The 57,671-nt window shown below is 40.3% G+C and carries 53 protein-coding genes, 4 tRNA genes and 1 pseudogene (1 of these 58 running past the window's edge); 27 read left to right on the forward strand and 31 right to left on the reverse strand.

The annotated features are described in order from the left end of the window. The first annotated feature begins 143 nt into the window (after positions 1–143). Together flgM and PSF42_RS01420 are read left to right on the forward strand one after the other, a co-directional pair. On the forward strand, positions 144–446 hold the full coding sequence (gene flgM / locus PSF42_RS01415) for a flagellar biosynthesis anti-sigma factor FlgM (RefSeq protein WP_213914080.1): 303 nt from the start codon (positions 144–146) through the stop codon (positions 444–446). Positions 447–455: 9 nt separating this feature from the next. After that, a complete protein-coding gene (locus tag PSF42_RS01420) occupies positions 456–896 on the forward strand; it encodes a flagella synthesis protein FlgN (protein ID WP_102139593.1) in 441 nt (146 codons plus the stop codon). Positions 897–940: 44 nt separating this feature from the next. Here the strand turns inward: PSF42_RS01420 and PSF42_RS01425 are convergent, their stop codons facing one another. From PSF42_RS01425 to flhB, 3 genes are all read right to left on the reverse strand, one after another. Next, positions 941–1,261, reverse strand: coding sequence for a helix-turn-helix domain-containing protein (locus tag PSF42_RS01425; protein ID WP_125890804.1), 321 nt, complete (start codon positions 1,259–1,261; stop codon positions 941–943). A gap of 192 nt (positions 1,262–1,453) precedes the next feature. Then, positions 1,454–3,553, reverse strand: a complete 2,100-nt coding sequence (gene flhA / locus PSF42_RS01430) for a flagellar biosynthesis protein FlhA (protein WP_272679322.1) — start codon at positions 3,551–3,553, stop codon at positions 1,454–1,456. Further along, the gene (gene flhB, locus PSF42_RS01435; RefSeq protein ID WP_272679323.1) at positions 3,546–4,697 is read right to left on the reverse strand and encodes a flagellar biosynthesis protein FlhB; all 1,152 of its coding nucleotides are present in this window, start codon (positions 4,695–4,697) and stop codon (positions 3,546–3,548) included. The genes flhA and flhB overlap by 8 nt, the downstream gene beginning before the upstream one ends. Positions 4,698–4,960: 263 nt before the next feature. Here flhB and PSF42_RS01440 point away from each other — a divergent pair, with 263 nt between their 5' ends. From PSF42_RS01440 to PSF42_RS01450, 3 genes are read left to right on the forward strand one after another with little or no spacing between them, the layout of a single operon-like run. Further along, positions 4,961–5,200, forward strand: a complete 240-nt coding sequence (locus tag PSF42_RS01440; RefSeq protein WP_272679324.1) for a type II toxin-antitoxin system CcdA family antitoxin — start codon at positions 4,961–4,963, stop codon at positions 5,198–5,200. After that, positions 5,200–5,508 (forward strand): CcdB family protein, encoded by a 309-nt coding sequence (locus tag PSF42_RS01445; protein ID WP_272679326.1) that lies wholly within the window; start codon positions 5,200–5,202, stop codon positions 5,506–5,508. The genes PSF42_RS01440 and PSF42_RS01445 overlap by 1 nt, the downstream gene beginning before the upstream one ends. A gap of 15 nt (positions 5,509–5,523) precedes the next feature. Beyond that, positions 5,524–6,081: a hypothetical protein gene (locus PSF42_RS01450; protein ID WP_272679327.1), complete on the forward strand. Its 558-nt coding sequence runs from the start codon at positions 5,524–5,526 to the stop codon at positions 6,079–6,081. A 51-nt stretch (positions 6,082–6,132) separates the two neighbouring features. Here PSF42_RS01450 and PSF42_RS01455 read toward each other — a convergent pair whose 3' ends face one another. The 13 genes from PSF42_RS01455 to flhD all read right to left on the reverse strand — a co-directional run bounded on the left by PSF42_RS01455 (position 6,133) and on the right by flhD (position 18,682). Beyond that, positions 6,133–6,438, reverse strand: a complete 306-nt coding sequence (locus tag PSF42_RS01455; protein ID WP_125890798.1) for a helix-turn-helix transcriptional regulator — start codon at positions 6,436–6,438, stop codon at positions 6,133–6,135. An 87-nt stretch (positions 6,439–6,525) separates the two neighbouring features. Further along, the gene (locus tag PSF42_RS01460; protein WP_213914086.1) at positions 6,526–7,164 is read right to left on the reverse strand and encodes a protein phosphatase CheZ; all 639 of its coding nucleotides are present in this window, start codon (positions 7,162–7,164) and stop codon (positions 6,526–6,528) included. A 24-nt stretch (positions 7,165–7,188) separates the two neighbouring features. Next, entirely contained in the window at positions 7,189–7,581 is a 393-nt protein-coding gene (gene cheY, locus PSF42_RS01465; protein ID WP_034782834.1) for a chemotaxis response regulator CheY, read from the reverse strand. 41 nt (positions 7,582–7,622) lie between these two features. Next, positions 7,623–8,690, reverse strand: coding sequence for a protein-glutamate methylesterase/protein-glutamine glutaminase (locus PSF42_RS01470; RefSeq protein WP_248468154.1), 1,068 nt, complete (start codon positions 8,688–8,690; stop codon positions 7,623–7,625). After that, on the reverse strand, positions 8,690–9,526 hold the full coding sequence (locus PSF42_RS01475; protein WP_248468433.1) for a CheR family methyltransferase: 837 nt from the start codon (positions 9,524–9,526) through the stop codon (positions 8,690–8,692). Before PSF42_RS01475 ends, PSF42_RS01470 begins: the two co-directional genes overlap by 1 nt. Positions 9,527–9,658: 132 nt before the next feature. Then, positions 9,659–11,227 carry a methyl-accepting chemotaxis protein gene (locus PSF42_RS01480; protein WP_248468153.1) on the reverse strand — a complete coding sequence of 523 codons (1,569 nt, stop codon included), beginning with the start codon at positions 11,225–11,227 and terminating at the stop codon, positions 9,659–9,661. 116 nt (positions 11,228–11,343) lie between these two features. Further along, positions 11,344–13,029, reverse strand: a complete 1,686-nt coding sequence (locus PSF42_RS01485) for a methyl-accepting chemotaxis protein (protein WP_125890794.1) — start codon at positions 13,027–13,029, stop codon at positions 11,344–11,346. Between the two features lie 104 nt (positions 13,030–13,133). Further along, positions 13,134–13,631, reverse strand: coding sequence for a chemotaxis protein CheW (gene cheW, locus PSF42_RS01490; RefSeq protein ID WP_004909833.1), 498 nt, complete (start codon positions 13,629–13,631; stop codon positions 13,134–13,136). A gap of 16 nt (positions 13,632–13,647) precedes the next feature. Beyond that, positions 13,648–15,732, reverse strand: a complete 2,085-nt coding sequence (gene cheA / locus PSF42_RS01495; RefSeq protein ID WP_272679328.1) for a chemotaxis protein CheA — start codon at positions 15,730–15,732, stop codon at positions 13,648–13,650. A 103-nt stretch (positions 15,733–15,835) separates the two neighbouring features. Continuing rightward, a complete protein-coding gene (gene motB / locus PSF42_RS01500; RefSeq protein WP_213914090.1) occupies positions 15,836–16,753 on the reverse strand; it encodes a flagellar motor protein MotB in 918 nt (305 codons plus the stop codon). A 7-nt stretch (positions 16,754–16,760) separates the two neighbouring features. After that, complete coding sequence (gene motA / locus PSF42_RS01505; protein WP_213914091.1) at positions 16,761–17,648, reverse strand: flagellar motor stator protein MotA; 888 nt, start codon at positions 17,646–17,648, stop codon at positions 16,761–16,763. A 96-nt stretch (positions 17,649–17,744) separates the two neighbouring features. Then, positions 17,745–18,335, reverse strand: a complete 591-nt coding sequence (gene flhC, locus PSF42_RS01510; protein ID WP_102139579.1) for a flagellar transcriptional regulator FlhC — start codon at positions 18,333–18,335, stop codon at positions 17,745–17,747. Beyond that, a complete protein-coding gene (gene flhD, locus PSF42_RS01515) occupies positions 18,332–18,682 on the reverse strand; it encodes a flagellar transcriptional regulator FlhD (protein WP_004909823.1) in 351 nt (116 codons plus the stop codon). Before flhD ends, flhC begins: the two co-directional genes overlap by 4 nt. Positions 18,683–20,328: 1,646 nt before the next feature. Between flhD and PSF42_RS01520 the strand changes: the two genes are divergently transcribed. The 4 genes from PSF42_RS01520 to PSF42_RS01535 all read left to right on the forward strand — a co-directional run bounded on the left by PSF42_RS01520 (position 20,329) and on the right by PSF42_RS01535 (position 23,818). After that, complete coding sequence (locus PSF42_RS01520) at positions 20,329–20,775, forward strand: hypothetical protein (RefSeq protein ID WP_272679329.1); 447 nt, start codon at positions 20,329–20,331, stop codon at positions 20,773–20,775. A 523-nt stretch (positions 20,776–21,298) separates the two neighbouring features. Beyond that, the gene (locus tag PSF42_RS01525) at positions 21,299–22,294 is read left to right on the forward strand and encodes an acetyltransferase (RefSeq protein WP_272679330.1); all 996 of its coding nucleotides are present in this window, start codon (positions 21,299–21,301) and stop codon (positions 22,292–22,294) included. 147 nt (positions 22,295–22,441) lie between these two features. Continuing rightward, on the forward strand, positions 22,442–22,711 hold the full coding sequence (locus tag PSF42_RS01530; protein ID WP_272679331.1) for a hypothetical protein: 270 nt from the start codon (positions 22,442–22,444) through the stop codon (positions 22,709–22,711). A gap of 399 nt (positions 22,712–23,110) precedes the next feature. Then, positions 23,111–23,818: a helix-turn-helix domain-containing protein gene (locus PSF42_RS01535; protein ID WP_272679332.1), complete on the forward strand. Its 708-nt coding sequence runs from the start codon at positions 23,111–23,113 to the stop codon at positions 23,816–23,818. Between the two features lie 36 nt (positions 23,819–23,854). On the opposite strand, the gene PSF42_RS01540 is transcribed toward PSF42_RS01535, so the two are convergent. Beyond that, positions 23,855–24,244: a hypothetical protein gene (locus PSF42_RS01540; RefSeq protein WP_272679333.1), complete on the reverse strand. Its 390-nt coding sequence runs from the start codon at positions 24,242–24,244 to the stop codon at positions 23,855–23,857. A 54-nt stretch (positions 24,245–24,298) separates the two neighbouring features. Next, the gene (locus PSF42_RS01545; RefSeq protein WP_272679334.1) at positions 24,299–24,826 is read right to left on the reverse strand and encodes a hypothetical protein; all 528 of its coding nucleotides are present in this window, start codon (positions 24,824–24,826) and stop codon (positions 24,299–24,301) included. A gap of 216 nt (positions 24,827–25,042) precedes the next feature. Between PSF42_RS01545 and PSF42_RS01550 the strand changes: the two genes are divergently transcribed. Beyond that, positions 25,043–25,852, forward strand: a complete 810-nt coding sequence (locus tag PSF42_RS01550) for a DUF3800 domain-containing protein (protein ID WP_272679335.1) — start codon at positions 25,043–25,045, stop codon at positions 25,850–25,852. Positions 25,853–26,026: 174 nt separating this feature from the next. Here the strand turns inward: PSF42_RS01550 and PSF42_RS01555 are convergent, their stop codons facing one another. Next, positions 26,027–26,767, reverse strand: a complete 741-nt coding sequence (locus tag PSF42_RS01555; protein WP_272679336.1) for a DinB/UmuC family translesion DNA polymerase — start codon at positions 26,765–26,767, stop codon at positions 26,027–26,029. Between the two features lie 24 nt (positions 26,768–26,791). Here PSF42_RS01555 and PSF42_RS01560 point away from each other — a divergent pair. Continuing rightward, positions 26,792–27,025, forward strand: a pseudogene (locus PSF42_RS01560) (tyrosine-type recombinase/integrase); the annotation flags it as partial. A 34-nt stretch (positions 27,026–27,059) separates the two neighbouring features. Here PSF42_RS01560 and PSF42_RS01565 read toward each other — a convergent pair. Then, positions 27,060–27,135: transfer RNA gene (locus PSF42_RS01565), tRNA-Lys, on the reverse strand. 255 nt (positions 27,136–27,390) lie between these two features. Here PSF42_RS01565 and cycA point away from each other — a divergent pair. Beyond that, positions 27,391–28,791, forward strand: a complete 1,401-nt coding sequence (gene cycA / locus PSF42_RS01570) for a D-serine/D-alanine/glycine transporter (RefSeq protein WP_272679337.1) — start codon at positions 27,391–27,393, stop codon at positions 28,789–28,791. 69 nt (positions 28,792–28,860) lie between these two features. Here cycA and putP read toward each other — a convergent pair whose 3' ends face one another. Further along, entirely contained in the window at positions 28,861–30,345 is a 1,485-nt protein-coding gene (gene putP, locus PSF42_RS01575; RefSeq protein ID WP_125890786.1) for a sodium/proline symporter PutP, read from the reverse strand. A 499-nt stretch (positions 30,346–30,844) separates the two neighbouring features. Between putP and putA the strand changes: the two genes are divergently transcribed. Continuing rightward, entirely contained in the window at positions 30,845–34,828 is a 3,984-nt protein-coding gene (putA, locus tag PSF42_RS01580) for a trifunctional transcriptional regulator/proline dehydrogenase/L-glutamate gamma-semialdehyde dehydrogenase (RefSeq protein ID WP_272679338.1), read from the forward strand. A 169-nt stretch (positions 34,829–34,997) separates the two neighbouring features. Here putA and fliZ read toward each other — a convergent pair whose 3' ends face one another. Further along, positions 34,998–35,516 (reverse strand): flagella biosynthesis regulatory protein FliZ, encoded by a 519-nt coding sequence (gene fliZ / locus PSF42_RS01585; protein WP_272679339.1) that lies wholly within the window; start codon positions 35,514–35,516, stop codon positions 34,998–35,000. Between the two features lie 1,056 nt (positions 35,517–36,572). Between fliZ and PSF42_RS01590 the strand changes: the two genes are divergently transcribed. Then, complete coding sequence (locus PSF42_RS01590; RefSeq protein WP_125890783.1) at positions 36,573–36,884, forward strand: DUF5339 domain-containing protein; 312 nt, start codon at positions 36,573–36,575, stop codon at positions 36,882–36,884. Between the two features lie 161 nt (positions 36,885–37,045). Here PSF42_RS01590 and mgtA read toward each other — a convergent pair whose 3' ends face one another. The 4 genes from mgtA to cspE form a co-directional block, all read right to left on the reverse strand. After that, complete coding sequence (mgtA, locus tag PSF42_RS01595) at positions 37,046–39,748, reverse strand: magnesium-translocating P-type ATPase (protein ID WP_272679340.1); 2,703 nt, start codon at positions 39,746–39,748, stop codon at positions 37,046–37,048. Between the two features lie 149 nt (positions 39,749–39,897). After that, positions 39,898–40,596 (reverse strand): MgtC family protein, encoded by a 699-nt coding sequence (locus tag PSF42_RS01600; protein WP_042847948.1) that lies wholly within the window; start codon positions 40,594–40,596, stop codon positions 39,898–39,900. Positions 40,597–40,989: 393 nt separating this feature from the next. Continuing rightward, positions 40,990–41,181, reverse strand: a complete 192-nt coding sequence (dsrB, locus tag PSF42_RS01605; RefSeq protein WP_004255792.1) for a protein DsrB — start codon at positions 41,179–41,181, stop codon at positions 40,990–40,992. A 102-nt stretch (positions 41,182–41,283) separates the two neighbouring features. Next, on the reverse strand, positions 41,284–41,496 hold the full coding sequence (gene cspE / locus PSF42_RS01610) for a transcription antiterminator/RNA stability regulator CspE (protein ID WP_004909801.1): 213 nt from the start codon (positions 41,494–41,496) through the stop codon (positions 41,284–41,286). Between the two features lie 478 nt (positions 41,497–41,974). Between cspE and PSF42_RS01615 the strand changes: the two genes are divergently transcribed. The 3 genes from PSF42_RS01615 (at position 41,975) to PSF42_RS01625 (ending at position 43,001) form a co-directional block, all read left to right on the forward strand. Then, positions 41,975–42,478 carry a YlaC family protein gene (locus tag PSF42_RS01615; protein ID WP_125890781.1) on the forward strand — a complete coding sequence of 168 codons (504 nt, stop codon included), beginning with the start codon at positions 41,975–41,977 and terminating at the stop codon, positions 42,476–42,478. Between the two features lie 135 nt (positions 42,479–42,613). Next, a tRNA-Asn gene (locus PSF42_RS01620) sits at positions 42,614–42,689 on the forward strand. Between the two features lie 236 nt (positions 42,690–42,925). Continuing rightward, a tRNA-Asn gene (locus PSF42_RS01625) sits at positions 42,926–43,001 on the forward strand. Positions 43,002–43,112: 111 nt separating this feature from the next. Here PSF42_RS01625 and PSF42_RS01630 read toward each other — a convergent pair. Beyond that, positions 43,113–44,015, reverse strand: a complete 903-nt coding sequence (locus PSF42_RS01630) for a LysR family transcriptional regulator (protein ID WP_125890780.1) — start codon at positions 44,013–44,015, stop codon at positions 43,113–43,115. A gap of 153 nt (positions 44,016–44,168) precedes the next feature. On the opposite strand from PSF42_RS01630, the gene PSF42_RS01635 reads away from it, so the two are divergent. From PSF42_RS01635 to PSF42_RS01670, 8 genes are all read left to right on the forward strand, one after another. Next, positions 44,169–45,710 carry an MFS transporter gene (locus PSF42_RS01635; protein WP_272679341.1) on the forward strand — a complete coding sequence of 514 codons (1,542 nt, stop codon included), beginning with the start codon at positions 44,169–44,171 and terminating at the stop codon, positions 45,708–45,710. Positions 45,711–45,733: 23 nt separating this feature from the next. After that, complete coding sequence (locus PSF42_RS01640; protein WP_213914097.1) at positions 45,734–46,792, forward strand: HlyD family secretion protein; 1,059 nt, start codon at positions 45,734–45,736, stop codon at positions 46,790–46,792. Beyond that, positions 46,792–46,947: a siderophore-interacting protein gene (locus PSF42_RS01645; protein ID WP_248468136.1), complete on the forward strand. Its 156-nt coding sequence runs from the start codon at positions 46,792–46,794 to the stop codon at positions 46,945–46,947. The genes PSF42_RS01640 and PSF42_RS01645 overlap by 1 nt, the downstream gene beginning before the upstream one ends. Positions 46,948–46,968: 21 nt before the next feature. Then, entirely contained in the window at positions 46,969–47,412 is a 444-nt protein-coding gene (locus PSF42_RS01650; protein ID WP_125890777.1) for a universal stress protein, read from the forward strand. A 260-nt stretch (positions 47,413–47,672) separates the two neighbouring features. Then, positions 47,673–47,748: transfer RNA gene (locus PSF42_RS01655), tRNA-Asn, on the forward strand. A gap of 211 nt (positions 47,749–47,959) precedes the next feature. Then, positions 47,960–49,009: a dihydroorotase gene (gene pyrC / locus PSF42_RS01660; RefSeq protein ID WP_272679342.1), complete on the forward strand. Its 1,050-nt coding sequence runs from the start codon at positions 47,960–47,962 to the stop codon at positions 49,007–49,009. 218 nt (positions 49,010–49,227) lie between these two features. Further along, positions 49,228–49,482 carry a biofilm formation regulator BssS gene (bssS, locus tag PSF42_RS01665; protein WP_004909784.1) on the forward strand — a complete coding sequence of 85 codons (255 nt, stop codon included), beginning with the start codon at positions 49,228–49,230 and terminating at the stop codon, positions 49,480–49,482. A 208-nt stretch (positions 49,483–49,690) separates the two neighbouring features. After that, entirely contained in the window at positions 49,691–50,284 is a 594-nt protein-coding gene (locus PSF42_RS01670; RefSeq protein WP_125890775.1) for a LuxR C-terminal-related transcriptional regulator, read from the forward strand. 143 nt (positions 50,285–50,427) lie between these two features. Here PSF42_RS01670 and PSF42_RS01675 read toward each other — a convergent pair whose 3' ends face one another. Together PSF42_RS01675 and trhO are read right to left on the reverse strand one after the other, a co-directional pair. Continuing rightward, the gene (locus PSF42_RS01675; protein WP_125890774.1) at positions 50,428–50,886 is read right to left on the reverse strand and encodes an Hsp20 family protein; all 459 of its coding nucleotides are present in this window, start codon (positions 50,884–50,886) and stop codon (positions 50,428–50,430) included. A 325-nt stretch (positions 50,887–51,211) separates the two neighbouring features. After that, on the reverse strand, positions 51,212–52,258 hold the full coding sequence (gene trhO / locus PSF42_RS01680) for an oxygen-dependent tRNA uridine(34) hydroxylase TrhO (protein WP_213914102.1): 1,047 nt from the start codon (positions 52,256–52,258) through the stop codon (positions 51,212–51,214). 260 nt (positions 52,259–52,518) lie between these two features. On the opposite strand from trhO, the gene PSF42_RS01685 reads away from it, so the two are divergent. Together PSF42_RS01685 and PSF42_RS01690 are read left to right on the forward strand one after the other, a co-directional pair. After that, positions 52,519–53,154, forward strand: coding sequence for a DUF1007 family protein (locus PSF42_RS01685; RefSeq protein ID WP_272679343.1), 636 nt, complete (start codon positions 52,519–52,521; stop codon positions 53,152–53,154). Continuing rightward, a complete protein-coding gene (locus PSF42_RS01690; RefSeq protein ID WP_272679344.1) occupies positions 53,145–54,152 on the forward strand; it encodes a nickel/cobalt transporter in 1,008 nt (335 codons plus the stop codon). The genes PSF42_RS01685 and PSF42_RS01690 overlap by 10 nt, the downstream gene beginning before the upstream one ends. 186 nt (positions 54,153–54,338) lie before the next feature. On the opposite strand, the gene ttrA is transcribed toward PSF42_RS01690, so the two are convergent. Together ttrA and ttrC are read right to left on the reverse strand one after the other, a co-directional pair. Continuing rightward, the gene (gene ttrA / locus PSF42_RS01695) at positions 54,339–57,413 is read right to left on the reverse strand and encodes a tetrathionate reductase subunit TtrA (RefSeq protein ID WP_272679345.1); all 3,075 of its coding nucleotides are present in this window, start codon (positions 57,411–57,413) and stop codon (positions 54,339–54,341) included. Beyond that, on the reverse strand, positions 57,406–57,671 hold the 3' portion of the coding sequence (gene ttrC / locus PSF42_RS01700) for a tetrathionate reductase subunit TtrC (RefSeq protein WP_125890770.1). Its footprint extends 781 nt past the window's final position; 266 of the gene's 1,047 nt are visible here — the last part of the coding sequence; its start codon lies beyond the right edge, outside the window; it ends in the stop codon at positions 57,406–57,408. Before ttrC ends, ttrA begins: the two co-directional genes overlap by 8 nt.

Genomic DNA, 57,671 nt, shown 5'->3' on the forward strand with positions numbered 1-57,671 from the left:
GCAGTCAACAACGCTGCAAATTGAAGTATGACGAGTATAGCTGGTGAATGATGCAATATTTTGTAACACTATAGACACTAAAGATTCATCAATATAAGCCGATAACTCACATATGAAAAAAATCGGAAATAGGAAAACACATTATGGCTATTGAGCAAACATCTGCAATTTCTGCGCTGACTCAGGTGACAAACCGCGACCCACAAGACACAGCAGCTCCAGTACGGGACAAAAAAGTGTCCACCAATGAAGTCGTTAAAGAAAGTTCTTTTGCTCCTAGTGAGCTACAGAAAAAATTATTGCAACCACAGGCAAGTGATATTAATAGTGCTAAAGTTGAACAAATTAAACAAGCAATCAAAGATGGCACCCTAACAATGGATGCTGAAAAAATTGCTGATGGCATTTTGCGCGATGCTCATGAATGCATGTTATCAATGAAATAAATAACCACTATGACTGACGAATTACTGATATTACTTGAGCAACAACTCGCCCATTTGCAATCATTACAAATAGTGATGAAAAATGAAGAGCTATTACTAGGTTATCACCGTGTGCCGCCTTCGCCTTTTCAAGAAACCACTGAACAAAAACGGTTTTTAGTTGCTGCGATCGGCCATGGTGAAACAAACCGCCTAGCGTTAGAAGCGCAATCTGAGATCAGTGCACCTTATGAAGGCAATGATGCACTAGCAGGTGTATGGGAAGCCATTAAAAGCTTAACAACTGAGCTAAAAGAGCTGAATTATCGTAATCACCAAATGCTACAGTTGCATATTGAGCTCAACGCTCAGCGCCTCAATTTTGTGAAAAAACATAATAACCAATCCACTTATGGTGCGGATGGTTTAGAGTCAAAAAGCCCTGCATTAGGTAAGAAAATTTCGATTTAAGGTGGATATTGCCTTTGTAAACTTAAAAACCGCCCTTTTATTTACTAGATAATAAACACCTTTTCATCAATCAATGTGAGTAGCCTTAATGCTGCACCATTTGGTTTAATCTCCCCTCTTTCCCATTTGGAAACACTTTCCTTAGTCATATTTAATATCAAAGCGAGAGAAGACTGAGAAATATTATTTTGCTCACGAATACGTTTAATATCCGCTCCTGTCATAGGCTTAGGATTAGTGAATTTTTTCTTGAGCTCTTGTGCTTTTATCCGCGCTTCGATACGGCGAGCCGCAGTATCATCAGCAGCACCAATTGCTTCCATTTCTTGAGCAAATTTCAGTAACTCATTTATTTTATTACTCATAATGAATCCCCACCAACAGGTTAGCATCAGTCCACCATAATTTTTACTATGGTAAAAATTACCATAGTAAAGGGAAAAGAATATCCTAATTAAGCAAAGTCTTGGAATAAAAAAAGAGAAAAGTTGTCACTTAATAGCGAGAACTTTCCTCTTCTAAAAATTATATTTAGTCACTCACGATAAGTATAAAAATTAGCTTCCGCTTATCATCGAAGTCATTCTTATCTTACGATGGTCCGTCATTTCTAAATTCGACATGACCACCAGCTGCGGCAGGCTGCGACGCAAGAAACGCGATAAAATCAAACGCAAACCATGGTTGACTAATAATACCGTTGGTGCCCCCATCGCCTCCTGATGTGCCACGGCTTGCTCCGCTTGAGTTTGAATAAACTGTGCCAAATTCGGCTCTAAACCACCGCCATTTTTAGCGGCTTGCAGTAAGATCTGTTCAAGACTAGCTTCTAAACCGATAACTTGAATTTCTTCTGCGTTACCAAACCACTGTTGAGTAATGGCGCGGCCTAATGCAATACGTACTTGCGATGTTAAGTAATCGGTATCTTTGTTCTCGCCGTTTTCCCCGGCCATTTCTGCCAAGGTTTCAATGATGGTGCGCATATCGCGGATCACCACATCTTCCATTAATAGATTTTGCAGTACTCGGTGCAAAATCGTTAACGAAATCGTATCTGGGATCAGGTCATCTGCCAGTTTTGGCATCTCTTTTTTCACACGGTCATACAGCATTTGTGCTTCTTGGCGGCCAAATAAGGTGCTGGAGTTTTGTAGTAAAATTTGATTAAAGTGAGTGGCCACCGCAGTACTCGCTGATACCACCGTATATCCTTGGATTTGTGCTTGTTCACGTAAATCATCATCAATCCAAATAGCGGGTAAACCAAACGCAGGCTCTTTAGTGATATCTCCCTGCAGCGTCCCCGCGGCATTACCAGGGTCAATAGCCAGACTGCGCCCTGGTTGTGCTTCACCACGTCCAACTTCCGCACCCTTAATCAGAATTCGGTATTCACATGGGGAAAGTGCTAAGTTATCGCAGATATGCACCACCGGTGGTAAGTACCCCACTTCTTGAGCAAATTTCTTACGTAAACCACGTAGTCGCCCTAATAATTCACCTTGCTGGTCATTATCCACTAATGGGATCAATCGATACCCCACTTCCATCGCCAGTAAGTCTTCTAATTGCACGTCATCCCACGTGGCTTCAACCACTTTATTGGCTTCTTGGAAATGCTGCGATTGGCTATTATCCCCAGCGCTGCTTTCCGGTTGCTGCGATTTACGCACTAAATACCAACCAAGGGCAGCCAATGCTGCGGTAAACAGTAAAAAGACAAAGTTAGGCATGCCCGGGATCAAACCGATTAAACCAAGAACGCCCGCACTCAACCACATCACGCGAGGGTTATTGAATAGCTGGGTGACCATCTGCTCACCCACATCTTCATCCGTTGCCACTCGCGTAACAATAACCCCTGCCGCCGTTGAGATAATCAAAGCAGGTATTTGCGCCACAAGCCCATCACCAATAGTCAGCAAGGTGTACGTGCTTGTCGCATCCCCCAAAGACATATTGTGTTGAGCAACACCAACAATCAGCCCACCCACTACGTTGATCACCATAATCATGATCCCCGCGATAGCATCCCCGCGGACAAACTTACTCGCACCGTCCATTGAGCCATAAAAATCCGCTTCTTGAGTCACTTCCGCACGGCGTTTTTTCGCCTCATCATCCGTAATAATACCTGCGTTCAAGTCGGCATCGATGGCCATCTGTTTACCCGGCATACCATCTAACACAAAGCGAGCGCCCACTTCAGCAATACGCCCCGCCCCTTTTGTGATAACCATAAAGTTAATCAATATTAAGATGATAAATACCACGATACCTATGGCAAAATTTCCCCCGACCAAAAAATGGCCGAACGCTTCAACCACGCGCCCTGCAGCATCTGGACCTGTATGGCCTTCCATTAGGATGATCCGGGTAGAGGCGATATTCAAAGAGAGTCGCAATAAAGTTGCAAATAGTAATATGGTTGGAAAAGCGGCAAAATCCAATGTACGCTTGGTAAACATCGCCACTAATAACACCATAATGGAAAGTGCAATATTAAAGGTAAACAGTAAATCCAATAAAAATGCCGGTAATGGCAATACCATCATCGACAAAATCAATAAAATAAGAACCGGCCCGGCCAGTATTTGCCACTGCGTTCCCTGTAAGTTTTTCGGCAATTTTAATAAGGTAGCCAAATTAGCCATCGCGATTGTTATCTCCAGCAAAGTCCAGCGTCGGTGGCACTGGTAAATTTTTCGGTTTTTTTGGTCTGAGCCCACCTTCACGACGCCAACGACGCAGTAGGTAAACCCATGCTAAAACTTCTGCAACCGCTGCATACAATGCAACAGGAATGCTTTGCCCTATCTCCGCGTGGCGATATAGCGCACGAGCAAGCGGTGGGGCTTCTAGCTGTAATATTCGGTGCTCTTCACCAATTTCTTTGATGCGCTGTGCTAATACACCTGCACCTTTCGCTAATACTTTTGGTGCCCCCATTTTTTTGTCATCATATTTAAGGGCTACTGCATAGTGCGTTGGGTTAGTGACGATGACATCCGCACTTGGGACATCCGCCATCATTCGGTTACGCGCAATCGCACGCTGTTGTTGGCGAATTTTGGCCTTAATCTGCGGATCACCCTCTTGCTGCTTGAATTCATCTTTGATTTCTTGGCGACTCATGCGCAATTTTTTCAAATGGGAGCGAAACTGATAGAAAACATCAAAAGCCACCATAGGGATAAGCAAAAACACAATTAAATAGCCGGCAAAAATCACTTTCTGCAACGCATTGCTCAGCGCGGTAATAGGTGATTCCATCACTAAATGCAGTAATGAGGGCCAACTTTGCCAAAGAAAAATAAATGCCCCTAACCCCACAAACAACGATTTTAAAATCGCTTTAAACAACTCAGATAACGCATTCATCGAAAAAATACGTTTTAGCCCTTTGATTGGATTTAATTTTTTCAAATCAAATTTAATCAACTTGCTATTAAAAACGAGTCCTCCCACTAACGATGACGCAGAAATACCCACTAGCGCTAACCCGCCAATAACGGGTAATAAAGCAAATAACGCCTCACTCACAACACGCCCTAAGTAACTGAGCATCAAGCCGGTATTTTGTAAGTAATGACCATCAAATATAAAACCCTGCCGAGCAATTTGTCGTAATTGTGTAGCCAGATGCCCACCACTGAGCCATAGCAAGCTCACGCCTGCTAACATCATCATTAGCGAGCTTAATTCTTTTGAACGAACGATTTGCCCATCATCTTTGGCTTTTTGCTTTTTATGGGGGGTGGGCTCTTCGGTTTTTTCTACATCACTCTCGTCGGACACCGCGGTTCCAAAATTTAATGAAAATACGAGTTATCGCTATAGCATGACAGAGTGTAAAAAAATCAATGGTGGAAAATAGACGCAGTTCAAGGGGGTTATTTGCCTATTGAGCAATAAGGCGGCAATTTTGCGAAGGGTTTCGCAGATATGAACTCCCACTGAAGATAATCCTATATTTAGCATTAATAAAGAATAAAATCCCTATATGAGCAATAAGCATGCTTAATTACACATACCCGAACACGTGTAATTAAGGAAATACCATGAGTACAACGGCTCAAAGAATGAAAAAAACCGTCAGTGTCACTATAACACCTGAACTCTATGAACAAGCTAGGAAAGCCAAACTCAATTTTTCTGCGGTACTAGCTTGTGCTTTACAAGCTGAATTAAAACGCCTCGAAGCACAAAAATGGAAAAATGAAAATATTGACGGCTTTAATGAGTTAAATAGGATCAAGGAAGAATATGGATTACTCTCAGATAAATACAAGGATTTTTAATGCAATATTGCCTCTATCAAAATCGAGATGATGCTATCAAATACTCATATTTACTGGATATTCAAAGTAATATTATTGATATACTAAATACTCGCTTAGTCATCCCGTTATTCGATAGCAGGCTAGTTAAAAAACCATTACCCGCCCGCTTAAACCCACAACTCGTTATCAACGGGCAGTTTTTTATTTTAATGACGCATCAAATGGCTTGTGTTCCTCTTTCATTATTAGGAAAAGAAGTCGTTGATTTGACTCACCAACGAGACACTATTAAACACGTAATCGACTTACTTATTAATGGCTTTTAACGATAAAGGGTTATTATGGATATTTGCCACCTTGTTGCCCCAGATATTTCCTTAGAAGATGCCCCCAAACATGCCCAGCGCATGCTTGACTGGCTAAAAGAACAAAGCATCATTGACCCACATTTCCAAGGCGTTGAATATGGCGAAGTCATTTATCGTCCTACCCCCGCTCACAAAGAACCCATTTTATATGTCATTAATGATGAGATCGTGCCGACTCAGTTACCTGAAGATACCTTGAAAAACTATTTATCTATCGTTACCGAACGCACTGTGTTCCATGCAGGGGGAAATGGTCTCGGTATTTACTGCCCACAATGTGCTAGTGAACAAAGCGAACAGAGTCATGCATGGAGCGATGCGGTGTCTGATTGGTATGAAGGAAAACCAGAAAACCTCGCTTGTTTTGGTTGCGATTTTCATGGTCCACTTAATGCATGGCAATTTGATCCACAATGGGCATTCGGCAATTTAGGTTTTAGTTTTCATCACTGGGATATCCGCGATGATTTTATTGAGCTATTTGCACAAATACTTGGCAGTAAGATCATCGCAGTCTATCAACATGATTAGTGCGAATGAGCACAGGTCAACAACACTGCAAGTTGAAGTATGACGAGTCGATTATTTGGGTGGAAAATCTAAGGTAATCCGCATCCCCACCGCCTCTGCATATTTTAATAACGTGCCTAATTTCGGGTCGAACTGCGCTTTTTCCAAACGTGACACATTTTGCTTTTGCGTTTGCATTCTTTCTGCGATTTGCATTTGAGTTAAATTATTGGCTAAACGCGCTTTTTTGAGCTGGTTGATTAACGCTTGCCTCACTTGTAACTCAGAATAACATTCATCGCTATCCCCATCATTTTCTTGAACTATTTCAGCTTGTTCTTTCATCACCAAAGTTGAAATTAAATCGTTATTGATCATTGCAATTTTCTCCTTGTCGCTCAAATACAAGAAAACTACCCTAACCCTATGTAATTAGAGTAGTTTAATTAGAAAACTTGTTGGCAATTAGAAGCCCAGTTCATCAAGTAAATCATCAACCTGAGACTGTGATGCCATCACATTAACGCCTTCTTTATTGATTTGCGGACCATTGAGCAAACCTTCGTTTTGCGTTTTCGCACGCATTTCAGGTGGCGTGTTTTCCATTAACAGTGCAAGCAGTTGTTTCTCTGCTTCTTCAACCACTTCCATCATTTTTTTGATGACTTGCCCTGTTAAATCTTGGAAATCTTGCGCCATCATGATCTCCAACAGCTCTGCTTTAGTCGTTTCGCTGTCTTGGATCACTTGTCCTAAAAAGGCTTCTGTTGACTCACGCAATTGCGCTGGAACCGTATCACCAACGGTTTCTTGCCACTGTTGCTGCAGCACCTGCGCATTTTTATTCATGTCCACTTGCAGTGGTTTGATGACATCAATGCCATTTAAGGTTTTTTCTGCTGCTTGCGCTGTCATTTGTGCGATATAACGCAGTCTGTCTTTTCCATCTGGAATACTGGCCACGGCTTGTTGAACGCTTTTTTCTAAGCCCAATTCGCGCATACTCTCACGCAGGGTTCTCATTAGCGTACCAATGCGCGTAATGACTTGTTTTAAATCATCATTACCATTGCGAATACCTTCCATACCCACTTGTTCAGTCATGAAACTCTCCTTTGGCACGCCCTGTTATTGCAAACCCATTTTTTCGAATACTTTATTCAATTTTTCTTCTAGAATAGCGGCAGTGAAGGGCTTAACGACATAACCACTTGCCCCCGCTTGCGCTGCAGCAATAATATTTTCTTTTTTCGCTTCCGCTGTCACCATGAGTACGGGGATATGCTTCAAGGCATCATCACCACGAATAGTTTTAAGCAATTCAAGGCCATCCATGTTTGGCATATTCCAGTCAGCAACAACAAAATCAATGTTGCCTGTACGGATTTTCTCTAATGCATCAACACCATCTTCCGCTTCTTCTATTTTGTTAAATCCGAGCTCTTTTAATAAGTTACGGACGATACGTCGCATTGTAGAAAAATCATCGACAACCAAAAAACTGAGATCTTTAGCGGCCATAACCACTCCTTCAAAATACAATTGTGAGTTCCTGCCTCGGCTTAAACCGTGACAGAAGAAAGTCTTGCTAAAACACTTGGGGCAATTTTGAGGATATCTTGCACTTCATCCGCAGCCCCCATTTCAATCGCCGCACGAGGCATACCAAACACCACGCAGCTACTTTCGTTTTGTGCGTAAGTGATTGCCCCTTGCTGACGTAAATTTAGTAGTCCTTTCGCACCATCCATCCCCATCCCTGTCAATAAGATGCCAATACATTTTCGCCCAACACATTGAGCTACTGAATCGAACAACACATCAACAGAAGGACGATGGCGGTTAACAGGTTCGCTTTGCTGTAAAATGACTTGAAATCCCTTGCCTTTATCCGTAATCAACATATGCGAATCGCCTGGTGCAATATAGGCATAGCCTTTTTGTAATAACTCGTTGTGTTCGGCTTCTTTTACAGTCAGTACACAGAGTTTATTTAAGCGATCCGCAAAAGAACGGGTAAAACCCGCAGGCATATGCTGAGTAATCACCACTGGAGGGCATTCATGAGGTAACATTTCCAAAAATTGACGTATCGCCTCCGTTCCGCCCGTCGATGCCCCCACCGCAATCACGCGACTATTGCAAACATAGGGAGAGAGCGCTTTGGCTTGGGAAACAGGCTCATTGATCTTTTTTTCTGGACGAGCAAAACGGCTCCGTTGCGTAATTTTAGACATAGCTGCCGCACGGATTTTTTCACCAATAATATCGCGATAACTCATCATGGTTTCACGAATACCAATTTGGGGTTTTGTAACAAAATCTACAGCACCTAATTCCAATGCTTTTAACGTCACCTCTGAACCCTTCGACGTTAATGTTGAAACCATTACCACTGGCATTGGATGTAAACGCATTAATTTTTCTAAGAAATCAATACCATCCATTCGTGGCATTTCCACATCTAACGTGATCACATCCGGTTCATACTGTTTAATTAAGTCACGTGCGACATAAGGGTCTGGTGCAGTATCGACCACCACCATGTCTTCATGACTATTAATAATTTCACGCATTAATTGGCGCATCAGTGCTGAGTCATCCACACATAGCACTTTAATTTTTTTCATTACCCCCTCCTCGCAGCTTGTAAGCTGTAGACGGTTTGCCCTTTAATAACGAAACTTTGCGATAGCTGTGATAAATTTTCGGAGTGCCCAATAAATAGCAAGCCATCTGGCTTAAGCAATGTAGCAAAGCGCTCTAACATTTTGATTTGCATTTCTTTATCAAAATAAATCATGACATTACGACAAAAAATCACGTCAAATCGGTGCTGCATTTGCCAATCATGATCACTCAAATTTAAATAACGAAATTCAATCATTTGGCGCAATGCCGGCTTGACTCGCGCATAGCCATCAAACTCGCCAACGCCTTTCATAAAATAACGTTGTCTTTGTAATGCCGTTAAAGACTTCAGCTCTTCTATGCGATACACACCTTGTTTCGCTTTTTCTAGCACTTCCGTGTCAATGTCACTGGCAATCACTTTGGCATTAATTGCATTTGGCCCAAGAACATCGCTCAGTGTCATTGCTATCGAATATGGCTCTTCTCCTGTTGAAGATGCGGCACACCAAATATTAATGGCGCTATTTTTACGTGTACGAACAAACTCGGCTAACGTCACAAAATGATGAGGCTCACGAAAAAATGCCGTTAAATTTGTCGTCAAAGCATTCACGAAAGCTTGCCATTCTGCATGGTGAGGCTCTCGCTCTAACATCCGTAAATAATCTGAAAAATTGTCGATATTACAATCACGTAACCGCTTCAATAGCCGGTTATAGACCATATTTTTTTTATTCATGGTGAGGACAATGCCTGATTTTTTATGAATAAATCGACAAACCCGACCAAACTCATCATCAGTCAGTGGTTCTACCTGTGGTACAAAAAGCATCGTACTTGTCGTCCTATTCAATAAAAACCCAGAGGCAGCCAGTTATTTGGCTGCCTTTTAGGGTAGATAACCTAAAAAAAACAATTAATTACGTTTATCCACCGAAAATTCAAAAACGAATTTTCACTACACTTAACGCCAATTGCGATTTAAATGGCTTTCGGGTAATTCAAAGAATGCAACGGTGTCGACTAAGTTGTTCGCTTGGTCTTCTAGTGCCGCTGTCGCGCTGGTCGATTGTTCCACTAATGCCGCATTTTGTTGTGTCACTAAATCCATTTGGCTTACTGCTGTGGCGACTTGCTCAATACCACGGCTTTGCTCATTGGAAGCAGAGGCAATATTCCCCATTAATTCCGTAACTTGGTTAACGGCTGCAACCAATTCACTCATGGTCGCGCCTGCTTCATTAACCAGTTGGGAACCTTGACTCACTCTGCCAACAGATTCATCAATCAATGTTTTAATTTCTTTTGCTGCTTCCGCGCTGCGCTGCGCCAATGCCCTGACCTCACCGGCAACCACAGAAAAACCACGCCCTTGTTCACCCGCTCGAGCGGCTTCAACGGCGGCATTCAATGCTAAGATATTGGTTTGGAAGGCGATGCCATCAATCACACTAATAATGGCGCTAATTTTTTGTGAGCTATTGGAAATCGAGGTCATGGTGTCAATCACGTCTTCCGTGATCTCCCCACCTTTCGTTGCGGTTTTTGATGCACTCACCGCCAGTTCACTCGCTTGGCGTGCGTTATCCGCATTCTGCTTAACAGTTGCTGTCAGCTCTTCCATACTGGCTGCAGTTTCTTCGAGCGATGCAGCTTGTTGTTCAGTACGCGATGATAAGTTATTATTTCCTAAAGCAATCTCACGGATCCCTGTATACATTTGATCCGTATTCGAGCGCAATGCTGTTACTGAAGTCACTAAAGACTCCTGCATATCCTTTAGCTTGCCAAATACCTCACCGATTTCATCACCAGTCGTTACTTCAATTTTTTGATTGAGTTTGCCGTCAGCCACTAATGCAAAGTGCTCTCCCATACTTTTCAGTGGGTTAATGACTTTACGTTTCATCCAATAGTGCGCAAATGTAATAACAGCGATGATGATGACGATCACTGAAGCGAATGAGCTCCACGCAAACGTGTTATACATTCTGGCTGCTGCAAGAGATTCATCGTTTTCCGCATTCAGTAATTCAAGGTATTCCTCAACAACTTGCTCTAACTGGTCCTGGTTTTCTTGGGCAGGAAGTTCAATATAGGCAGCAATGTCATTGTTATCTAAATGCGCTTTTAAGGCTTTGAGTGTCAATACAAATGCTTGATACCGAGTCTCAAGTGCCGCAAGATTTTCTTTCTCACTCAAAAGAGGCTGATTTTTAAACGTAGTGTAATCTTTCTCAGCTTCTTCGAGTAACTTATCAAAAGTTACTCTCGTTTCTTCAATTAATGGTTCGTTACCACCCACTTTATGCAGCAAAGCAATTTGCGTTAGGCTATTGCGTGCTTGCATTAAGTGTTTACTGGTTTCCTCAAGCATTGCTCGCTTATCAGACCCCAAATCAATACGCTCTAAAGATTTTAATTCACTTACTACAATCCCAACAGAAACCCCGCTAGACACAATCTGCATCCCACAAAATAAAATGAGAAGTAGATACAAACTCACCGAAATTCGGATATTTTTACCAAACATAGAAATCCCCACTTGTGCCAGCTAAGAGAACTGAACCTCTGAAACATTGCTTTGTTTTCTAATGCACAGAAACGCTGCAAAACCGAGGCTTTGCAGCGAAAAGCTGAGCTTAATCCTTAGAAAGTTTCCCAATTGTCATCATCTTTATGTTCTTTCGATGACAGTTTTGTCAGATCCGGTGTTTTCACGATATTTGAAACCGTTCTTGCTGCCGGCTGAATATTGCGTATTTCACTTTGTTTTAATGGTGGTAAACGGAAGATAGAGATCAGTTGCGACAATTTCGCCACTTGTTCTTCCAAGACATTGGCCGCCACCGCAGATTGTTCAACCAACGACGCATTTTGCTGTGTCACTTTGTCCATTTCTGCAACAGCGATACTGACTTGTGCAATCCCTTTGCTTTGCTCATCAGATGCGGTCGCAATGTGCGTCATAATGTCAGTCACTCGTGTGACAGACTCGACAATCTTGGTCATCGTTTCACCTGCATCTTCTGCTTGGCGAGCACCTGTCCCTGTTCTTGACACTGAATCTTCAATTAACGTTTTAATCTCTTTCGCGGCATCAGCACTGCGTTGCGCCAAATTACGCACTTCATCGGCCACTACAGCAAAGCCACGTCCATGCTCACCAGCCCGTGCCGCTTCGACAGCCGCATTGAGCGCTAAGATATTAGTTTGGAAAGCGATGCTATCGATAACTGCGGTGATATCAGAGATTTTCTGTGAGCTATCCGCAATATTTAGCATGGTACTGACGACATTCGATACCACTTTGCCGCCTTCTTTCGCTATCACTGAAGCTTGGTTTGCAAATTCACTGGCTTGATGAGCGTATTCGGTATTTTGTTTTACGGTTGCAGTCAACTCACTCATACTGGCGGAGGTTTCTTCTAAGCAAGCGACTTGTTGCTCAGTTCGTGCCGACAAGTCATTGTTACCTGCAGCAATTTCAGTTGTACCTTGGTAAATAGTTTCGCTACCATCTAGCACACCACGAACGGTATTAATCAGTTCCTGCTGCATATGTTGAACACCATTGGCCAACTCACCGATTTCATTGTTGGCATTTGTGGTTACGTTCGGTGTTAAATCGCCTGACGCAAAAACTGTAATACGTTCAATTAAGATATTGAGTGGCTCAATAATACCTTTACGTACATAGCGATAACTGAAGAAACCAATTAAGGCGAGTAAGATAGATAACGTCACCAACATATATAATGATTGGCGATAGTTATTATCTGCATTGACGACTTCGGCCTGGAAATCAGCAGAGATATCGGCAAAATACGCATTAAATTGCTCTTCAAATTTTACTTGGTGGCCTGACGTTCTGTGTGCGTAAAAACCTTCAAGATCACCTTTTTCCGCAAATTCACTTAACTTGATTAGCGCATCACGATAGGTTTCATAGGTGCTAAACAGTTTTTCAAATTTGGCTTTATCATAATCTGAACTTTGCATCAGCTTGTTATAGCGGGCATAAGCATCATCAGCGGCTTTAAAGTTACGTTTAGCGGCTTTAATCAACTCTTCTGTCGTTGCATCATCTTGAATTTTACGACCTTCAAGTAAATAGGCATTGATAGAGCGGTTTAAGTTAGCTCGAGCTTGTAACAAATTGACCCAGCTTTCTGTTAATACTTGTCTTTGGCGTTGTAATGAATTCAAGTAACTGATGCTGTCGCTGTTATCGCCCAGTTTGGTAAACATCAACCCACTGGATACCAGTTGCAGCAAAATAAAGATAAAAATGACGGACAAAAGTCCCGATACGATTTTAATTCGACTGTACATGACGTTTTACTAACATAATTTTGTTGTATTTTGGATATCGGTCATCCAACCAAAAACTTTAGTTAATGACTTATTATTATTTGAACAATTATTGGGGCTGAGCGTTACTCAGCCATGCTGTCAATCAGCGCCATTTCATCGCTAGTTAATAATTTTTCGATATCAACTAAAATCAACATACGGTCATTTAATGTTCCGAGCCCTGTCAAATACTGAGTCGATAATGTCACTGCAAAATCAGGCGGTGGCGCAATTTGTTCTTCATTCAAAACCAGCACATCTGAGACGCCATCGACGACAATTCCGACGACACGATCTTTTAAATTCACCACAATAACCACGGTGTTATCGTTATACACCACGTTTTCATGGGAAAACTTCACCCGTAAATCAATAATCGGGATGATGACTCCACGCAAATTAGTTACACCTTTGATAAAATCAGGGGTGTTCGCAATACGGGTCACTTGCTCGTAACCACGTATTTCCTGCACTTTCAAGATTTCAATGCCGTACTCTTCTTCACCTAAAGTGAAAATGAGGTAGCCTTCGCCGTTTTTTTCTTCTTCGTGTTTATTTAAATCATCATCTAACATAGACATGGTGTATGGCCTCTATTTAGTGCACGACAGGTTGAGAAACCTGCTGTTTCTTTTTAATCAAAATGCTGTTATTCATTTTTTGTAGCTCAGCCACATCTAAAATCAATGCAACAGAACCATCGCCCATAATCGTTGCTGCTGAAATACCCGGGATCTTGCGATAATTACTTTCAATATTTTTTACGACGACTTGTTGTTGCCCAACTAATTTATCGACTAACAACGCAAAACGGTGACCTGCATTTTGAATAATCAGCACAATACTGTTATCTAGATTTCGCTCGGCTTCTTCGATGGAAAATACTTGGTGTAATTCAACAAGTGGTAAATATTCACCGCGCACAAGCAGCATTTTTTCCTCTCCAGCTAAGCGATAAATATCCTCTTGGCGAGGCTGCAAGGTGCTAATAATGGCACTCAATGGAACGATGAAGACATCCTCCGCGACTTTCACAGACATACCATCCAAAATGGCTAAAGTGAGCGGTAATAAGATGCGGATAATAGTGCCTTTACCTTCGGTAAAACCGATTTGAATACGGCCGCCCATGTCTTGGATATTTCGTTTAACCACATCCATTCCAACACCACGCCCCGAAACATCCGTTACGACCTCTGCGGTTGAAAAACCCGGAGCCATAATCAGCATCGCAACTTCATCATTGCTCATACCATCATGCACATTCATGCCTTGTGATTTCGCTTTCGCCAAAATACGTTCACGATTTAACCCTGCACCGTCATCACGAACTTCAATGCAAATATTGCCACTTTGGTGTGCGGCCGCTAAGGTCAATGTGCCAGCCTCTGGCTTACCATTTGCCACACGAACTTCAGGCTTTTCAATCCCATGGTCGAGGCTATTACGAACAAGGTGATTCAGGGGGTCGACGATGCGCTCAATCAAACTCTTATCTAACTCAGTTGAGCTTCCTTCGACTTTCAGTTCGATTTTTTTACCTAACTTGGAAGCAATATCGCGTACCATGCGCGGGAAACGACTAAACACGTAGTCCATTGGCATCATGCGAATTGACATAACGGATTCTTGCAAGGCCCGTGAATTACGCTCTAACTGCACGATTGAGCTTAACAAATCACTGTATTCGTTTTGATCGACATGTTGACTATGTTGGGTCAGCATGGACTGGATAATCACCAACTCACCCACTAAGTTGATCAACTGGTCAACTTTCTCTACTGCCACACGAATGCTGCTCGAATCCCCTTTCGGTTTAGCGATTGCCGTTTTTTTAGCCGGGGTAGCAGGCACCGGTATAACAGGTTTTACCGAGGTTTGCGGCGTATCTTGCGATCCTACGGTATCACTTACCTCGGTTTCAATTGCACTTGTTTCAACTTTGTCGCCATTGAATAACGTTTCTTCTTTCGAAAAAGCGCGGCAATCGGCAAAGGAAACCGCTTCATGGTTAATTTGCGATTCATCCACCACAAAACATAACACTCCACTAATATCATCAATACCCGTATTAGTGCCTACCCATGCTTGCAAACTATTTGCTGTTTTTTCAGTATGATATAAATGCCCAAATAAACTGAGTTCATCCGCCAGTAAATCAACTTCATTTTCTTTGAGCTGATTTAACGAGATCATAAAGTAGTGTGAATATTCACTTTGCTCCGCGGGTGCGTTTTCAACAACCGCATCTTCAACTTTAGTTTCAACTGGCGCAGTACCTGTATCAGCAACCTCCTCTGCTTTATTTTCGACTCGGCTAAGTACCTCACAAATACGTTTGAAAGTGTCTTCATCTGGTAAAGAATCATTTTTATAGGCATCTAACTGTGACGCCATGACATCTTTTGCATCGAGGAAAACATCAATGATGTCAGGAGTGAGCGTTAACTCATCATGACGCGCCTTATCTAAAAGGTTTTCCAATGTATGAGTCGTATTCTGCAACTGAGTGAAACCAAAGGTTGCAGCCCCTCCTTTTATTGAGTGGGCACTGCGGAAGATGGCATTGAGTTGCTCGCTATCCGGGTCAAAAGGATCAAGATCAAGTAAATGTTGTTCCATATCCCTGAGCAACTCATCAGCTTCATCGAAAAATGTTTGATAAAACTCGGTAATATCCATGGTTTTTATCCAATTTCGCTTACGTTTCACTTAACGCTGACTGCCGAGCAACCCGGCAGACAACTAAACAAGTTATCTAATAAATTCAAATAACAGCCATTCATCACGGTATTTTCACCGCAGCGACAACACCCACGGCCGTTTCTGGCATGGGCTTTTGCGGTTTATTGAGCACATCATTGATCGGCTTCGCGCCATCGTATTCACGGAGGATCTGTTTTGTTTCTTCATCATTTAACACGATAATGCTTATCCGACGGTTAATCGGAGCAAAACCATTTTCTTTATCTAAATGAATCGCTGAAGCCATTCCTACCACGCGTAAGACTTTGTTTTCATCCATTCCACCGCGGATCAACTCGCGGCGTGAAGCATTTGCCCGGTCAGATGATAATTCCCAGTTGCTATAATTAGCCCCATTGGCATACGCCAAATCATCGGTATGCCCTGAGACACTAATACGGTTTGGTACATCATTAAGAAGTGGCGCTATTGCGCGCAAAATATCGCGCATATAGGGTTCAACCGTTGCCGATCCCACTTTAAACATCGGTCGATTTTCACTATCAACAATTTGTATACGTAGCCCATCATTAATCATATCAATCAGTAAGTGGGGCTTTAATTCGTTCAAACGCGGGTCTTTTAAAATAGCCTGCTCAAGAGATTCTTTTAATTTTTCAAAACGATAGTTTGCATTACCATCAATGATATTATTGGGCTCTGGCATCACATCCCCATCACGAAAAATAGGGTCTTTACCCCCACCAGGGATCGGATTTGTGGCATCCCCACTTTTACTTCCCGGGTTGATAGCTGTGCTTAAGGGGGTGCGGAAATATTCAGCAATTTGTGTTAATTCTTGAGGACTTGAAATTGAGATCAGCCACATTACTAAAAAAAACGCCATCATCGCTGTCATAAAATCGGCATAAGCGATTTTCCATGAACCACCATGCCCGTTTTGCTGATGCGAACTGCGCTTTTTAACTCGAATAACATGAGGTGTATTGGCTGCCATCCGTTAGTTACTCCTCTGTTGTTTCTTGTGAGCGAGCACCTACTTTCACTTCCCGAACTTTATCTTCGAGTTCAACAAATGAAGGCCTATCTGCGCTGAATAACACCTTACGGCCAAATTCAACCGCTATTTGAGGAGCGTAGCCTTGCAATGCAGAGAGGAAAGTGACTTTAATGCATTCCATCATTTTCAACTGTTCACTACTGCGCAGCCTAATCAATGCAGCTAAAGGTAAAATAAAACCATAAGCCACTAAAATACCTAGAAATGTCCCTACCATTGCATGAGCAATTAAAGCCCCCAACTCACCCGCAGGGCGATCCGCTGAGCCCAAAGCATTAACCACCCCCAGTACAGCCGCAACGATCCCAAAAGCAGGCATAGAGTCACCGACCATATTTAAGCCTGAAGCAGGCACTTCATTTTCTTGACGAAAAGTTTCTAACTCTTCATCCATTAAGGCTTCAATTTCATGGCTTTGTAAGTTACTACTTACCATCAGACGTAAGTAATCCACGATAAACATCATGGTGGATTCGTCTTTTAAAATACGGGGATATTGAGAAAAAATGTCACTTTCACTTGGATTATCAATGTCTTTTTCAAGAGCAAGCAGACCTTGTTGACGTGACTTATTCAGTAATTGAAATAACAACGCCATTAAGTCCATTGACATTGCTTTATTGTAAGAGGAACGACGGAAGAGTTTTGGTAATACTTTACACAAGGCGACGATGGATTTGCCACTGTTACCAACAACAAAGGCACCTAATCCTGCACCTAAAATAATGACAAATTCAGCGGGTTGATAAAGCGCACCTAAATGGCCACCGACCATTAAGTATCCGCCAATAACCGCAACTGTAACAATGATATACCCGATGAGTATTAACACAATATTCCCTTTCACTCCGTTGGTTAACAGATGGCAGTCAAAGGGAATATTAGGAGTGACAGGCAAAACCTTTGCCTGTTAACCAAATCAATCCAATTACATTACCGCTTTAGTAATGCCATCCTGTCGATATACCGTAATATCGGCTAGATGTTCGGAAAGTTTACGTTTTTTTATTGCTCGTGATGGCGGTTGGCATAAACTGCAAGTAAAGCTATTTTCGGGAATATGTGCGTAAGTAATAAACGAGCCATGGCAACAACTACATTGCGAACTTTGTAACATACCGCTTTCCACAAAGCGGACCAACGTCCAAGCGCGTGTTAACGCCAATAAAGGCTCTTCTCCGGGTTCTGGAATACACTGTTCAAGATATAATCTATATGCTCGTAATATGGCATCAACACCGCGACATTGGCCACTTTTAAGTAAAAATTGATAAGCATTATAGAACATGGATGAATGAATATTCTGTTCCCACGTCATAAACCAATCTGTGGAGAAAGGCAGCATCCCTTTTGGTGGAGGGCAACCTCTTAGCTCTTTATATAAACGAACTAAACGACCACGACTGATTTGAGTTTCACTTTCTAACATTTGAAGGCGAGCGCCTAAAGAGATCAATTCCATAGCTAGGCGAATATCATTCGCTTCTTGGACTATACTTTTTTCAGCTGAGGTACTCATCTTTTTCTCGCTATTTCGGTGTCGCCCTCATTATGCGTTTGCAATAATCGGGTCGAAAGTAAAATACCTGTATGAATTTGTTGTAATTCATCGACTCTTGAATCACGGGTTAGCTTTTCAATTGTGTCACTATTATCAAATCTAAACTGGCAGATTAGCTGGTTTGTCTCTGCTAATTTGACTAATTGAGGAAGTGTAAGATCTGCTAAAGTCGTTGCCATTGCATCAGAGATACCGAGACGAAACATCGCAGAGGCTTTCTCTTGAGAGATGAGTTTTTGGGCTAATAGCAAATATGAGAGGTTAATATCGTATATATGCTTCAGAAAATCTGTCGTCGAGCTCATTTTTTTCCTTTCCGAATATTATCAACATCTGTGCGATCTGTGTGCAAAAAGAACAAATATGAATTTGAAAGTATTGTGTAATCAAATTATTAAATTTAAAAAGTAATTAAATTGGGTAAATGAAATTCCATTATTTTCCCATGTCATCCATTCAAAAATACCCAAATTGGAGTATAGATACACTGACTTCCAAACCTAAATTAAATATATTTCCTGAATACCTACAACAAAATAAGGGGTGACCAAAAAATTATCGATTTCCATAAGAATCAGAAATTGCTGATGTCATTATTAGTCGCCAATTATTATGCACCACTAAATTAACTATTCAAGGTACTTATGTTTCTTTTTGTACCAATGAGATGATTACCCATTAATTCATTAAATAATCTTCATTATCTCTTTATCTTCTATCACCTTATCCTAAATATCAACAACATTCTCAGTCACCCTAAGCAAAATGGTAGGATTTTAATCAAACTAACAACTCTTTAGATGTGATAACTAAGCAAAAAGAACCAATCACAACATCAAAAACAAAATATTGATCCAAATCAATTTTTAGTATTAAGAAACTAAGTTGCACATAAGTGCATTAAGGTGTTATCGGCATTATTGGAATAAAACTTAATCATTAATTTTCAATAAGTTTAATCTATACTTCTACCATCATTCAAAATTATTCAATCGTAGTTATCATAAAAATACTCATTATATTGTCATACATATGAATTATCCCCTCTCAACTTTCATTAGAATCATTAAACAATGATTTCAATACCACAACATGGCAATATTAATAAAATTTATAAAAGTTACATCATTAACCAATAATAAAAATCTATTTAGTTGAAATAATTCTGTTAGCGTATTTTGTTTATTTAGTATCTTAAGTAATTATTTTGTTATTAGTTCATTAAAGTGATTTTTTTGATTAATTAATATTTTCTTTTTTATATAAAATAACTGAAATTTCATTTTTTTTAATAAAAAGATCAACCTACGCCAATCTATCACATTTATGTCAAGAGCAAAAAATCAAGGTTTCAATTAAGAACATTCCGCTTTCTTTCGGTTTTTATATCACTTTTAAAATATTTGAACGGTACTAAAAATAAAAGTACTAAAGGTATTATTGCCTGTCTTCATTTTTATCGTTTTTAGCCGTTTTCACGTCTCCCTCCTAAAATTAATTAACTAAAGTTATAGTAACTATTGATTACTATATACTTTTATTTTAACAAAAGCCCCAAAATAGCAATAAGACTTAAGTGAAATCACTTAGTGGAATAATGAGGAATTAAAAAATAAATTACTTTTCGTTAAAATAATTCAGTGAGTAACTTGTTTACAAAAGAAGCTACCTTATCCCCCATTTTCATGGTGAAAATTCTTTCCAATATGTGATCTCCCTCACTCTTGTTTTCTTTATTTCCTAATAATTTCCGAATAAAACGATTGTTACATTCGTATATTTATGACAATGAGATCACATTAATCATTCTAATGATAACTACTGAGCAATATCCAAGCCAATAGATACAAAAATAAAAGAAGGAATGACTAGGTAAGTGAAGTGACAAACTTGTTTTCCTCATGCACCAATGCAACACTTAACAGTCTGGAATATAATTTGAAGGAAAAACATGTTCACTTATCAAGCATCCGTTGAGTTTATTGAGGAAGAAAATATATATGAAATCAATTTTAGCGATTTTCCTGACTTACAGGCTGTTAGCTATTGTAAAGAAGATGTTGAGTTAGAGGCCCAAGAAATTTTACTAGGCTCGTTTGCAGAATATATTGAACTCAGGAAACCAATCCCACTGGCTGCGCCAACAAAAAGTGATGCAACCTTTACTGTTTATTTACCGATAATCTGCTGCTTAAAAATTGCTTTGCATAACGCCATTCTCAACTCCGCAATACAACGTGCCGATCTTGCTCGCAGGTTGAATATCAATGCACAACAAATAGAACGTTTACTGGATATTCATTACGCATCTAAAATTGACCTTTTAGAGCAAGCCTTATACTTATTAGGCGTCGAAGCTTCAATCACTATGACGCAAAAATTGCTTGATAACAGCTAAGTTAGCCACAATTCAAGGTCAATATAATGAAAATATCATGGAAAAAACCAGGATCCCTTTACTGATTTATTCGATATACTAATAAGTGCTAATGTAATAGCAGAGGCTTGAGTTAAATTTAGCTCCTAACATCTCAAACTCTGCAGTTAAAATAATTCTTGTATATTCAGTTCCTTATAAAATAATAGCCCCTATTTCAAACCGCCTCTTTTAAGCTGCTCAAAACCCAATCAAATTTTACGTTCCCAACCAAAAGCAACTCTCCCTTCAAATAGCCACTCAGTTCTTTAGTTCCGCGCTCTAATAGCCTGTCATTTTATCCTGCTATTAAGTCCAAAAAAGTTGAGAGATAACTTTATACTGCCCCTAAACTAACTAATTCCTTACTATGAATTAAATATTAACGTAAAAAGACTAATCAATATTTGATTGCCCTTTAACTATTTTATAATCCCTAGAATAATTTGTTTTAATTTAAAGCCTCAATGAGGTACAATCGATACGTTTTATATGGGGAATATGTATGAAAAAAGAAAAACACCTAATCTCAAATATAAAAAACAACGACCAACCATACTGGCCTACATTAAAATTAATGTTAAGCTCATTAATTGTTTTTAATTTTTATTTAAATTTAGTTGATAAAAGCAAATATTCATTGCTTATTAATGTTTTTGACCTAACACTAATTCCTATGTTTGTATTTATAGTCGCATTTATAACAAAAAACACAACATGGAAAGAATTACTATCTCACCTTCTTCCAGCTTTTATCATTTATTTTACGTTTCAAACAATCGATATGCTCCCACTTTACTTTACTGGTGAGTTAACGTTAAAAGCATTCTTACTTTCCCCTCAGTACGGAGTTTGGTTCTTTTTAGCAACACCTATATGGCAAGCTGTTTTTTTATTATTACCAGAGAGCTTTAAATCAAACAAATTCAAGTTATCAATAATTTTAGCGATATCCCTATTAATATCCTATATAACAAAGAGTTATCTCATGACCCTCTCTGGGTTTTTCTCGGTTTTTTTATATTTTCCTTTTTTTGTCACAGCTTATTTTATTAATAATGAAAATATATCTTCGTTAAGAAAGGCGCCTATTATATCTATTTTCACCATAACTATCTTAACTGTTTTGTTCCTTAATTATCGAGATGTTTTTTTTGAATCCATATTTAACACAATTACCCCTCACTTATTAGCCGACTCCTTTTTTATCTATATTTTCAATTTCACAGTAAGTCTAATATTAGGGTTGGGTATTATTTACTTTGCATTATCAACTCGTAGATATGAAAAAATATCAAATAATGCCTTAGGTGTTTATTTAATTCACCCTATTATCTGCTTTGTTATATTACAAATTTTAAATCATTTAGGCATAGAGCTTAACTTCACTCTCATGGTGATATCAACTTTAGTCACAATTATTCTCGCACTTTTATTAGCGTCAAATTCAATTATTCATTGGTTTATTGAACCAGTATTTCGCTCTAATAAATTGAAATAATAAATTCATGAAGGATGTAATGACATCCTCTTAAATGTCAAATATATTATTGGCATAGATAATGTGAACAGAACCTTTACAAAACTTGTAACCCATTTAATATTCATTTGATAGTATCCCATTGAATTCATCACAATGGAGTGTTTTATGCGCAAATATATTGCACCTTTAGCGGTAATCTCAATCACACTACCTACGTTCGCTATGGCCAACTCTATACAAACCTCATCAGAATCTGTACAGGTAAAAGATGGTGTTATTAGTGCCCCTGAAGTCACTATTAAGTTAAACGGAACACAATCAGACAAAGGGTCACAGGGAAAGATTATCGTAGAAGCTGATTCTATCGAAATTGTCGATGGGGAACTGCGAGCAAAGGGCGCTAAATTATATGAACAGAATAAGGAAATAGAATAAGTAACTTATTGCCTGGGCAACGACAGCTCAGGCAATAAAAAACCCACTAGAGTATCTTTTTATTCCAACTTCGTATTCTTCTTTATACTCATTCCTTGTTGCAACACATAGCCACTTATCTGTGGATTTGCCATTTTCACTTCTATGTGCCCTTATTTATTCTAGAATTTCCCTTGCCTCTATCAGCTATGCAAGAAAGGGCCGATTAGAAAAGTATTGAGATGGTTCTGCGATATGCATTCTTAGTACCAGATTACTTAGCGAACATGCTAAACAAATTGATGCAGTATTTAATGGTCACGTCCCAAATAGTACGGATAAGTAACTCAACTAACACATAACTCTTTGAAAACCTTGGTGGGTTGTGTGGGGATCGAACCCACGACCGAGTGATTGAGAGTGCATAGAACTCAAATTGCAGCTTACGAAGGCGGTGAAGCTCGCCCTCGCATTAATACATTGAATAATTTAGCCGCCGCCCTTGGAACCACTCCTGAGTGGTTAGCTTCTGGCGTTGGAGAGGCTCCCGATATAGCAAGAGTCAGATCAACTATAACCTTGCCATTAATTCCTGTTATCACCTTTGTTCAGGCTGCTAACCTTTCTAGTGGTGATGATGTTGTTGGATATGATTACATTCCTGCTCCAAGGCTTGCACCTGATTCAGCCTTTGCTGTCAAGTTAGACGGTGACTCCATGCAATCTAATTCAACAATAAGCTTCCCTGCGGGATGCACCGTAATATTCGACCCAGAATCAGATGTCTGTAACGGTGATTTTGTTCTATGTAAAATTGAATCAAGTGATAATGTAACATTTAAGCAATTGATAATAGACCAAGGTGAGTATTACTTGCACCCTTTAAACCCAAGCTATATGAATATCTTAGCTGGTAAAAACATATCTATAATCGGGGTAGCAATAGAATCAAGGCACGAACTCTCGCCAGATGTTATTATGCTATCCAGAAGCGGGATGATATCCGACTTTATGGAAAACATCAGCGATAAAGCTAAAAAGCAAGAAACTGAATCCACAAATGACAGTATTTCTGAAAGGCTAGACAAAATAGAGTCTATGCTAGAACAGCTACTCAGTAAGAAATAACCACCCAGCCCAAGGACGGGCTAGATATATAGTTACTCAATCAGGTTTTCTACCATTTGCATCTATTAGCTTCCATATGCCGTTATTGTATTGGAATATCATAGTAAATTGATTATTTACTTCCTCAGACCAGTAATCCAATATTGCAGAGTTATCTTCTATATAAATAACTGACAGGTTATGAGGAAAGTCAGGCTCTTTGTCAATGTTGTAAAAGTACCTTTGAACTTGATTGTCAAAGTCAGGAATATTTCTGCTAATTTCAACTATAAATCCTTTCAAGTTTTCAAAGTTCACGACTTGCTCTGGTCCTAAACCAATAACAATATCGTTCTTTGTTGATACAGTAACCTCATCACTATCGAGAACAACATCGCTTTCACTGGAGATAAAGTCATTCTCGTGATACCTGTTTATCCTTTTCATCTCACCATCCCTTCAATTAGTTTCAGTAATGTTAGCTCAGCGGGAGTGCAAATTCTATTCGCCATCTAGCCTATAAGAGGTGTAGCCAACTACGCCTGCAAAAGGAATCTTTGTTACTGCAAATTCAACAGAGCCATAGCTTGTCTTAATAGTTTTCTTCATGCTTTTATTTTCAAAGTCACCGCAGGATTTTTTGAACTCGCCCAATTGAGCAGTATCGACATTCAGACTTGATAAATAGTTAATTTCTTTAGGTATGTTGCCACAGTCACTCTTTTTAAATTCACTCACAGAATATGAATTCACAACTGACATTAGTCTGTCATTTTTAAACATCAATATGATATTACTAGTCCACGGCGTAAAAGGTTCTTGGCCTTCTAGGAAAAAATCTATCTCACACGCTTTATACCCACGCATACCTTTGCAATTACTTAAATCAATATCTTCAACTTTACCAACATCTTCAAAATTTTGCCCCCACTTCAAGCCAAACGGAGCTTTAGCTTCAGTGTTTAGCCCTGCTGCATACCCATTAAAACAAGCAAGAGTTAATAATCCTGCGATAATTCCCTTTTTCATACATCACCATATTTACGTTAAGTACGCAAATATTAGGATAGGTGCAGAGTTCAGGCAATAAAAAACCCACCGGAGTGGGTTAGTGATGCACGTTAGCTACTCATAGTGTTGTGAAGTGGGGCTAACTCATAAGCAATCTTTATTGTAATAAACTCTCAAATGATCAATATTAAGTCATATCAACTGATTAATTCATATGCACATGTGATTGGTGACATGACAACTAGTGAAAATAACCCAGGCAAATTAATTTGGCATGTTTCCTGTGATGAATCAGGAATAGATGGCCAGAAATATTATGGATTTGGCAGCTTATGGATGAAATATCAGCGCCGTGGTGACTTTGTACGATTAATTAGAGAGTTAAGAGAAAAGCATGGCTTTTTCAATGAAATTAAATGGCAGAAGGCCCACGCAAAAAAGAATGCAGAGTTCCATGCAGAACTGATTGATTTTTTCTTTAAGCATCCGTGGCTAGCATTTCACTGTATTATTATTGAGAAATCAATCGTAAATAAAGCATTGCATGATGGGGATTATGACCTAGCAATGAGGAAGCATTTTGGCACCCTTATATACGCTAAAATTAACAATGTCATTTCAGCACACCCAGACAGAGACTGTGAGTTCAGAATAGAAGTCGACCCACTCCCTTCTCGCTACAAGAAGGCGGACGAAGCATTCCATGCTATATGCAATAATAGGCTAGCAAAAAGACATGGGAAGAAAAATATCATATCTACCGTTGTAACCAAAGATTCAAAATCATCAGAACACATCCAAATTGCTGATTTCTTACTTGGCTCTGTGATGTGCGCATACCAAGGGAAAGCATCTTCCGAAGCTAAGCTCGCTGTATCTGATAATGTTGCCAGTTATCTTGGGTGGGACACGATGTTTCATGATACATGGAACAATGAACGGAAATTTAATATTTGGACATTTCATGACCCTACAAGGGGCTCTAGAAGGGTAGAAACAAAAGCAGTAAATCTCAAATACAAGCTTCCAGATAGGAAAAAGTGATGCCGACCTCACAGCCAGCACGGTTGGAGTTCCAGTCAATCGACGAAGTGACCAACTAGGCGGGATCATTTCTGGGGGCCGCCTCCGCATTCCCAAAACCTTGAATTCAATTCCTATAAATTAGCTTATATACCAGTTAATTTCAATGAGCTGACTCGAAAAAATAACACGTCGTCAAGATTTAACCACAGGTAACTCATCAAAATTTGTCGTGTACGCAGGTGACAACATTTCACGCTTCATTTGGTATCCACTATCGCCGCCTTTCGCAGCAAACCAGACTTTGCCCAGCCCGCTATTGTTTATCGTGTCTAATGTTTTCATCAGTTCATCGCTATTCTTAAATGGCTTCTGAGTCGAAAACATGTCGAACTGAGTAATATCTGAATTTGTGAAGTCGGACAATATTATCCCTGCTTTATAGTAGCGATAGCCTTCTCGCCATATAGCATCCAATCCACGCATGGCAGCATTGATGATGTCCCGCGTGTCGCTGCTATGGTATTCAAGTTTAATACTGGCGCTGTTAGCATAATCTTCACCAGAGGCGTGTCTGCTTGTTTGGATAAATAGCCCAATGATTCGGCATCGCTGTTTTTCTTCACGTAGCTTCTCTGCTGCACGTTCTGCATAGTCACAAACGGCCTTGCGCATAGTCTCAATATCTAAAACTTTCTTACCGAACGAACGTGAGCATAATATTTGTTGCTTAACTTTCCTAACTTCTTCAAGTTTAATGCAGGACTCACCATTAAGCTCTCGGAGAGTTCTTTCTAGTGTCACGCCAAAGGTTTTCCGTATTGTGGCCACTGGTGCATTAGCTAAGTCTAAAGCGGTATAAATGCCCATAACTCTTAACTTGGCTGAGATTCTACGACCAATACCCCATACTTCCTCAATTGGAATAAGTGACAATAACTTTCTTTGGTAATCCCCCCGAAAAAAGCTGGTATTGAAGGGTTTCATTTTCATTATTTGCGTCATACATGGGCGAGTTGGTTAATTCAAGCAGGCGTGCCGTTGTCAGCATTGCAAGAAATGGGCGGATGGAAAAGCATAGAAATGGTAAAGCGATATGCCCACCTATCACCCATTCACTTGCAAGAACACGCCAAAAACATAGATGATATTTTAAATCTGAATGGCACGAATATGGCACGCAAGATAATTTGATAACTCACAATCATACGTAACACTTTGTTTTAACTGGTGGGTTGTGTGGGGATCGAACCCACGACCGAGTGATTAAGAGTCACCTACTCTGCCAACTGAGCTAACAACCCGATACAAATTATTTAACGCCTAACAATTGCTACAGTCAATATGATTCTGCTATTTTTATTACCTAAGTTAATTTTAAGTTATTAATGTAAATTTTAAGAAAAATATCGTTTGAATAAACATCACTTCGTTTCTAACAAGATAACTTTTCCTTACTCTAATTGAGATTTGTGTCACAATATTTCACGCAAACATAACCACAAAATTAAAAAAAAGACTGTGGCTAATTATCACAAACCATTACGGACATCTTTAGTATGGAAGAAAATGCGAATTCACTATCAACACAACCCAATACTGATCGTAATCAGCTAAAACGTAGCCTTAGTAACCGCCATATACAACTTATTGCGATTGGTGGCGCAATCGGCACTGGCTTATTTATGGGTTCTGGCAAAACCATTTCACTCGCAGGCCCATCGATTATCTTTGTATATATGATAATTGGCTTTGTGCTATTTTTCGTGATGCGCGCAATGGGGGAACTGCTACTTTCTAATCTGAACTACAAATCATTCAGTGATTTTTCTTCTGACCTTATCGGCCCATGGGCAGGCTTTTTTGTCGGTTGGACATACTGGTTCTGCTGGGTTATCACCGGTATTGCCGATATCATTGCCATTACAGCCTATGTGAGCTTTTGGTTCCCTGATTTTCCTGAATGGGTAACCTCGTTTATCTGCGTTGTCACTCTATTAACGCTTAACCTCGTTTCTGTTAGGCTTTTTGGTGAGCTCGAATTTTGGTTCGCCATGATAAAAATTGTTGCCATTGTGGCTCTCATTGCTGTAGGCGGCACATTAATCGCCATGAATTTCCAATCCCCTACTGGCCATACAGCATCTTTAAGTAACATTTGGAGCGATGGAGGAATGTTCCCGATGGGGATCAGCGGTTTCTTTGCTGGCTTCCAAATTGCTATTTTTGCGTTTGTGGGAATTGAATTGGTGGGTACGGCAGCAGCAGAAACACGCGATCCAGAAAAATCGTTGCCAAAAGCTATCAACGCGATCCCTATCCGGATTATTGCATTTTATGTCTTATCTTTAGTAGTCATCATGGCTGTCACTCCTTGGCGAACCATATCGGCCGATAAAAGCCCATTTGTAGAAATGTTTGTCTTGATAAGCCTACCGGCAGCGGCAAGTATTGTTAACTTTGTGGTGCTAACTTCTGCGGCATCTTCTGCAAATAGTGGTGTGTTTTCCACCAGCAGAATGCTATTTGGGCTTTCAAAAGAAGGTGATGCACCAAAACAATTCAGCCAATTATCGAAAAAAGCAGTACCTGCTACTGGGTTAATTTTTACCTGTATCTGCCTCAGTTTTGGTATTGTCCTAATCTATTTTATTCCTGATATCATGCATGCATTCACGCTAGTCACCACCGTGTCTGCTATTCTCTTTATGTTTATTTGGAGCATGATTTTATATAGCTACTTAAATTTCCGTAAAAAACGCCCTGAAATGCACAAAGCATCTCATTACAAAATGCCTGCTGGAATTGTGATGTCATGGTTTAGCCTCGCCTTTTTCGCTTTTATGGTCGTGTTATTGGCGTTTCAGCACGACACAAGACAAGCCTTAATTGCAACTCCCGTCTGGTTTATTTTACTATTTATTGGTTATCAATTCGCCAAACGTAGAAAAAACCATTAATGACTCCGCGTAAAAAGGCCGAATAACAATGCTGTTACTCGGCCTTTAAAATTTTATAAACCCACTAGGTTAACTAGCTTTATATTCGGCCTCAGCTTCATCAAAACGAGCTTGAGCGGCTGCACTTGGTGCTTTAGTCATTAAACTCACAACAACAATAGCGATTGTTGCTAATAAGAAACCGGGGATGATTTCGTACAAGTCAAACCATTTGTATTTCATCCAAACTAGCACTGTCACCGCGCCAACTAGCATTCCTGCAAGTGCCCCCGTACGGGTCATGCGTTTCCACATTACAGAAATTAAAACAACAGGGCCAAATGCTGCACCGAAACCCGCCCACGCATTACTTACTAAGGCCAAAACTTTGTTATTTGGATCACGCGCAATATAAATGGCAATTGCAGCAACCAACAACACCATAAAGCGCCCTACCCACACTAACTCTTTTTGGCTTGCACTCTTACGGATAAAGGGCTTGTATAAATCTTCCGTTAACGCACTTGCACAAACTAATAATTGACAACTTAACGTACTCATTACTGCGGCTAATATGGCTGATAATAAAATACCAGCGACCCATGGATTAAACAAAATACCTGTTAACTCCATGAATATGCGCTCATTATTTTGCATGACCGCTCCCGCTAAAGCCGGATTATTTTCAAAATAAGCGATTCCAAAAAAACCAACCGCAATCGTTCCACCTAGGCATAACACCATCCATGTCATACTAATACGTCGAGCAGAACGAATAGTACGGGCAGAGTCCGCAGCCATAAAACGCGCTAAAATGTGAGGTTGCCCAAAATAGCCTAATCCCCAACCTAATAATGACAGAATTGCGATGATATTCATGTCTTTAAACATATCAAGATATTCGGGGTTTTTAGCTTTAACCACTTCAATAGAGGTATCTATTCCCCCTAAAGAAAGGATCACAACAATAGGTGTTAGGATCAATGCGAAGATCATTAATGAAGCTTGCACTGTATCAGTCCAACTCACCGCTAAAAAGCCACCTAAAAAAGTATAAGCAATAGTCGCGAGTGCCCCTAACCACATTGCCTTTTCATAACTCATGTTAAATGTACTTTCAAATAATAAGCCACCTGCGACCACACCTGACGCACAATAAATCGTAAAGAAAACTAGAATAACAACAGCAGAAATAATACGTAAAATCTTACTATTATCTTCAAAACGGCTCGTAAAATAATCAGGCAATGTTAGTGCATTATTATTTTTTTCTGTTTGGACACGTAAACGCCCTGCGACAAATAACCAGTTAAGGTATGCCCCGAGACTCAAACCGATAGCAATCCAACTTTCAGAAATCCCGGCTAAAAAAATCGCACCCGGTAACCCCATGAGCAACCAACCGCTCATATCCGAGGCTCCAGCGGACAATGCGGTTACGACGCTACCTAAACTTCGCCCACCTAAAATGTAATCGTCAAAGTTTTTCGTTGAGCGATAGGCCATATAGCCAATTAATAACATGCCAGTAATATATACGACGAACATAATGATCATCGGAGTGCTTACAGTCATCCTGTTTTCTCCATTGAGTAGCTTTAAAATTGTGAGTTATCTTTATAAGTTTCCGCTGATAACTTGTAACTTCATGGTGTTGCACTTTATTGCACATATTTAATTTATCTACGCGAACACCAAAATAGGTTGTGATTATTTGTGTTGCACTAATTTAACATCTTAGCTATCCCATCCTAGACAGACTCGTATTAAATTAACAAGAAATTAACTATTTTTTATTGCATAAATAGAATCCATATCACAAATGTTAAAATTTAAACTTAAATTAACAATCGAGCGTTTAACTACACCCCTGAAACAAAATAAGCATAACCACATGTAAAATATGATAAATTAATAAATATCAATTTAATTAAAAATAATAAAACTTAAAAAACTCGATATGTTTCACATTTCCTTCAGAAACCACACGTAACAATGTTGCACAAAGTTGCAACATTAAGATAATGTGGTGTAACTTTTTGATTAAAATGACTCGTGACCTAGAGGAATTAAGATGAGTAGCACTACAACTATGGGTGTGAGACTTGATGAAGCAACTCGGGAACGCATTAAAAATGCCGCTCAGCGTCTTGACCGCACATCACACTGGCTTATCAAACAAGCTATTTATAATTACCTAGAACAACTCGATAATGGCCAAGCCTTTCCAGAGCTCGCACCAGGTATCGATGTAAAAGAAAATCAAACTTCTGATGAAGACACCACCGTTGAATCTAACTATCAACCATTCTTAGATTTCGCAGAGCACATTTTACCACAATCTGTAAAACGCTCAGCAATTACTTCTGCCTATCGAATTCCTGAAACACAAGCTGTGCCTATGTTATTGCAACAAGCACAACTCCCGACAGAACAAGCTGAAGCCGCTCATAAATTAGCGTATTCAATCGCTGAAAAACTACGTAATCAAAAAAATGGCATCGGCCGTTCAGGCTTAGTTCAAGGGCTACTCCAAGAATTTTCACTTTCATCTCAAGAAGGTGTCGCACTAATGTGTCTCGCAGAGGCCTTATTGCGCATTCCTGATAAGGCAACGCGAGATGCACTTATCCGTGACAAAATTAGCAATGGGAATTGGCAATCACACCTTGGCCAAAGCAGCTCAATGTTTGTCAATGCTGCAACTTGGGGATTGCTGTTTACGGGCAAATTAGTTTCTACACATAATGAAGCAAAGCTATCAACCTCACTTAATCGCATCATTAGTAAAAGTGGTGAGCCCCTCGTGCGCAAAGGCGTTGATATGGCGATGCGCCTTATGGGAGAGCAATTCGTCACTGGCGAAACAATCTCCCAAGCACTCGCTAACGCACGCAAACTCGAAGATAAAGGCTTCCGATATTCTTACGATATGCTAGGGGAAGCTGCATTAACAGAAAAAGATGCGCAAGATTACATGGTGTCTTACCAGCAGGCTATCCATGCTATTGGCAAAGCATCAAATGGCCGCGGTATTTATGAAGGCCCGGGGATTTCAATCAAGTTATCTGCACTGCATCCACGTTATAGCCGTGCACAATACTCTCGCGTGATGGAAGAGCTTTACCCACGCCTGTTATCCCTTGTATTACAAGCACATCAATACGATGTAGGGATTAACATTGACGCAGAAGAAGCCGACCGCTTAGAAATCTCTTTAGATTTGCTAGAAAAACTCTGCTTCGAACCACAGCTTGCGGGTTGGAATGGGATAGGCTTTGTTATCCAAGCCTACCAAAAACGCTGCCCATTTGTGATTGATTCAATTATAAATTTAGCTGAACGAAGCCAGCGCCGCTTAATGATCCGCTTGGTAAAAGGTGCTTATTGGGACAGTGAAATCAAGCGCGCTCAAATGGATGGGCTAGAAGGTTACCCAGTTTATACGCGTAAAGTGTATACTGACGTATCTTATATTGCCTGCGCACGAAAACTCTTGTCGGTTCCCAATTTAATTTACCCGCAATTTGCAACACACAACGCACACACCCTTTCTGCCATCTACCAAATTGCAGGTAAAAACTACTACCCTGGCCAGTACGAGTTCCAATGTCTACATGGAATGGGTGAGCCACTTTATGAGCAAGTTGTTGGTAAAGTTGCCGATGGCAAACTAAACCGCCCTTGTCGTATTTATGCACCTGTTGGTACACACGAAACTTTATTAGCCTATTTGGTGCGTCGATTATTAGAAAATGGCGCAAATACTTCATTTGTAAACCGTATCGCTGATGCTACTATTCCTCTCGATGAATTAGTTGCCGACCCAGTCAAAGATGTTTTAGAACTGTCTAAAACCGAAGGGCAAATTGGCTTACCGCATCCCAAAATTCCATTACCACGTGATCTGTACGGCCAAGAACGTGTGAATTCAATGGGGCTTGACCTATCAAACGAACATCGATTGGCTTCGTTATCAAGTGCCCTTCTGAGCGCGGCTATGCAGCAAAAAACCGCAGAACCACTGTTAGGGGGTGATTTCCAAGCTTCACAAGCGTTACCTGAAGCGACACCAATTATTAACCCAGCCTGCCACAAAGATATTGTCGGCTACGTTCGTGAAACTACAGAGCAAGAAGCTGAGCACGCATTAAATACCGCTAACGATGCGGGTACTATCTGGTTCGCAACCCCGCCTTCTGAACGAGCAGCTATCTTATTACGAGCGGCTGATCTCATGGAACAGCAGCTACAACCGCTGTTAGATATTTTAGTGCGTGAGGCGGGTAAAACCTACAACAATGCGATTGCAGAGGTTAGGGAAGCGGTAGATTTTCTTAACTACTATGCAACCCAAGTCAAAAATGATTTTGATAATAACACTCACCGTCCTTTAGGGCCTGTGGTCTGTATTAGTCCATGGAACTTCCCGTTAGCAATATTTTCAGGCCAAATTGCGGCGGCTCTCGCAGCAGGTAACACCGTACTCGCGAAACCCGCTGAACAAACACCATTAATCGGCGCTATCGCGGTATCTATTTTGCATCAAGCGGGTATTCCACGCGATGTACTGCAATTTTTACCAGGTAAAGGAGAAACCATTGGCGCCCAACTCGTTGGCGACGCTCGTGTTCGCGGGGTCATGTTTACAGGGTCAACAGAAGTCGCAGGGTTACTTCAACGTAATATTGCCGGGCGCTTAGATGCACAAGGCCGGCCTACCCCGCTGATTGCAGAAACAGGCGGATTAAATGCCATGATCGTTGATTCGTCCGCGCTAACAGAACAAGTTGTTACTGATGTTGTGGCGTCTGCGTTTGATAGTGCGGGCCAGCGTTGTTCAGCCCTGCGTATTTTATGTATCCAAGAAGATGTCGCAGATAGAACTATTCGCATGTTAAAAGGCGCAATGGAAGAGTGCCGTATGGGGAACCCAGAGCATTTATCAACCGATATAGGCCCTGTGATTGACCGTGAAGCAAAAGAGAATATCGATCAACATATTCAAAAAATGCGCAGTAAAGGGAAATCGGTCTTCCAAGCCGCATTTGAGAATCATGATGATCAGCAAGAGCAACAAGAAGGAACCTATGTTAAGCCGACATTAATAGAACTTGATGATGTTAGTGAGCTGAAAAAAGAGATCTTTGGCCCTGTTCTCCACGTTGTACGTTTTAAACGAGATGAGCTAGAAGCACTTGTTGAACAAATTAATGCAGCCGGTTATGGACTGACACTGGGTGTTCACACTCGTATCGATGAAACTATCAACCAAGTCGTTTCAAAAGCGAAAGTTGGCAATCTTTACGTAAACCGCAATATGGTTGGTGCCGTTGTTGGCGTACAACCTTTTGGTGGTGAAGGTTTATCTGGAACTGGCCCTAAAGCAGGTGGGCCATTATACCTCTATCGTTTATTAAGCGAACGCCCAGATAACGCAGTTTCAAATACCCTAGAACGACAAGATAGCCATTTCCCCATGGATGCCAGTGCTAGAACTGTTTTACTTGAGCCATTTGAAGCACTGACACAATGGTCTGAAAAACAAAACTCGATTATTTCGCCTTCAGCGATTGAACTATTTACACGCCATAGTCAAACAGGAACCACCCGTGTATTACCGGGCCCAACAGGAGAAAGAAATACCTATACCTTGCGCCCGCGTGGTTTGATTTTATGCCTTAGCGATAATGAACAAGATTGCTTAACCCAGCTAACCGCTGTACTTTCTGCAGGTTGCCAGGTGTTATGGCCAGATAGCGAACTCCATCAAAAGCTATTTAAATCACTGCCTGAAAAAGTGAGAAAAACCATATCGCTCACTAAAAATTGGATAGAAACTAAAGAACCAATCGAAGGGGTTATTTATCATGGTGACAGCGATCAGCTAAAAGAGGTTTGCGCAGTGGTTGCACAACGTAAAGGGCCAATTATTTCAGTACAAGGCTTTGAACGCGGTGAAACTAACTTGCTGACCGAACGCTTACTCCATGAACGTTCATTGAGTATCAATACTGCTGCAGCCGGCGGTAATGCTAGCTTAATGACTATTGGATAATAAACAAAATGGCCTGACCTCGTTATTTACGATGGTCAGGCCATACATCACAATCGATTTGTTTAAAAATACACTTATCTAAGCGCTAAAAACATAAAAGGTGCCCATAAGGACACCATTACTTAAAAATAACAATGAAAATAGCGACGCTTATTTTCAATATGTTATTCTAATTATTGCGTTTTTCTGATTCCCAGAATAAATACTGCTCATATTTACGTAATGCAATATTGTAATTACTGAACGCAGAATCTGTCATTTTCTCACTTAATTCATCTTGAACTTTACTCGCAGTAAATTCTTTCATAGAAAAATTAGATGAGGATAACAGCTCATCTAAACGGCGTAAGCGAACAACATATTCACGAACTGTGCTATGGCTCATCTCAGTCTGTAAGAATAAATACTGTTTAAATGACATAATATCAAAATAATCAGTATTACTATTGCAATAAATTTCACTACAAAAACGACAAAGTGCAGTAAATTTATCTTGTAGCTCCTCCCAAGTGCCCTCATCAACCAATTCAGTCATATCAGCGATAGCTTCTTTATTTAAGATGTCATCGTTGAAAACTAAAGAGATGCGATCAAGAGTCTTGTGACAATGTGCACAATGAGTTTGGCTGTGTTTAAAATCTTTGATGTAACGACTCAGAGGCCGTTTCTTTACAATAGAAGCAGACATAATGGTAAAGCCCTGTGTGTAAGTCTAAATATAAAAGTGTAACCAGATAAATCAGGCTACATACATTGTATGCCCATAGCATTAATATAATATCTGCTATGTTGCATCGCGATATAGCTAAGCCATATCATATATTCTTACTTTACCTTTGGAGAACTAATCACCCTATAAATGTATAGTAAGAAAAGTTATTGCCCTTTATTAAACGCATTCTAACCCGTCTTTCGCTCTTTGGCGAATTTCTATGATGAGTCAATTTTGGTACGAATTTGGGTTAGCGTCAACAAAATTAACTGAGTTGTCGTTAACTCTGTACACCTATCATTAACTATTACTTAAGCGCTATTGATATGTTAGTTCGCTTAAAAACAAAGACTTTACCTGATAATTTCATCTGCGTACAAAGAAAATTTGATTTAAAAATCAAACTTATACTAATACAAAGGTTTTATTCTTAAATTTGTGAAGTAGCTCACTTTTCACATCTATAATTGCATCTTAAATGAACAGCTATTAATTCTGTAAATATTTCATAGTGAAAACACATCATTCGACCGTAAACATTTTGTTACAAATAAACGTTTTTGTAATGGATTTAATTTAATATAAGAAGGTGTTATATCGATATTAAAAAACTTATATAGGTAGCTTATTTAAGTAATTTCACGCATTAAATATAATTCTACTGTGATAGTTGAAACATAATTATTGCCAAAAAATATGTTTATTAAATTAAGAAACCGTAACTCCACTTGTCCTCATTCTACAAGCTAGCCTTTAACTGTCTTCTCTCTAACCTCGATTACATTATCCAGTAATCACTCTAAATATAGGTAGAGTCGTCAAGGCTGCATCATAACCACATGATAAAGAAGGTTTTAATATAAAGAAATGAAATTATGTAATGAAAACATCTAAAAATAAAACATGATAGCCCTATTAAATTGAAATTTAATCGATTAGCTAAAATATTATTTTAGGATTTGTCACGTTTGATATTAAAAACATCTCTTATATACTCAATTCGCTATATAAATAATTTTAATAAGGTTGATTATGAAAAAGTTGATTTTAGCTTGTGGTATGGGGTTATTGGCACTGACGATCACTGCTTGTTCAGAAGAAGAGAAAAAAGGCGAAGTTGCTGGTGCAACAGAAACTTGTAATGCTTACTTTGCTGAAGTTGATAGCTTAATTGCTAAAGCTTCGGAAAATCCGCAAGCAAAAACGCAGTTAGATGCAATGAAAGGCCAGTTGGAAGAAGGTAAAAAACAAGTTGCTGCACTACCTAAAGATCAGCAAGATAAAGCTTGCCAACAAGGTATTGATGCAATGAAACAGATGAAAACTGCTTTAGGCCTGCAATAAGCCCTATTCTTTTTATTCTGTAAAATCAAAAAGAGCCATTGTCATTATGGCTCTTTTTATTTTTTGAATATTAATGAGTTACAGTAAATAATAAATAACCCACACTAGATACCTAACAAAACAGATAAGAGGTTATTGGACCTCCCCCCTTTAACGCTATTTTATAACCAAGTTCCAAAACGTTTGATATAAAATTGCTTCATCAACTGAGCGACAACACAATAGCTTACTAATGTGAGCGCTAACCATGGGAAATATTCTATTGGTAACGGTTGTAATCCTATCATTTCACCAAATGAAGAAAATGGAATATATAGTCCAAGAGCTATAATTAACCCCGTTGTTAGCATAACAGGTAGTGCGGCAGTACTTTGTATAAACGGTATTTTTTGTGTTCTTAACATATGAACAACTAGCGTCTGTGAAAGTAACCCTTCAACAAACCAACCCGATTGGAACAACGCTTCATGAGCAACACTATTCGCTTGGAACACGTACCACATTAGTGCAAAAGTCGTAATATCAAAGATAGATGATGTTGGCCCAATCCAAATCATAAAACGGCCGATATTCTTTGCATCCCACTTGCGGGGGCGTTTTAAAAACTCTTTGTCCATTTTATCCCATGGCAATGCAAGTTGGGAAATATCATACAGCAAGTTTTGAACGAGCAAATGAATGGCTAGCATCGGTAGGAAAGGAATAAATGCACTCGCAATTAATACAGAAAATACGTTACCGAAGTTAGAGCTCGCGGTCATATTTAAGTATTTAATAATATTACCGAATGTCTCTCGTCCTTTAATCACCCCCTGCTCTAATACCATCAAATCTTTTTCAAGTAGGATAATATCCGCTGACTCCTTAGCAATATCCGTCCCTGTATCAACTGAAACTCCCACATCAGCATCACGTAACGCAGGCGCATCATTGATCCCATCCCCAAGAAAACCAACGGTATGTCCATTAGCTTGTAACCGTTTTAAAATACGGGACTTTTGCAAGGGTGTTAGTTTACAGAAAACGGAAACCTGTTCAACTTTTTGGCTTAGTTCTTCGTCCGTCAAAGCTTCAACTTCTAAACCGGTTATGATTTCACTGATATTTAAACCAACATCATGACAAATTTTTTCAGTAATAATCGCATTATCCCCCGTCAACACCTTAACCGTCACACCGTTTTCACGTAGTGCAGCAATAGCTGAAATTGCACTTTCTTTTGCGGGGTCAAGAAAAGTTAAAATGCCTTGCAATTCTAACTGATGCTCTGCTTGAGCCGAAAGCGGTAAGCTGGCTTCCGCTTTATTCAAATAACGAGTAGCGAGTAACAATACACGAAATCCCTGTCTGTTATAGTCACTCACTAGCTCGGTAATTTTTGTTCTTGCTTGGTCATCCAGTAAATGAAGTTCACCATCTTGTTGGTAACTTTGGCAAACAGCTAACATTTCCTCAGCCGCTCCCTTACAAATAAGTAGGGCTTCACCCTCCGGTGTTCTCACAGTTACTGACAATTTGCGTCGAATAAAATCAAAGGGCAATTCATCAATTTTTTGGAATGCTTTTAGCTGCTCAACCTCACTGTTACCTCTACCGCGACGAATAATAGCCTGATCCATCATGTTCTTAGCACCACTTTGGTGAAAGCTATTTAGCCAAGCTAATTGCAAGATTTTACTATTCTTCTGCCCATTACTGTCTAAATAATGTTCTAAAATAATACGATCTTGCGTTAAAGTTCCCGTTTTATCCGTACACAGCACATCCATTGCACCAAAGTTTTGTATCGCATTTAATCTTTTGACAATCACCTTGTGTTTCGACATGGCGATTGCCCCTTTGGCTAAGTTTGAGCTTACAATCATCGGTAACATTTCGGGCGTTAACCCCACAGCAACAGCCAGTGAGAATAATGTCGCTTCGAACCAATCTCCTTTAGTAAACCCATTGATAAGTAAGACAATTGGTACCATGACCAACATAAAACGGATCAATAACCAACTGACACTATTCACACCACGATCAAACGATGTTTGCGCACGGCTTCCCACAATCGATTTGGCCAGTGAGCCTAAATAGGTTTTTCCGCCTGTTGCGACTACAATTCCACGGGCTGTACCACTGGTAACATTAGTTCCCATTAAGCAGATATTTGAAATTTCTAACAACTCATTTTCTGTTGGCGATACAGGTTCTAAACTTTTAGCTGAAACATCACCCAATGTGTCATATTTTTCAACTGGTATGGACTCCCCCGTTAGAATCGCTTGGCTAATAAATAAATCTCTTGATTCGACTAACTTTAAATCAGCAGGAACCATATCCCCTGCGGATAACAACACTATATCCCCAGGTACTAAGCATTTAATCGGTACCTCTTTTCGAACTGAGCGCCCCGTTTTATTGTCGCGACGAAATACAGTCGCTGTCGTACGAACTAAAGATTTCAAGGCTTCAGCCGCTTTATTGGTACGATACTCTTGCCAAAAACGTAAAAATCCACTCAGTAAAACCATCGTGACGATAATAATCACCCCGGTTAAATCTGTTTCTTCACCTTGACGTTTGGGAATAACATAATCCGTAAAAAAGCTCACAATGGCTAATATAATCAGTACGAATATGAATGGATTTTTAAAGGAAGAGATCAATTGTTTCCATGCTGGAGGGGCTTTTTCATGAGCAACTTCATTTTCGCCTTCAGTCACTAAGCGATCCATCGCCTCATTCTCTGGTAAGCCTAATAAATTTGTTTGATATTCGTTGAGCACTTGCTCAATATTTTTACTCGCTTGTTCGCCAACAATAAATTTTTGGCGAACAGCTGCTTTGACGCTTTTGCGCGGTTCTCTTATTTCAGTCATAACGTTGTCTCGAATACAACACTCGTGATTTTTACGCTATCCAACTGAAATAAAATTAAATTATTATCAGTAGGATAGCTCCAATTTACATCTCCATGACGGAGGGTGGTCGTCCATTTCAGCTCCTATAGTGTGTTAATTTAAAGTCATCAGGCCGGTAGCTCTGATGCCACTTTCCAATTGATAGCACTAACACTTTGCTCAAGGCTTATTCTGCATACCAATGCTTCAATTTCTTTCTGTTCGGCAGGTGTCGCAAGAAACTCAGCACACACTTCCAGCTGTTCAGGTTTCAATGTGTCTGCGCTGCTTAACGATCGCAATCGAATATGCAATCCGTTAATTGCTTGTAAAATAAGTGTTCTTACTAAGATTTCATCCGTTTGATGGCACATGACACGAATTTTATAACGTTGTTCGACATCGAGCGCTTGCTGTTGAGGCTGTTTATTAATTCGTGAAGCCGCTTCTCTTAACAAAATATTGGCGCATAAAATTAATAATGTCGCCATCAATGCCAAAGAGTATTGCCCTAATCCACATAAAACACCGATCCCTGCAGAACACCAAAGCGTCGCCGCAGTGTTTAACCCTCGGATATTCATGCCTTCACGCATAATCACACCCGCCCCAAGGAAGCCAATTCCAGACACCACTTGAGCAGCAATACGCCCGGGGCTATCTGGCGATGTCGTTACAGAACTTAAAATAAATACCGCCGCTCCAGTTGCAACCAGTGCATTCGTTCTCAATCCCGCCATTCGTTGACGCCATTGGCGCTCAGCACCAATTAATGCACCAAAACACATAGCAGACAGTAAATTTAAAATATCAGGGGAAAAAAGCATGATAATCCCTCCAAAAATAACTTGGATAATGATTTATATGCTTAATAAAAAGCATATAGCCATATTTTGAGTAAAATAATTACTCAAAAACCATTAGCTATTGCCAGGAGGAAATAGAGAATAAATATAGACCAACATAATACACACTCAATACAGCTATAATACGCTATCTAGTGAAATACAATTATAAGGGAGTAGTATGATGAGGAAACATCAGACACCGCCCGCCGTTGTGGCAAGCAGTGAAAAGAAAAGACGATTACTGGCTTGCCATTAAATTAAGTTTTTATTCCAACTCTGACTGTCCAAGTAATAATCTCCTAAATAAAAGATGGAAGGAGTATAAGTGGGGAAAATTATTAAGTAAAGGACAAAGTGCCCATTAAATTGAACTTATCTTTCAATTGGCGTAACAAAAATCCCTTCATCGCCTTCTTTTTCATTAAAGAACCAAATACCTTCAGGGTAATCAGGTAATGCAATTAAATACATTACCCCTTCATTGAAGGGTTCAATAAGTAAAATAGTTCCTTCTCGACGCTCTTCTCCGTCTGTTTTTACATAAACACGGTCATTAATATTCATAACATTCTTTTCCAACAAAATATATTAACCATAAATGTAACGCATACGAAAAAGCCCGTCATTAAAAATGACGGGCTTTAGAAAATCAGTTAAGCAATTAGCTTAGATAGCAGTTACGTTAGCAGCTGCTGGGCCTTTTGCACCGTTTTCAATGGTGAATTCAACTTGCTGACCTTCAGCCAGAGTTTTGAAACCATTGCCCTGAATGGCAGAGAAGTGGACGAAAACGTCTTTGCTACCATCAGCTGGAGTGATGAAACCGAAGCCTTTAGACTCGTTGAACCACTTAACTTGACCTTTCATTTTGTCGGACATTTGACTTTTCCTATATAACATCAAAAAAACTTGCCTTTTGGCATATACGGGCCAGAGTCAACTATTTAATCAGGGAAACACCAAGATGCAGCGTCACGGTCAAAGGCTATCTGTGATAACTTTCTTCTTTAGAACACACTAACTCAGTAATCATACATCAAATAGGACTGCTAAACAGGCCGACACTCATTAACTCATGACTTAAAGATAATAGCAACTATTTTATACGAGCAAACCTGAAAAATATGCCGTTTTTTCGATTACATCACTTTTATCGACTATAACGTTAACAAAATCGTTGCATTTAGTTGATAGTTTAAAGAAAACTTTAATCTAAAAAAGCAGCTGCCACCAAATGTCAGTGAGAACTATCTGATACAATGACAATCTGTGTAAATATTTTTTTTAACTGATATATAACAATCTTAATTGCTCGTGATACCCTCCTAGTATAGATATCTGACAGAGAGTTATACACATGGATATTATCAAACAAATACTCGTCGAAGATTTGGCTACCATCAATAAACGCGAAAACCGTGATGGGAAACCTTATTTTAATAGCCAATTTCTCGCCAACCACCCTTATTTATGTATTGGCATGGTTGCGGCTTATGTCCCCCTGGCCATAATTCTTTGGTATGCCCCTTATTTTGGCCCTTATTGGGCTCTAGGTATCACCATTCTTTTTATTGTATTAGCAAGTGTACTACTTTTTGACATCAAACCTGTTTATCACTTTGAAGATATTGGCGTCTTAGATTTACGTGTCTGTTATAACGGAGAATGGTTTGTCACTGAGCCCGTTTCTGATAACGCAATAAGCAAAATTATTGATTCACAAGATGTAAGCCCAGCTATCAAACAAGAAATATCGCGTTTAATTGCTTTAAAGGGGATGATTTCATTTTATGACATCTATCACGTCGCTTATCCTGAAGTTTCTACGCAATTACCAGGCACACTTGCAGCTCAAAATTAATTCAATATCAATTAACTAGAGCAAAACTTCATCATAATGTGCAGTGAATGAGCAGTTAGATGTTTTTTCTGTTTTTATGATTGACAGCCTGAGATGATATCGTTAATATTCGCCTCGTTCTCAGGAACAAGTAATTCCTCCATAGTTCAGTCGGTAGAACGGCGGACTGTTAATCCGTATGTCGCTGGTTCAAGTCCAGCTGGAGGAGCCAAATTTTAAAAGCCCGCTTAATGCGGGCTTTTTGCTATCTGCTTGATATATCTCTCACTAATGTATCATTCATCTCTACTGTGAATAATCCCCCTCCCTAATCCATATGTCATGCATTAGGATAGATAATCACCAAATCGATCACTTAACACTCACTTGGCTATTTTTTTCATTTTTATACTTTACAACAGTGAACAGGATGGGTAATATGCGCCTCGTTCTCAGGAACAAAGCAATTCCTCCATAGTTCAGTCGGTAGAACGGCGGACTGTTAATCCGTATGTCGCTGGTTCAAGTCCAGCTGGAGGAGCCAAATTTTAAAAGCCCGCTTAATGCGGGCTTTTTGCTCTCTAGCTGAAAGTTACTCTTCTTAGCATTACTTTATTTACGGCAAATACAAGTGTTCCCACCATAAAATAAATGCCTATTCTTTCTCTAAAAAAAACTGTTTGATCGTCTGGCGTAACCATTGATGCGCAGGGTCCCGATCCAATCTTGGATGCCATGCCTGCACAATAAATATCGATTCCAACTCTAAAGGAAGTTCAATTTCAACTAATGGCAAATTCACACTCTTGACCCCTTGTAGCACATGACGAGGAAGCGGCAAAATATAATCAGAATTCATTGTTAGCATCATGGCTGAATGAAAGCTAGGTAAGGTTAATACAACATTACGCTGTAATTGAAGATCCCGTAATGCGTCATCAATTGGCCCTAACGTTCGCCCTCTCCGTGATACGCTAATATGCGGGTAATGGGTTAAACTTTCAGGCGTCACCTGCCCGATAATCGGATGCCCAGGGCGAACTAACGCCTGAAAAGTGCTAGTAAATAAGCTCTGAGCTTTAATTTCAGGGTGCCAATCTCGAGAAGAACCGATAACCAAGTCTACCTTACCACTACGCAAAGAATCATCTTCTGTATCACTTTCTGCGATAAAAACTAAACGGCTTTGTGGTGCCAGTTCCCTCAGTTTTTCTAATAACCCGCCACCTAAAGCACCAATAAAAATATCATTCGCACGAATAACAAATGTTCTTTCTAATGTTTTTGGATTGAATAACTCGTCAGGATCTATTAGCGCTTCCGCTTGAGCAATAATATGGCTAAGTTGTTCTTTTAGTTCTAATGCTCTCGGCGTGGGTACTAATTTACGCCCCGCCCTGACTAGGATCGGGTCATTAAATTGCTCACGAATTCTCCCTAAAATTCGGCTCATGGCAGGAGCGCTCAGGTTCATTTTTTCGGCTGCTCCTCCTACACTTCCCTCTTCCAACAATAAATTCAACGCATAAATCAAATTGAAATCAATTTTTTGTGGCATTTACCCTCCTAGCCCCTTAGCAGTCCTCCTTATTAGTGGATTGCGTTTTATGCAATAGTTTAATTACATCATTTCATTTTAAACAATTAAATAAAATTTAGATACTACTGCTGAAAAATGACAGAACAAATTTTTAAATAGCAGGAGTTTGAAATGGTTGATGCGTCTATCACACAACCCAAAAAAAACAAATGGATAGCCAGTGCGAACGAGATCAGTGGTCGCACATGGATGGGGCTATTTGGTGTTTTTTTAGCGGTAATGGCGAGTGGCGTGGGAGAAAACGCCAGTAAATTCGCTCTAGGCGATATTCAGGGCGCAATGGCATTAAATATCGACACTGGAAGTTGGCTAATCACTTGTTATGTAACCGGTTTTGTAATTGGCTCGGGATTTACACCTTGCTTTTGGCCGACGTTCTCACTACGTCGTGTCGCACTTGTTATGTGTTCTATTTATCTGATTGGAGGGTTAATTACACCATGGCTTGGAAACCATTATGCCCTTCTATTGACAATACGTAGTTTACAGGGCTTTGCTGGCGGTGCTCTCCCCCCGATGTTAATGACGGTAGTGCTGCGTTTTATGCCTCCACTTATTAAAGTTTTAGGTTTAGGGGCTTATGGTTGGGTTTCTGCGTGGAGTGCGACTTTTGGTGTCACTGCAGCCGCTTTTGCCTTTCACTGGGGGTGGAGTGGATATTTTTATTGGAATTTACCACTCATGGCGATAGCCACCATCTGTATTGGCTTTGGTTTGCCACAAGACCCTTTACGTTTAGAACGACTCAAACAGTTTAACTGGCGAGGTTTACTTCTCGGTGGAAGTGCACTTGCCATGCTCACCGTAGGGATTTCCCAAGGAGAGCGCCTTGATTGGTTAAATTCATCATTAATTTATGTTTTATTAATTGGTGGCCTTGGCCTATTAGCCCTGTTTTTGATAAACGAGTGGTATCACCCATTACCCTTTTTCAATTTACAATTACTTGGCAAACGAAACTTGTCATTCTCATTAATCACCCTTGGTGGTGTATTATTGATTATGGTTTCTTTGGTGAATATTACCTCTGGCTATTTATCGGCTATTCAAGGGTATCGCTTAGAACAAACCTCAGACATGATGCTATGGGTATCACTCCCACAGCTCATTACGCTCCCTATCGTTGCCATTATTTGTAATACCCCAAAAGTTGATTGCCGTTGGGTGCTCGCCATGAGTTTGCTTTTGATGGCGACCGCTTGTGTTCTCGCATCGCAGCTAACCCCTGATTGGAATGGCGATAATTTTAGATTGATTTCCCTCTTACAAGCCGTAGCCCAACCCATGGCCGTCATTCCGCTATTGATGATGGCAACCGGTGGATTATTACCTACTGATGGCCCCTTTGCTGCGGCTTGGTTTAATGCCGTTAAAGGGTTTGCAGCAACGGCTGCTGGGGGAGCAATCGCCCTGTTTAGCCGCCAGCGTGGCGATTTCCATTCGGGCGTGATTGCTGACAGCTACGGCAGTACTTATCGCGATACTGCTACAAACTCTATTGGCGAGCTCACTAAACTCGCCTCAAGCCAAGGACATGTTTTAGCTAGCTCTGACCTGTATTTGCTGGTTTCTGGTTTAGCACTGTTATTAACCGGGCTGATTTTAGTGATGCCAACTCGTATTTACCCACCGCGGTCTGTTGCCGCTGCTTAGTTATTGATTATCAGGAAATTAGAATGAGTAAGATCAAATTAAAAATTAATAAAAATGTCGCTCTGGCTATCACCGCTATTGCTGTTTTGATGGGAGGGTTATTAATTAATAAGTTCGCGATTAAAAAAAACGCTCAAAATACCAATGATGCCTATATCCGTGCAGATATCTCACGTATTTCACCACAAATTTCAGGCGTAGTGACCGAAGTCCTTGTACAAGATAACCAATGGGTCAAAGAAGGTGAATTATTAGCCGTCATTGACCCTAGAGAATTCACTGTTGCACTTTCTCAAGCCGCTGCACAAGAGCAATCTGCTCGCGCACGTCAAGATGACGCAAAAGCCAATTTAACTCGTCAGCAAGCCTTGATCGCTGCCGCAGAAGCCCAACTACAATCTGCTAAAGCTGAACTGCAGTTTGCGCACCAAGAAAAAATTCGCTACCACAAAATGGCCAATACCGGTGCTGGTTCACAACAAGCTGCGCAACAAGCAACGACACGCGTGCAAACAATGACGGCAAGTGTTGCACAAGCCGAAGCATCATTAAAAGCCGCCCAAAATATGTTACAAATTTTAGAAGCAAAACAGGCCGATAGCAATGCTGAGTTGACGTTGGCCCAAGCTAAAAAAGCGATGGCCGAGCTTAACCTCTCCTATACCCGTATTACTGCACCTATTAGTGGTGTCATTGGTAAAAAAAGTTTGCGTGTCGGTGAGTTTGTCAAGCCAGGTGATGCTTTAATGGCCATTGTTCCCCAAAACAAGCTCTACATCATCGCGAATTATCAAGAAACTCAATTGGAAAATATTACTCACGGCCAAGTCGTTGATATCAGTATCGATACCTTCCCAGGGCAAATATTGAAAGGTTATGTCGATAGTATTGCGCCGGCGTCTGGTGTGAGTTTCTCCCCCATAGCTCCGGAAAATGCGACAGGTAATTTTACTAAAATTGTACAGCGCATACCTGTAAAGATTATTTTTGATAACAATACCGACCATGCTGCGATGATGAATGCGCTGCGAGTGGGCATGTCCGCAGATGTCACCATTAATACACGGGATGGGAGCCACTGATGAACAAAACTGGGCTCCACACAAAACTCAGCGACTTTGCCCACCGAATGGTGGGTTGTTTTAAATTTATCAATGAACGAATGATCCCCAAAACCTCACTGTTTGCCAAAGGGTATTGGAAGAAAGGGGAATCTAACTTTAAGAGCGCTATTTAGGTCGCTTATTAGGAAATAATCATGATTAATAATGTATTGTTAGCGGTCGACAGCTTTGAAAATAGCAGTAATGCGCTTAGTTTTATGCAACGCATGACTGGCTGTGTCAGCAATGTCATTGTATTAACTGTTGTTGATAATACCTTTGCACTAAGCCGTACTGGATTAACTAAAGAGAGTGATGAGTGGGATGAATACCCTGCCGCGCAAAAAGAAGAAGCTTTGGCACAAAAACAGGTAAAAGAAGTCACAATCGCCTTAAACAACATGGGGTTTAAAGCCGAAGGGCTACTCGCCGCAGGTACACCTATCGATACCATCCCAAAAAAAATGGAAAAATATAATTGCGAGTTATTAATTATTTCTCATCGGCATCTTTCTTCACTTGGACGCTGGCTTAATACCTCGGTGACTCGTAGTTTACTCGACGATATCACCCAACCCGTTCTCGTCATTCCACTGTAGATATTTCCGGTAAATGATATCCAGCTATTACCCAGTGGTTAACTGCGGTTAGCCACTAAAATCACAATAATATACAGCCCATCAACACAGATTTATGGCACGCTTTTCGTTAATATATCGCTTTGATTTATCACCACCAGCCTATTTTCGATCAAACTTACGACAGTTCGTGCAGATAACAGGCAAACAAACGTTTTTTTCGTTATTCTCCTTTGACAATACAATAAGAGAAAGCTAATATCCTCTGCGTACCAAGGAGTTCCTCCATAGTTCAGTCGGTAGAACGGCGGACTGTTAATCCGTATGTCGCTGGTTCGAGTCCAGCTGGAGGAGCCAAAATTTAGAGAAACCTGCTTAAGGAAACTTAAGCAGGTTTTTTGCTATTAACGACCTGAATAAATAACCTATTTACGCCATTTGCGCGATCAGCCTCTCAAATACGCTATAATCGTGATTTCTCATAGCTATTTTTTCACTTTACCTTTATCATTCTATTCCGGCTTGAGCACTCGCTCATCATTCACTCTTCCCTTATGGAGCCGGTTTAATGACAACTGTAACTACCCTAACGATCCGCCGCCCTGATGATTGGCATGTTCATTTTCGCGATGATGATATGTTAAAAACGGTCGTTCCCTATACCAGTGAATTTTTTGGCCGTGCAATTGTCATGCCGAATTTAGTTCCGCCAATCACAACGATTGAAGCCGCAAAAGCATACCGGGAGCGCATTCTAAACGCGGTTCCTAAGGGGCACCAATTTACCCCTTTAATGACCTGCTACCTTACGGATAGCACAAATCCTACTGAAGTCATTCGTGGCTTTAACGAAGGCGTGTTTACCGCCTGTAAGCTCTACCCGGCTAATGCAACAACTAATTCTAGCCATGGCGTATCCGATATTAAAAAGATTTACCCGGTATTAGCGGCAATGGAAGAGGCAGGAATGCCACTGCTTATTCATGGTGAAATCACTGCAAGCCATATCGATATTTTTGACCGAGAAGCATTGTTTATTGAACAAGTTATGTTGCCACTACGGGCACAGTTTCCAAAATTGAAAATTGTTCTTGAACACATAACAACCAAAGAAGCGGCTCAATATGTCCAAGAAGCCAATGAATTTACAGCTGCAACTTTAACACCTCAACATTTAATGTTTAATCGTAACCACATGTTAGTTGGTGGCATCAGACCGCATTTATTTTGTTTGCCTATTTTGAAACGTAACGTGCACCAAGAAGCACTACGCACAGCTGTTGCTTCGGGGTGTGGCCGTTTCTTTCTTGGTACCGATACTGCACCGCACATACAGTCACGTAAAGAGTCCTCCTGCGGTTGTGCAGGGGTCTTTAACGCTCCCACGGCATTAGCGGCTTACGCAAGTGTTTTTGAAGAGCTTGGGGCTTTGGCCCATTTCGAAGCTTTTTGTTCATTAAATGGTCCTCAATTCTATAATTTACCTGTGAATGAAGGCACCATCACGCTAACTAAAGAACAAAATATCATTTGTGAATCTATTGACTGCTGTAATGATAAGTTAGTTCCTTTCTTAGCCGGGGAAGATGCTCGCTGGACAATCTCTCTAGGTCAGTAGTGAACACGCCAATGGGAAGTTCAAGATGCTTCCCATTCTGTTTTTTCAACCCTTGTTATCTGTTTTATGCATTTTCTGCTATATAAGCAAAAAAATGTTTTATTTGCTTTCTTATTAGCGAAATCTCCTTATACTAAAGTGGACTCATCACGAGATCATTGCTCTTAGTCAGTTATAGATATTTATTATTTATCACGATGTTTGATTAGGAGGTTTATATGAATAAAAAAAATGATGTCATTCAAACCCACCCAGTAGTTGGCTGGGACATCAGCACTGTCGATGATTACGACGCTATGATGTTGCGTTTGCACTACCTCCCTGAACAAGATAAACACACAGGCGACGCTATTGTGGATAAAACCATGTGGCTAACAACTGATGTGGCGAAACAACTCATCCATATTCTGCAAGCTGGCGTAGATAAAATCGAGTCAGGAGAATATGTCGAGCTTGGTTTTAAGACACACTAGGGAAATAAATGGATATTAGTGTTACTAATATCCATTTATTTATATATTCATGAAGGTAATTATATATCCTTATATAATTACCTAATCAATTGATTAATAATTTGCAATTGCAAATAAGAACACTATTTATTATTTTTATTAATCCTTGGTTGACTTATCTATCAATTCCAATTTATTGTAAGATATCTTCTCGAACAAGGATGTTCCAATGCGAATATTAGTTATTGATGAATGTTATTATACACGTCTTGGCATTACAGAATATTTATCCAAAAATAAAAAGCTCGAATTTATTAGCACAGGATGTATAAAGGAAGCCATAGGTTTTATAAATACACAATTACCAAGTATTATATTGGTAAATCTAACATACTATTGTAATTACTCTAATTACTGCCCTGTCCTACAGAAGTTATTAAACAATGCGAATAACACACGGTTTTATATTTATATAAATGCCCCTTACCCACAAACAAACAACCCATTACTATTAAAGGATAATTATTTCATCCTATCAAAAAGCATTATTATACAAACACTTGATAAAGTTATCCGAGACCATGAGCAAATCGAAAAAATCACAAAGCTTGCTAATAATATAGAATCATCCATTTTTACAATTAAAGAACAAAAAATTATTAATAACTGGATGAATGAGACCCCTAATCATATTATTTCTCGAAAGTTAGGGATCAGTAACAGTACTGTTTATTCACAAAAAAGGCATATTGCTTCTAAAGTTTTCGTCAAAAATAGAATTGAGTTATTTTTTATATATAATGTATTTAAATATTTATATTAAAAACAATCTAATTTAAATCGACTAAACAAACGTTAAAAGGCCTGACTCCGCTTTAAAAGCGAAATCAGGCCTTACTAACCGTTCAGTAACGGCATTCAACTTTATGAACTAGCTTCAATCGCTGATGGTTTCAATTTATAACACTATGATTTTATATCTTTATTTTCAATAGCTATTACTTGAGGCTTCTCTTCTTCTGGGATTTCGTATTCAATATCCAGAGTTAGTAATCCACTAGTTAATCCAGCGCTTTTAATCTTCACATTTTTACCAAGGTTAAATTCAAGTGAAAACTTATTTTGCGTTATTCCTTGATGGATCCATTTCTCAGAATCATCAACTAATTCCGCTGATTGCTCACCTTGAATATACAATTTCCCACCTTTTAAGGATACATTTAAATCCTCTTCCTTATAACCTGGAACACTTACAGTTAATTGATAGCTTGTTTCATTTATTTGTTTTAAATTGTATGGATGTTCTGAAGTTAACGGCCTGTTACCTGTTAGTTGGCTAAACAAGCGATCCATTTGGTCAAATCTGTTAGAAAGTAGGCTATCGGATAATGTTGGGAATAATGAAAAAGATCTAATGTTAGACATAATTTCTCCTTCAGTATTTTAATATCAAGCTAAACATATACGACTCTGCACCATTAATTATAAACCTAGTATGGGATAATGCTTTCTCTTGGTGCAATTCTTATATAGTGTCGATAATTCGTATTTCAAGCCCTGTTTTACAATTCTTTACAAAAGTGCGTAATTTGTTGTAAACCATAAAAAAAACCCATGAATTTCATACGAAATACATGGGGGTATAAGTAACATGATGACATCGAATAAAATAACTGTTTATTTCAATTCATTATCTTGATCTACCCCGCCCTTAATTGCAGAGTTGTCTCATTATCGGGAATATTAATAATTAGTTATCTTTATTTAATAACCCATCAGATAAGCGGTGCCGTGATTTATTAAAGATTTTATTGCTGACTTCGCGGCCTGCACGACGTGCGCGTTGTTCTTGCTCTGGAAGTTTCATTTCTTCTGTACAAGATAGACTGCAGCAACCTTCATACTTTTCTGCGCAATTAGGACATTGGATAAACAGCAAATGGCAACCATCGTTACGGCAATTTGTATGTGCATCACAAGGTGCCCCACATTGGTGACATTGTGCTAATGTGTCCTCTGTAATGCGCTCCCCCATGCGGTTGTCAAAAACAAAGTTTTTCCCTTTGAACCGTAAAGGTAGGCCTTGTTCTTTCGCCTTACGTGCGTATTCAATAATCCCACCTTCGACATGATAGACATTTTTGAAGCCGTTATGCAGCATATAGGCACTGGCTTTTTCACAACGGATCCCACCAGTACAATACATTACAACGTTTTTGTCTTTTTGTTCTTGCAGCATTTCAACCGCCATTGGCAGTTGCTCTCTAAACGTATCTGACGGTATTTCAATGGCATTATCAAAACGTCCGACTTCATACTCATAATGATTTCGCATATCAACGAAAACAGTATTTGGGTCATCAATCATCTCATTCACTTCATGAGCTTTTAGATATTGCCCCGTATTTGCAGGGTTAAATGTTTCGTCATCAATACCGTCAGCCACCACACGTTCACGGACCTTCATGCGCAGCACCCAGAACGATTTACCGTCATCATCAATGGCAATATTTAAACGTAGGTTTTCTAATGCGGGATCTGTTGCATAGATTAGTTCGCGCAATGCGTCCACATTAGATTCAGGCACACTGATTTGCGCGTTAATACCCTCTTTCGCAATATAAACACGTCCAAAAACGCTTAATGCTTTAAATTGTTGATACCATTGATTACGAAATGCGTTTGGGTCTTGAATATTAAAATACTTATAAAAAGAGATTGTGGTACGGGGCTCCGTTTCAGCCAACATACGCTCTTTTAAAATTTTATTTGAAACTTGGTTGTGTAACACTGGCATGGTGTTCTCTTTTCCTTTGTAACGAGTTAATTTCTAAAGCAAAAATCGGATGGTGTCCACGAAGTGTCCACACTTGGCCATTATTAAATATTATCGCTGTTATTTTGTTAATAAAAAACCCTTTATTTGCAGGGTTATTGTGATGGAAATATTAACCAATCGTTTAGATACCATTTTCAATCATTAGCGGATATTTTTCTTTTTAGTTTGCACTTCGTTATGTTATAACATTTTTTTGATAAAACAATTTAGCTGACTGAATGATGCGATTTTTTCCTTTTTATTTTTTATTTCTGTTTATCGTTGCTCCACACGCAGCGGCACACCCTCATAGTTTTATTGAGATGCAAATTTCCCTTGAAAGTAAACAAGATAAATATTCAGGGATTAGCTATGTTTGGAAAATGGACCCAATGACATCAGCGGATATCGCATATGAATTAAAAGGCATCAAACCGGATGACCCGCGTTGGAAACAGCAAGAAGCTATTATTATGGCGAATGTGTTGATGCAGGATTATTTCACTGACTTTTATTATCAAGGAAAGAAAGTCAGCTTTAAACGTATTCCTGATAGCTATCATTTAGAAAAAGAAGGCTTTTCTTTAGTTTTTTTCTTTAGCGCTTCCTTTATGCAGCCCTTGCCTATTGCAGGTTCCCATGTAGAAATTCAAACTTACGACCCAACGTTCTACGTCAGCATGACTTACCCAAATAAACAGCAAATTCACCTGCCTTTGGATATTGCCGCAAATTGCCAGATGGAACTACAAGAAGCAAATGTCACCGACTCAATGCGCACCTACGCTTTCTCTTTAGACAAAAGTGATAGCCCAGAAGAAGATTTGGCACTTGGCAAACAGTTTGCACAACGGGTTGATATTCAATGTCCATAATGCCTTTACGTACGCAAAGACTAATAATTACTGCGCTGTTTATGGGGCTTATTACCTATGCCGCTTGGCAGCTATACACCCACTGGGGATCATGGTTACAACTTAGCCTAGCTTGGCAAAAACAGTTAAACCAAGGGCTATCTTACCTATTACAAGAAACCACCTCTCGCCCATGGTATGCAGGCGGGTTACTGGTGGTTGCTAGTTTTGCGTATGGTTTTTTACATGCACTTGGCCCGGGACATGGCAAATTAATTATCACTACTTATATTGCCACCCAAGCGACTCATTTAAAACAGAGTGTTATCATTAGTTTATTAGCTTCGCTCTTACAAGGACTTGTTGCGATCACTTTAGTTTCCTTAGTCCTGATCCTATTCCAACTCTCTACTAAGCATCTCAACCAAGCCAGTTTATATGCAGAGCAAACCAGTTATCTATTTGTCATTTTGCTGGGTAGCTATTTATGCATCTCCGCTATACGTCGTGTCTGGCTAATACGCAAATCAAATCATTTGGCATCACTCACAATAAAAAGCATTCAGCCATTGAATTCAGCAAGTAAGGCAATAATTAAAACTCAGCCCCATAATGTCTCGCACAACTGTAACTGTGGTCATCAGCACGTTATCCAATCCCATCAATTACAATCTAGTTTTAAAAGCAAGTTATTGATTATCCTATCGATGGGGATCCGTCCTTGCTCTGGAGCAATTCTTGTCTTGCTGTTTTCTTATGTCATTGAAGTATATGCATGGGGAGTTATCGCAGCCTTAGCGATGGCAATGGGGACAGCATTAACTATTTGTTTAATTGCTCTTTTTGTTCATTTAATGCGTGATAATGCGGTTCGCGTATCACGCTTAAAAGGAAAGTCACTTTCCCCTTATTGGGCAATCACACTAAAAATTTTGGCGGGTATTTTATTCGTTTTGATGGGGATTCTGATGCTACAAAGTATTGGCTTAGAACAATCGGTTTCCCCACTGTTGCGGTAAACCATTAAAAAAGGGAGGGCTCCCCCTCCCAGGCATTTGCCGAAGTCACGGTGCAGTAACACACCGTTTTATGCGCAATGTCAACTGCTTACTACTTATTACAACGTCCAATTTTATTGCCAACTACCAGATGGCTAATGATGAAGCTATGCAGGTCCTCATCACTCACCATCCTTACTACTTCATTTAACCAATTAACTCAATACGAGCTGGTAAGCCTTGGCGTACCGATGCCCCCGAAACCCAATCTAACCACGTGTTTGCAACTTCACGTGTCGGGTCAGCGAACCCAAGGTCGTTTAAGTTAATTCCTGAGCCATTTGCCGCATTCATTGGCATTGGCTGGCCATCAAGGTAATGCTGCTTCGCCCCCATCTCTGTGTGCCCATAGCCATGCTCAATTGCTAGCACACCCGGCATTACGCCATCAAGCACGCTCACTTGGGCTTCAGCATGGCCACCCGGTGTGGTGATGCGGATCCAATCTCCATGTTTTACCCCCATTCTCGCTGCATCATCAGGGTGGATAGCAACTAGATTGGTCGGTTTCACATGGCGTAAACGTTCAATAACAGTCGTTGAGCTGCTCATGACGTGGGATTTAAATGACATCAGTTTCAGCGGCCACTCTTTTTCTGGGAATACCGCATTCACATCATCCCCATTCGCCATACGAGGCGGGTAATACGTCGGGCAACCGCTATAACGTTCACCGGTTATGGCATGGCGATTAACGGCCACCGTTGGGTTCCATATTTGTAGGCCTTTTTTCCACTGAGGGCCTGTTGCATCGCCATCCCATGCTTTTTCATAAGGTGCAAAACGGCCACCGCGTGTGAAAATATAGGCAACACGACGCACTTCTTCCGGTTTTAAAGTCCGCGTAATAGCCGGTAAAATGCGCTCCACGCCACTGATTTGGATATCTTCTGTTGCGGCTTCAGGGACTGGTTTTTCCCCTAACCATGCCATATTGGCAGCCACTCTTAAGTAATAGTCTTCCGCTGTATTGAGTGAATGCATGTTGCCATCCATGTCCTCAATCACGTTATCGCCAAAGCCGGGTAAATTAAGTTCTTTCGCTACAGCGATACAGAAACTTTCCATCGAAACTGGCTGGCCATCCGCAGTTTTCGCTGTACGTGACTCCACAATTGGCCAACGTGCCGTACTGGCTTTAACCTGCACACCAGACCAAGGTGCGCTGAACCCCCAACTCTCGAAGTTATGGGTATCTGGCACAATATAATCGGCTAATGCCGTGGTTTCATTCATAAAGGCATCAATACCAATAATCAACGGTAAATGTTTTGGGTCTTTCAGTTTTTCTTCCATCACCTGACGAATACCAGCAATACCGTATACAGGGTTAGTCATATTGGTGATCCACGCTTTCAGTGCGTAGGGGTATCCCATCAAGGCAGATGCTAGTTGCTCGGTCAGTTGACCTTTAGCAAACGGGTACCAAGGCGCTTTTGCTGGATATGGGTTTTCTCCTGCTGCTTGGCGCGCTTTGAATTCATCGGACTTTTCATACACTTCATTACTGCGCGATAACACCACACCTTTAGGTTTCACTTTACCTTTATAGCTGGCAATTTTATAACGTGGCCCATCGTTTTCCCCGTTGAATTTACCGCCACCAACAGAGACACCGCCTTTTAAGTTTAAGTTACCAATCAAGGCGTTAAGCATGATAACTGACCATGCGGTGTAGAAACCATTACCGCCCATCATACCGCCATGGGAGATAACCGCAGCTTTTCTATCGTAAGAAGTTAATGCTTTACCGAGTGATTCAATAGTTTTTACTGGAACATGGCAACGCTGGCTGTACTCTTCCAACGTCATACGGTTTGCCGCTTCTTTTAAACACTGGAAGCTGGATTTTACGGTCACTTCACTGCCATCGTGCAAGGTCACTTGGCGTGTCACAAACAGCTCAGCTGTAGGGGCTTCATCCGCCAGTTTTAACTCACCCGCAGCATCTTGCACTAAATAGGCTTTCTCATTGTCACCTTCCCCTGTCATATAAGAAGAAATTAACAATTTGCCAGCTAATGGATGGTTATCATCCGTAATCACTAAATGGGTTGAGTTAGTCCAGCTTTTCTCCCCCGCTGCTTCCATGGATTTTTCACTTGGCACGCTGAGGTATTTTGCATTGTAACGTTCGTTTTCGATGATCCAACGGATCATCCCCATCACTAGCGCGGCATCAGTGCCCGGTTGTACAGGGACCCAGTGACCGTGGTCATTCGCTAAAGTCGTTGTTAATGGTAATGCAGGTGAAACCACCACATAATTAAATGAATCGCGTAAACGCGCTGTCGCTAACTGTCGGCCTTGGCGCTTAAATGGGTTACCTGATTGCGCAGGCGATGTGCCGAGGAATAGCGCGAAACGAACATTATCCCAATCGGGTTTAACGTGGGCATTTTTGTCTAAATCATCCATTAATGCACCGGAACCCGCACGGTAAGCCAGTCCACAATAAGAACCGTGGGCACCGAAGTTTTTACTGCCAAAGGCATTTTGGGCAAAGCGGCGGATAAAACCATCACGGCCGTCATCACCTGCGTTGGTCACTAATAATTGGTTAGCTTTTGGCCCCAATTTAGGTTGAGACGGGTCTAAAGGCGTTTCTAAGTCACGAATTGCCCGTAAGCCATCCACATGCCCCTCGCCAAATAAATCGCCCCCTTCAACCACTTCTTTAATTAATTGTTCAAAGCTGATGCGCTCCCATTTGCCTTCTCCACGTTTACCCACACGTTTCATCGGCTCAAGAATACGCAATGGGCTTGTTAAGCCTTCCATTAACGTCGCACCGCGAGCACAGGCAGTAGAGCGGTGCTCAAGGCCTGACTCCCCGCTCATTTTATTAAATGCGGTTTTCAGCGGCATACCATAAGGAAAATGCTCTTCATGAGAAAGTGGGTGATAAGGGTTCCCCGCGATACGCAACACTTCATTTTTTGCTGTATCGACGCGAGCACGAATACCACACTGAGTCCAACAACCAAAACACTGGGTCATCGCAACCACTTGTTCTGGGTTTTCTTGCCAACCTTTCAGTGCCTGTCCTTCAGGGCGTAACGAGTTACCATTGATGCGATCAAGAGTGACTTTACCTGACGTACCATTAACCAGACCATCGACTGCACGTTTGGCAACATCACGGTAGCTTGCACCAAATAATGCGATACCACCGACAACCAAACCACCTTTAAGCCATTGACGTCTTGAGAATTTAGCCATGTTGCACTCTCCTCGCAAACCAGCGAACACCTTCACGAACAATAATTGTTAACGCAATCCATAAACCGAATGTACCGACGATAGCTAGTAGTCCGTCAGTTCCCAATGGGAAATGGTATGGGTTGGCGATAATGTTATATTTTGGAACCGCCTGAACTTCCATCAAGAAAATCCAACGTAACGTCCAAGCAAAAGCCATTGAAACTAAGGCTAAAACAGTGATATATGGGATGGAGCGAGTCACTTTTAAATTACTGA

The sequence above is a fragment of the Providencia sp. PROV032 genome (assembly GCF_028484875.1).
GTDB classification, from domain to species: Bacteria; Pseudomonadota; Gammaproteobacteria; order Enterobacterales; family Enterobacteriaceae; genus Providencia; species Providencia rettgeri_E.

What these genes read in the sequence shown, in the direction of transcription:
- flgM (WP_213914080.1), top strand. Translation starts at nt 144, where the DNA reads ATGGCTATTGAGCAAACATCTGCAATTTCTGCGCTGACTCAGGTGACA.
- PSF42_RS01420 (WP_102139593.1), top strand. Translation starts at nt 456, where the DNA reads ATGACTGACGAATTACTGATATTACTTGAGCAACAACTCGCCCATTTG.
- PSF42_RS01425 (WP_125890804.1), bottom strand. Translation starts at nt 1,261, where the DNA reads ATGAGTAATAAAATAAATGAGTTACTGAAATTTGCTCAAGAAATGGAA.
- flhA (WP_272679322.1), bottom strand. Translation starts at nt 3,553, where the DNA reads ATGGCTAATTTGGCTACCTTATTAAAATTGCCGAAAAACTTACAGGGA.
- PSF42_RS01440 (WP_272679324.1), top strand. Translation starts at nt 4,961, where the DNA reads ATGAGTACAACGGCTCAAAGAATGAAAAAAACCGTCAGTGTCACTATA.
- PSF42_RS01445 (WP_272679326.1), top strand. Translation starts at nt 5,200, where the DNA reads ATGCAATATTGCCTCTATCAAAATCGAGATGATGCTATCAAATACTCA.
- PSF42_RS01450 (WP_272679327.1), top strand. Translation starts at nt 5,524, where the DNA reads ATGGATATTTGCCACCTTGTTGCCCCAGATATTTCCTTAGAAGATGCC.
- PSF42_RS01455 (WP_125890798.1), bottom strand. Translation starts at nt 6,438, where the DNA reads ATGATCAATAACGATTTAATTTCAACTTTGGTGATGAAAGAACAAGCT.
- PSF42_RS01460 (WP_213914086.1), bottom strand. Translation starts at nt 7,164, where the DNA reads ATGACTGAACAAGTGGGTATGGAAGGTATTCGCAATGGTAATGATGAT.
- cheY (WP_034782834.1), bottom strand. Translation starts at nt 7,581, where the DNA reads ATGGCCGCTAAAGATCTCAGTTTTTTGGTTGTCGATGATTTTTCTACA.
- PSF42_RS01470 (WP_248468154.1), bottom strand. Translation starts at nt 8,690, where the DNA reads ATGAAAAAAATTAAAGTGCTATGTGTGGATGACTCAGCACTGATGCGC.
- PSF42_RS01475 (WP_248468433.1), bottom strand. Translation starts at nt 9,526, where the DNA reads ATGCTTTTTGTACCACAGGTAGAACCACTGACTGATGATGAGTTTGGT.
- PSF42_RS01480 (WP_248468153.1), bottom strand. Translation starts at nt 11,227, where the DNA reads ATGTTTGGTAAAAATATCCGAATTTCGGTGAGTTTGTATCTACTTCTC.
- PSF42_RS01485 (WP_125890794.1), bottom strand. Translation starts at nt 13,029, where the DNA reads ATGTACAGTCGAATTAAAATCGTATCGGGACTTTTGTCCGTCATTTTT.
- cheW (WP_004909833.1), bottom strand. Translation starts at nt 13,631, where the DNA reads ATGTCTATGTTAGATGATGATTTAAATAAACACGAAGAAGAAAAAAAC.
- cheA (WP_272679328.1), bottom strand. Translation starts at nt 15,732, where the DNA reads ATGGATATTACCGAGTTTTATCAAACATTTTTCGATGAAGCTGATGAG.
- motB (WP_213914090.1), bottom strand. Translation starts at nt 16,753, where the DNA reads ATGGCAGCCAATACACCTCATGTTATTCGAGTTAAAAAGCGCAGTTCG.
- flhC (WP_102139579.1), bottom strand. Translation starts at nt 18,335, where the DNA reads ATGAGTACCTCAGCTGAAAAAAGTATAGTCCAAGAAGCGAATGATATT.
- flhD (WP_004909823.1), bottom strand. Translation starts at nt 18,682, where the DNA reads ATGAGCTCGACGACAGATTTTCTGAAGCATATATACGATATTAACCTC.
- PSF42_RS01520 (WP_272679329.1), top strand. Translation starts at nt 20,329, where the DNA reads ATGTTCACTTATCAAGCATCCGTTGAGTTTATTGAGGAAGAAAATATA.
- PSF42_RS01525 (WP_272679330.1), top strand. Translation starts at nt 21,299, where the DNA reads ATGAAAAAAGAAAAACACCTAATCTCAAATATAAAAAACAACGACCAA.
- PSF42_RS01530 (WP_272679331.1), top strand. Translation starts at nt 22,442, where the DNA reads ATGCGCAAATATATTGCACCTTTAGCGGTAATCTCAATCACACTACCT.
- PSF42_RS01540 (WP_272679333.1), bottom strand. Translation starts at nt 24,244, where the DNA reads ATGAAAAGGATAAACAGGTATCACGAGAATGACTTTATCTCCAGTGAA.
- PSF42_RS01545 (WP_272679334.1), bottom strand. Translation starts at nt 24,826, where the DNA reads ATGAAAAAGGGAATTATCGCAGGATTATTAACTCTTGCTTGTTTTAAT.
- PSF42_RS01550 (WP_272679335.1), top strand. Translation starts at nt 25,043, where the DNA reads ATGACAACTAGTGAAAATAACCCAGGCAAATTAATTTGGCATGTTTCC.
- cycA (WP_272679337.1), top strand. Translation starts at nt 27,391, where the DNA reads ATGGAAGAAAATGCGAATTCACTATCAACACAACCCAATACTGATCGT.
- putP (WP_125890786.1), bottom strand. Translation starts at nt 30,345, where the DNA reads ATGACTGTAAGCACTCCGATGATCATTATGTTCGTCGTATATATTACT.
- putA (WP_272679338.1), top strand. Translation starts at nt 30,845, where the DNA reads ATGAGTAGCACTACAACTATGGGTGTGAGACTTGATGAAGCAACTCGG.
- fliZ (WP_272679339.1), bottom strand. Translation starts at nt 35,516, where the DNA reads ATGTCTGCTTCTATTGTAAAGAAACGGCCTCTGAGTCGTTACATCAAA.
- PSF42_RS01590 (WP_125890783.1), top strand. Translation starts at nt 36,573, where the DNA reads ATGAAAAAGTTGATTTTAGCTTGTGGTATGGGGTTATTGGCACTGACG.
- mgtA (WP_272679340.1), bottom strand. Translation starts at nt 39,748, where the DNA reads ATGACTGAAATAAGAGAACCGCGCAAAAGCGTCAAAGCAGCTGTTCGC.
- PSF42_RS01600 (WP_042847948.1), bottom strand. Translation starts at nt 40,596, where the DNA reads ATGCTTTTTTCCCCTGATATTTTAAATTTACTGTCTGCTATGTGTTTT.
- dsrB (WP_004255792.1), bottom strand. Translation starts at nt 41,181, where the DNA reads ATGAATATTAATGACCGTGTTTATGTAAAAACAGACGGAGAAGAGCGT.
- cspE (WP_004909801.1), bottom strand. Translation starts at nt 41,496, where the DNA reads ATGTCCGACAAAATGAAAGGTCAAGTTAAGTGGTTCAACGAGTCTAAA.
- PSF42_RS01615 (WP_125890781.1), top strand. Translation starts at nt 41,975, where the DNA reads ATGGATATTATCAAACAAATACTCGTCGAAGATTTGGCTACCATCAAT.
- PSF42_RS01630 (WP_125890780.1), bottom strand. Translation starts at nt 44,015, where the DNA reads ATGCCACAAAAAATTGATTTCAATTTGATTTATGCGTTGAATTTATTG.
- PSF42_RS01635 (WP_272679341.1), top strand. Translation starts at nt 44,169, where the DNA reads ATGGTTGATGCGTCTATCACACAACCCAAAAAAAACAAATGGATAGCC.
- PSF42_RS01640 (WP_213914097.1), top strand. Translation starts at nt 45,734, where the DNA reads ATGAGTAAGATCAAATTAAAAATTAATAAAAATGTCGCTCTGGCTATC.
- PSF42_RS01645 (WP_248468136.1), top strand. Translation starts at nt 46,792, where the DNA reads ATGAACAAAACTGGGCTCCACACAAAACTCAGCGACTTTGCCCACCGA.
- PSF42_RS01650 (WP_125890777.1), top strand. Translation starts at nt 46,969, where the DNA reads ATGATTAATAATGTATTGTTAGCGGTCGACAGCTTTGAAAATAGCAGT.
- pyrC (WP_272679342.1), top strand. Translation starts at nt 47,960, where the DNA reads ATGACAACTGTAACTACCCTAACGATCCGCCGCCCTGATGATTGGCAT.
- bssS (WP_004909784.1), top strand. Translation starts at nt 49,228, where the DNA reads ATGAATAAAAAAAATGATGTCATTCAAACCCACCCAGTAGTTGGCTGG.
- PSF42_RS01670 (WP_125890775.1), top strand. Translation starts at nt 49,691, where the DNA reads ATGCGAATATTAGTTATTGATGAATGTTATTATACACGTCTTGGCATT.
- PSF42_RS01675 (WP_125890774.1), bottom strand. Translation starts at nt 50,886, where the DNA reads ATGTCTAACATTAGATCTTTTTCATTATTCCCAACATTATCCGATAGC.
- trhO (WP_213914102.1), bottom strand. Translation starts at nt 52,258, where the DNA reads ATGCCAGTGTTACACAACCAAGTTTCAAATAAAATTTTAAAAGAGCGT.
- PSF42_RS01685 (WP_272679343.1), top strand. Translation starts at nt 52,519, where the DNA reads ATGATGCGATTTTTTCCTTTTTATTTTTTATTTCTGTTTATCGTTGCT.
- PSF42_RS01690 (WP_272679344.1), top strand. Translation starts at nt 53,145, where the DNA reads ATGTCCATAATGCCTTTACGTACGCAAAGACTAATAATTACTGCGCTG.
- ttrA (WP_272679345.1), bottom strand. Translation starts at nt 57,413, where the DNA reads ATGGCTAAATTCTCAAGACGTCAATGGCTTAAAGGTGGTTTGGTTGTC.